52 protein-coding genes and 2 pseudogenes (1 of these 54 running past the window's edge) are annotated in these 57671 nt (G+C 67.0%); 42 read left to right on the forward strand and 12 right to left on the reverse strand.

Annotation, left to right across the window (positions count from 1 at the left end; genetic code table 11):
• Positions 1-91: 91 nt before the first annotated feature.
• From AAHS21_RS23475 to AAHS21_RS23535, 13 genes are all read left to right on the forward strand, one after another.
• Positions 92-691, forward strand: a complete 600-nt coding sequence (locus AAHS21_RS23475; protein WP_342929951.1) for a DUF177 domain-containing protein — start codon at positions 92-94, stop codon at positions 689-691.
• Positions 688-1401 (forward strand): ribonuclease III, encoded by a 714-nt coding sequence (gene rnc / locus AAHS21_RS23480; RefSeq protein ID WP_342929952.1) that lies wholly within the window; start codon positions 688-690, stop codon positions 1399-1401. Before AAHS21_RS23475 ends, rnc begins: the two co-directional genes overlap by 4 nt.
• Before the next feature lie 15 nt (positions 1402-1416).
• Positions 1417-2265: a DNA-formamidopyrimidine glycosylase gene (mutM, locus tag AAHS21_RS23485; protein ID WP_342929953.1), complete on the forward strand. Its 849-nt coding sequence runs from the start codon at positions 1417-1419 to the stop codon at positions 2263-2265.
• An 86-nt stretch (positions 2266-2351) separates the two neighbouring features.
• Positions 2352-2636, forward strand: coding sequence for a FeoA family protein (locus AAHS21_RS23490; RefSeq protein WP_342929954.1), 285 nt, complete (start codon positions 2352-2354; stop codon positions 2634-2636).
• Complete coding sequence (locus tag AAHS21_RS23495; protein WP_342929955.1) at positions 2633-4546, forward strand: ferrous iron transporter B; 1914 nt, start codon at positions 2633-2635, stop codon at positions 4544-4546. Before AAHS21_RS23490 ends, AAHS21_RS23495 begins: the two co-directional genes overlap by 4 nt.
• Entirely contained in the window at positions 4543-5106 is a 564-nt protein-coding gene (locus tag AAHS21_RS23500; RefSeq protein ID WP_342929956.1) for a NifU family protein, read from the forward strand. The genes AAHS21_RS23495 and AAHS21_RS23500 overlap by 4 nt, the downstream gene beginning before the upstream one ends.
• 34 nt (positions 5107-5140) lie before the next feature.
• Entirely contained in the window at positions 5141-5566 is a 426-nt protein-coding gene (locus AAHS21_RS23505; protein WP_342929957.1) for an OsmC family protein, read from the forward strand.
• Entirely contained in the window at positions 5553-5846 is a 294-nt protein-coding gene (locus AAHS21_RS23510; protein WP_342929958.1) for an acylphosphatase, read from the forward strand. Before AAHS21_RS23505 ends, AAHS21_RS23510 begins: the two co-directional genes overlap by 14 nt.
• A gap of 211 nt (positions 5847-6057) precedes the next feature.
• Positions 6058-9657 carry a chromosome segregation protein SMC gene (gene smc, locus AAHS21_RS23515; RefSeq protein ID WP_342929959.1) on the forward strand — a complete coding sequence of 1200 codons (3600 nt, stop codon included), beginning with the start codon at positions 6058-6060 and terminating at the stop codon, positions 9655-9657.
• Positions 9658-9727: 70 nt separating this feature from the next.
• Positions 9728-11086, forward strand: coding sequence for a signal recognition particle-docking protein FtsY (ftsY, locus tag AAHS21_RS23520; protein ID WP_342929960.1), 1359 nt, complete (start codon positions 9728-9730; stop codon positions 11084-11086).
• A gap of 158 nt (positions 11087-11244) precedes the next feature.
• Positions 11245-12651, forward strand: a complete 1407-nt coding sequence (locus tag AAHS21_RS23525; protein WP_096286056.1) for an ammonium transporter — start codon at positions 11245-11247, stop codon at positions 12649-12651.
• A gap of 2 nt (positions 12652-12653) precedes the next feature.
• Positions 12654-12992, forward strand: coding sequence for a nitrogen regulatory protein P-II (gene glnB, locus AAHS21_RS23530; protein WP_096286058.1), 339 nt, complete (start codon positions 12654-12656; stop codon positions 12990-12992).
• 45 nt (positions 12993-13037) lie between these two features.
• The gene (locus AAHS21_RS23535) at positions 13038-15506 is read left to right on the forward strand and encodes a [protein-PII] uridylyltransferase (RefSeq protein ID WP_342929961.1); all 2469 of its coding nucleotides are present in this window, start codon (positions 13038-13040) and stop codon (positions 15504-15506) included.
• Between the two features lies 1 nt (position 15507).
• On the opposite strand, the gene AAHS21_RS23540 is transcribed toward AAHS21_RS23535, so the two are convergent.
• Entirely contained in the window at positions 15508-17232 is a 1725-nt protein-coding gene (locus tag AAHS21_RS23540) for a DEAD/DEAH box helicase (RefSeq protein WP_342929962.1), read from the reverse strand.
• A 153-nt stretch (positions 17233-17385) separates the two neighbouring features.
• A complete protein-coding gene (locus AAHS21_RS23545; RefSeq protein WP_342929963.1) occupies positions 17386-18192 on the reverse strand; it encodes an alpha/beta fold hydrolase in 807 nt (268 codons plus the stop codon).
• A 150-nt stretch (positions 18193-18342) separates the two neighbouring features.
• Between AAHS21_RS23545 and ffh the strand changes: the two genes are divergently transcribed.
• The 5 genes from ffh to AAHS21_RS23570 all read left to right on the forward strand — a co-directional run bounded on the left by ffh (position 18343) and on the right by AAHS21_RS23570 (position 25212).
• Entirely contained in the window at positions 18343-19899 is a 1557-nt protein-coding gene (gene ffh / locus AAHS21_RS23550; RefSeq protein ID WP_342929964.1) for a signal recognition particle protein, read from the forward strand.
• 13 nt (positions 19900-19912) lie between these two features.
• On the forward strand, positions 19913-20983 hold the full coding sequence (locus tag AAHS21_RS23555) for an amidohydrolase family protein (RefSeq protein ID WP_342930103.1): 1071 nt from the start codon (positions 19913-19915) through the stop codon (positions 20981-20983).
• Positions 20984-21048: 65 nt separating this feature from the next.
• Positions 21049-22749, forward strand: coding sequence for a serine/threonine-protein kinase (locus AAHS21_RS23560; RefSeq protein ID WP_342929965.1), 1701 nt, complete (start codon positions 21049-21051; stop codon positions 22747-22749).
• Positions 22750-22781: 32 nt separating this feature from the next.
• The gene (locus AAHS21_RS23565; RefSeq protein WP_342929966.1) at positions 22782-24611 is read left to right on the forward strand and encodes an amidohydrolase family protein; all 1830 of its coding nucleotides are present in this window, start codon (positions 22782-22784) and stop codon (positions 24609-24611) included.
• Position 24612: 1 nt separating this feature from the next.
• Positions 24613-25212, forward strand: a complete 600-nt coding sequence (locus AAHS21_RS23570) for a TetR/AcrR family transcriptional regulator (RefSeq protein ID WP_342929967.1) — start codon at positions 24613-24615, stop codon at positions 25210-25212.
• Here AAHS21_RS23570 and AAHS21_RS23575 read toward each other — a convergent pair.
• Both AAHS21_RS23575 and AAHS21_RS23580 read right to left on the reverse strand, forming a co-directional pair.
• Positions 25209-26078, reverse strand: a complete 870-nt coding sequence (locus AAHS21_RS23575) for a D-alanyl-D-alanine carboxypeptidase family protein (protein WP_342929968.1) — start codon at positions 26076-26078, stop codon at positions 25209-25211. The two genes, AAHS21_RS23570 and AAHS21_RS23575, sit on opposite strands and share 4 nt — an antisense overlap.
• A 43-nt stretch (positions 26079-26121) precedes the next feature.
• A complete protein-coding gene (locus tag AAHS21_RS23580; protein WP_342929969.1) occupies positions 26122-26463 on the reverse strand; it encodes a hypothetical protein in 342 nt (113 codons plus the stop codon).
• 58 nt (positions 26464-26521) lie between these two features.
• On the opposite strand from AAHS21_RS23580, the gene AAHS21_RS23585 reads away from it, so the two are divergent.
• The gene (locus AAHS21_RS23585; RefSeq protein ID WP_342929970.1) at positions 26522-27010 is read left to right on the forward strand and encodes a carboxymuconolactone decarboxylase family protein; all 489 of its coding nucleotides are present in this window, start codon (positions 26522-26524) and stop codon (positions 27008-27010) included.
• A gap of 53 nt (positions 27011-27063) precedes the next feature.
• Entirely contained in the window at positions 27064-27495 is a 432-nt protein-coding gene (locus AAHS21_RS23590) for a nuclear transport factor 2 family protein (protein WP_342929971.1), read from the forward strand.
• Positions 27496-27513: 18 nt separating this feature from the next.
• Here AAHS21_RS23590 and AAHS21_RS23595 read toward each other — a convergent pair whose 3' ends face one another.
• Positions 27514-27852, reverse strand: coding sequence for a hypothetical protein (locus AAHS21_RS23595; RefSeq protein WP_342929972.1), 339 nt, complete (start codon positions 27850-27852; stop codon positions 27514-27516).
• 253 nt (positions 27853-28105) lie between these two features.
• Here AAHS21_RS23595 and rpsP point away from each other — a divergent pair, with 253 nt between their 5' ends.
• The 4 genes from rpsP to trmD are packed head-to-tail and all read left to right on the forward strand — an operon-like array spanning position 28106 to position 30123.
• Positions 28106-28624 (forward strand): 30S ribosomal protein S16, encoded by a 519-nt coding sequence (gene rpsP, locus AAHS21_RS23600; protein ID WP_342929973.1) that lies wholly within the window; start codon positions 28106-28108, stop codon positions 28622-28624.
• Positions 28625-28632: 8 nt separating this feature from the next.
• Positions 28633-28875 (forward strand): RNA-binding protein, encoded by a 243-nt coding sequence (locus AAHS21_RS23605; RefSeq protein WP_025736282.1) that lies wholly within the window; start codon positions 28633-28635, stop codon positions 28873-28875.
• A gap of 12 nt (positions 28876-28887) precedes the next feature.
• A complete protein-coding gene (gene rimM / locus AAHS21_RS23610) occupies positions 28888-29421 on the forward strand; it encodes a ribosome maturation factor RimM (protein ID WP_342929974.1) in 534 nt (177 codons plus the stop codon).
• A 3-nt stretch (positions 29422-29424) separates the two neighbouring features.
• Entirely contained in the window at positions 29425-30123 is a 699-nt protein-coding gene (gene trmD / locus AAHS21_RS23615) for a tRNA (guanosine(37)-N1)-methyltransferase TrmD (protein ID WP_342929975.1), read from the forward strand.
• Here trmD and AAHS21_RS23620 read toward each other — a convergent pair.
• The gene (locus AAHS21_RS23620) at positions 30120-31097 is read right to left on the reverse strand and encodes a hypothetical protein (RefSeq protein WP_342929976.1); all 978 of its coding nucleotides are present in this window, start codon (positions 31095-31097) and stop codon (positions 30120-30122) included. The two genes, trmD and AAHS21_RS23620, sit on opposite strands and share 4 nt — an antisense overlap.
• Positions 31098-31437: 340 nt before the next feature.
• On the opposite strand from AAHS21_RS23620, the gene rplS reads away from it, so the two are divergent.
• The 4 genes and pseudogenes from rplS to AAHS21_RS23640 all read left to right on the forward strand — a co-directional run bounded on the left by rplS (position 31438) and on the right by AAHS21_RS23640 (position 33884).
• Entirely contained in the window at positions 31438-31779 is a 342-nt protein-coding gene (rplS, locus tag AAHS21_RS23625) for a 50S ribosomal protein L19 (protein ID WP_342929977.1), read from the forward strand.
• Positions 31780-31848: 69 nt separating this feature from the next.
• Positions 31849-32754: a signal peptidase I gene (lepB, locus tag AAHS21_RS23630; RefSeq protein ID WP_342929978.1), complete on the forward strand. Its 906-nt coding sequence runs from the start codon at positions 31849-31851 to the stop codon at positions 32752-32754.
• 2 nt (positions 32755-32756) lie between these two features.
• Positions 32757-33498 (forward strand): annotated as a pseudogene (locus tag AAHS21_RS23635) (ribonuclease HII).
• Between the two features lie 80 nt (positions 33499-33578).
• Positions 33579-33884 (forward strand): DUF2469 domain-containing protein, encoded by a 306-nt coding sequence (locus AAHS21_RS23640; protein ID WP_007171389.1) that lies wholly within the window; start codon positions 33579-33581, stop codon positions 33882-33884.
• Here AAHS21_RS23640 and AAHS21_RS23645 read toward each other — a convergent pair whose 3' ends face one another.
• Positions 33885-34649, reverse strand: coding sequence for a GAF and ANTAR domain-containing protein (locus AAHS21_RS23645; protein WP_342929979.1), 765 nt, complete (start codon positions 34647-34649; stop codon positions 33885-33887).
• 278 nt (positions 34650-34927) lie between these two features.
• Between AAHS21_RS23645 and fdhD the strand changes: the two genes are divergently transcribed.
• The 12 genes and pseudogenes from fdhD (at position 34928) to AAHS21_RS23705 (ending at position 53045) form a co-directional block, all read left to right on the forward strand.
• Positions 34928-35749: a formate dehydrogenase accessory sulfurtransferase FdhD gene (gene fdhD / locus AAHS21_RS23650; protein WP_342929980.1), complete on the forward strand. Its 822-nt coding sequence runs from the start codon at positions 34928-34930 to the stop codon at positions 35747-35749.
• A 137-nt stretch (positions 35750-35886) separates the two neighbouring features.
• Positions 35887-36258: a YraN family protein gene (locus AAHS21_RS23655; RefSeq protein ID WP_342929981.1), complete on the forward strand. Its 372-nt coding sequence runs from the start codon at positions 35887-35889 to the stop codon at positions 36256-36258.
• Positions 36258-37682 (forward strand): annotated as a pseudogene (locus tag AAHS21_RS23660) (YifB family Mg chelatase-like AAA ATPase); the annotation flags it as partial. The gene AAHS21_RS23655 and the pseudogene AAHS21_RS23660, both read left to right, overlap by 1 nt.
• A 33-nt stretch (positions 37683-37715) precedes the next feature.
• Positions 37716-39113, forward strand: coding sequence for a recombinase family protein (locus AAHS21_RS23665; protein ID WP_342929982.1), 1398 nt, complete (start codon positions 37716-37718; stop codon positions 39111-39113).
• Between the two features lie 737 nt (positions 39114-39850).
• A complete protein-coding gene (locus AAHS21_RS23670; protein WP_342929983.1) occupies positions 39851-40102 on the forward strand; it encodes a DUF2742 domain-containing protein in 252 nt (83 codons plus the stop codon).
• Positions 40103-40113: 11 nt separating this feature from the next.
• Positions 40114-40965, forward strand: coding sequence for a hypothetical protein (locus AAHS21_RS23675; protein ID WP_342929984.1), 852 nt, complete (start codon positions 40114-40116; stop codon positions 40963-40965).
• 83 nt (positions 40966-41048) lie between these two features.
• A complete protein-coding gene (locus tag AAHS21_RS23680; RefSeq protein WP_342929985.1) occupies positions 41049-41303 on the forward strand; it encodes a helix-turn-helix domain-containing protein in 255 nt (84 codons plus the stop codon).
• Complete coding sequence (locus AAHS21_RS23685) at positions 41300-41548, forward strand: hypothetical protein (RefSeq protein ID WP_342929986.1); 249 nt, start codon at positions 41300-41302, stop codon at positions 41546-41548. Before AAHS21_RS23680 ends, AAHS21_RS23685 begins: the two co-directional genes overlap by 4 nt.
• On the forward strand, positions 41545-42186 hold the full coding sequence (locus tag AAHS21_RS23690; RefSeq protein WP_342929987.1) for a hypothetical protein: 642 nt from the start codon (positions 41545-41547) through the stop codon (positions 42184-42186). The genes AAHS21_RS23685 and AAHS21_RS23690 overlap by 4 nt, the downstream gene beginning before the upstream one ends.
• Before the next feature lie 784 nt (positions 42187-42970).
• Positions 42971-43240, forward strand: coding sequence for a hypothetical protein (locus AAHS21_RS23695; RefSeq protein ID WP_342929988.1), 270 nt, complete (start codon positions 42971-42973; stop codon positions 43238-43240).
• The gene (locus AAHS21_RS23700; RefSeq protein WP_342929989.1) at positions 43240-48267 is read left to right on the forward strand and encodes a transglycosylase family protein; all 5028 of its coding nucleotides are present in this window, start codon (positions 43240-43242) and stop codon (positions 48265-48267) included. The genes AAHS21_RS23695 and AAHS21_RS23700 overlap by 1 nt, the downstream gene beginning before the upstream one ends.
• A complete protein-coding gene (locus tag AAHS21_RS23705) occupies positions 48264-53045 on the forward strand; it encodes a hypothetical protein (RefSeq protein ID WP_342929990.1) in 4782 nt (1593 codons plus the stop codon). Before AAHS21_RS23700 ends, AAHS21_RS23705 begins: the two co-directional genes overlap by 4 nt.
• Positions 53046-53065: 20 nt before the next feature.
• On the opposite strand, the gene AAHS21_RS23710 is transcribed toward AAHS21_RS23705, so the two are convergent.
• The 5 genes from AAHS21_RS23710 to AAHS21_RS23730 form a co-directional block, all read right to left on the reverse strand.
• Entirely contained in the window at positions 53066-53359 is a 294-nt protein-coding gene (locus AAHS21_RS23710) for a hypothetical protein (protein WP_342929991.1), read from the reverse strand.
• On the reverse strand, positions 53352-53606 hold the full coding sequence (locus tag AAHS21_RS23715; protein WP_342929992.1) for a hypothetical protein: 255 nt from the start codon (positions 53604-53606) through the stop codon (positions 53352-53354). The genes AAHS21_RS23710 and AAHS21_RS23715 overlap by 8 nt, the downstream gene beginning before the upstream one ends.
• A gap of 3 nt (positions 53607-53609) precedes the next feature.
• Positions 53610-53762 carry a hypothetical protein gene (locus AAHS21_RS23720; protein ID WP_342929993.1) on the reverse strand — a complete coding sequence of 51 codons (153 nt, stop codon included), beginning with the start codon at positions 53760-53762 and terminating at the stop codon, positions 53610-53612.
• 91 nt (positions 53763-53853) lie between these two features.
• Entirely contained in the window at positions 53854-54981 is a 1128-nt protein-coding gene (locus tag AAHS21_RS23725; protein ID WP_342929994.1) for a tyrosine-type recombinase/integrase, read from the reverse strand.
• Positions 54978-55436: a hypothetical protein gene (locus AAHS21_RS23730; RefSeq protein ID WP_342929995.1), complete on the reverse strand. Its 459-nt coding sequence runs from the start codon at positions 55434-55436 to the stop codon at positions 54978-54980. Before AAHS21_RS23730 ends, AAHS21_RS23725 begins: the two co-directional genes overlap by 4 nt.
• A gap of 135 nt (positions 55437-55571) precedes the next feature.
• On the opposite strand from AAHS21_RS23730, the gene dprA reads away from it, so the two are divergent.
• On the forward strand, positions 55572-56738 hold the full coding sequence (gene dprA / locus AAHS21_RS23735; protein ID WP_342929996.1) for a DNA-processing protein DprA: 1167 nt from the start codon (positions 55572-55574) through the stop codon (positions 56736-56738).
• Positions 56739-56825: 87 nt separating this feature from the next.
• Positions 56826-57671 carry the 5' portion of a siderophore-interacting protein gene (locus AAHS21_RS23740; protein ID WP_342929997.1) on the forward strand. Its footprint extends 12 nt past the window's final position, so the window shows 846 of its 858 coding nt (coding positions 1-846); it begins with the start codon at positions 56826-56828; its stop codon lies beyond the right edge, outside the window.

The following is a 57671-nucleotide window of genomic DNA, read 5'->3' on the forward strand; positions in this document are numbered from 1 at the left end:
GGTAAGCCGTGTGCGGGAAAACCGCACGCACGGATTGAAAGGGGGATGGGGAAACGGGTCTGCTCTGCAGCCACCGCGCCCCTGACTACCAATGGCGCGCGAACACAGCACTACTGCGCAGCAGCATCCGGCTTCGCCGATGACGGTGGACGTCACCCGACTCGGGCGACGACCGGGATCGATGGTGACGCTACGTCACACCGTGCCCAGCCCGTTGCGCATCGGATTGGACATGATCGCGATCCCGCAGGGCGCTCCGCTGGACATGGATCTACGGGTCCAATCGGTGTCCGAAGGCGTGCTCGTCACCGGGACCGTGTCCGGGCCGACGGTCGGCGAGTGCTCGCGGTGCCTGACCGAGGTGCACGGGAACGTGCAGGTCGGCTTGACCGAACTGTTCGCCTACCCGGACAGCACCACCGAGGCGACCACCGAGGAAGACGAGGTCGGCCGGGTCGTCGACGACCGCATCGACCTCGAGCAGTCGATCATCGACGCCGTCGGACTCGACCTTCCGTTTGCGCCGGTATGCCGACCCGATTGCCCCGGGCTATGCCCGGAGTGCGGCGTGGCGCTGGCCAACGACCCCAGCCACCATCACGACACCATCGATCCGCGATGGGCCAAGCTGGTGGACATGCTCTCCGACGACGATGCCGCGGACTCGGACGCCTCGCGGGGTGACCGGTGACTTCGCGGCAACCTCTGCTCGACGCGCTCGGGGTCGACCTGCCCGAGGAGCTGCTCTCGTTGGCGTTGACCCACCGCAGCTACGCCTACGAACACGGCGGACTGCCGACCAACGAGCGGCTGGAGTTTCTCGGCGACGCCGTGCTGGGCCTGACGGTCACCGACGAGCTCTACCACCGTCATCCCGACCGTTCCGAAGGTGACCTGGCCAAACTGCGCGCCAGTGTCGTCAACACCCAGGCGCTGGCCGACGTCGGGCGGCACCTGTGCGACGGCGGACTGGGCGTCCACCTGCTGCTGGGGCGCGGCGAAGCGAACACCGGCGGGGCCGACAAGTCCAGCATCCTGGCCGACGGCATGGAGTCGCTGCTCGGCGCGATCTACTTGGCGCACGGCATCGAAACCGCACGCGAGGTGATCCTGCGGTTGTTCGGTGCGCTGCTCGACGCCGCGCCGACGCTGGGCGCCGGGCTGGACTGGAAGACCAGCCTGCAAGAGCTCACCGCGGCGCGCGGCATGGGCGCGCCGTCCTACCTGGTCACCTCCACCGGCCCGGACCACGACAAGGAATTCACGGCCGTGGTCGTCGTGATGGAGACCGAGTACGGGTCGGGTGTGGGCCGCTCGAAGAAGGAAGCCGAGCAGAAGGCGGCCGCCGCGACCTGGAAAACGCTGGAAGCGTTGGACACCGCGGGGACGACATCTATCTAAATGGTGCCCGTCTAGATGCCCGAGCTGCCCGAAGTCGAGGTGGTGCGCCGCGGCCTGCAGGCCCATGTCGTGGGCAAGACGATCACCGCGGTTCGGGTGCACCACCCCCGCGCGGTGCGCCGCCACGAGGCCGGCCCCGCCGACCTCACGGCCCGGCTGCTCGACGCGCGGATCGAGGGAACCGACCGGCGCGGCAAGTACCTGTGGCTGCTGCTCGACGGTGATGTCGCGCTGATCGTCCACCTCGGTATGAGCGGGCAGATGCTGCTCGGCAAGGTGCCGCGGGCCGAACACGTCCGGATCTCGGCGCTGCTTGACGACGGGACCGTGCTGAGCTTCGCCGACCAGCGGACCTTCGGCGGCTGGATGCTGGCCGAACTCGTAGAAATCGACGGCAGCGTGGTGCCGCAGCCGGTCGCGCACCTGGCGCGCGACCCGCTGGACCCCCGGTTTGACATCGACGCCGTCGTAAACGTGTTGCGGGGCAAGCATTCTGAAATCAAACGCCAGCTGCTGGATCAACAGGTGGTGTCGGGCATCGGCAATATCTACGCCGACGAAGCGCTGTGGCGGGCCAAAGTTCATGGTGCCCGGGTGGCGGACACGCTGACGCGGCGCCAGCTGACCGCCGTGCTGGACGCCGCCGCGGCGGTGATGGGCGAGGCACTCGCCAAGGGCGGGACCTCGTTCGATTCGTTGTATGTCAACGTCAACGGCCAATCGGGCTACTTCGACCGATCGCTGGATGCCTATGGGCGCGAAGGCGAAAACTGCCGGCGCTGCGGCGCGGTGATCCGCCGCGAGAAGTTCATGAACCGCTCGTCGTTCTACTGTCCGCGGTGTCAGCCCCGCCCACGCCGCTAGGACTTTCTCGCGCAAAGCTGAGGCTATCCTCAGCATCGTGAGGTTATCCTTACCGAGATGATGAACCTCCGGCGTGGGAGCGGGTAATGCGCGATTCGGTGCGAGATGCAGACCGTGTTGCGGATTCGCCCACCGTGCTGGCGCAGCTGTCGCCGGGCGAGCGGGCGACGATCCTGGGCGTGACGCCGGCGGCCTCCACCGTGGTGGCGGGCCGCCTGCGGCAGTTGGGATTTCGGCCGGCCTCCGACGTCCAGGTGATCCGCCGCGCCCCGATGGGTGACCCGACCATCTACCGGGTCCAGGACACCGAACTATGCCTGCGTCGGCGCGAGGCGCGGCTGATCGAGGTCGCCCCCGGGACCGACGCATGACGTCGTGCCACGAAGAAGGCGGCTCCGGGGTCGCCGTTGCGGGCAAGGCACGGATCGCCCTGGTGGGAAGTCCCAACGCGGGCAAGACGTCGGTGTTCAATCACCTGACCGGATTGCGTGCCAAGACCGGTAACTATCCGGGCGTCACCGTCGGGCGCAGCGTCGGCATCACCAAGGTCGACGGCGTCGAGGTCGCCATCGAGGACCTGCCCGGTACCTACAGCCTCGACCCGATCAGCCCGGACGAGCAGGTGGTCTCCGACCTGTTGGGCGGGCAGGTGTACGGCGACGGCCCACCCGACGCGATCGTCATCGTCGCCGACGCCACCACGCTGCACCGCTCGGTGATTCTGCTGGCTCAGGTGCTGCGGCTCGACCTGCCGTGTCTGGTGGTGCTCACCATGACCGACGAGCTGACCGCGCGCGGTGGCGGCATCTCCGTCGACGCGCTGGCGACGGCGCTGGGTGTCCCGGTGGTCGCGGTGGTGGCCAACCGCGGGGTGGGCATCGATACCCTGCGCGCCCAACTGGTGTCGTTCCACCGGTGGCAACGGCCCCCGGTCCTGCCGCCGGGCGATGACGACGCCATCGACAGCTGGGGCAAGTCGGTGCTGGATGCGGCCTATTACCATGCGCCACAACCGGATCGGCGGACGCGACGAATCGACGCCGTAGTACTGCACCCGCTGTGGGGGACCGTGATCTTCTTCGCGGTGATGTTCTGCTTCTTCCAGGTCGTCTTCACCGTCGCCGCGCCCCTGCAGGATCAAGTGGGCGACTGGCTCAACTCGTTGGGCACTCTGGTCAGCAACCATGTCGGCAACTACGTCGTGCGCGGGCTGCTGGGCCAGGGGCTGATCGGCGGCGTCGGAACGGTGCTGCAGTTCATCCCGCAGATCGTGTTGTTGTTCCTGCTGATCGCGCTGCTGGAGAACGTCGGCTACATGGCGCGCGCCGCGTTCCTGATGGACCGGGTGATGGCCTCGACGGGGCTGGAAGGCCGCGCCTTCGTCGCGATGCTCTCGTCGTTCGCCTGCGCCATCCCGGGGATCATGGCCACCCGTACGCTGCCGTCGGCGCGGGACCGAATCGCCACCATCATCACGGCGCCGCTGATGACCTGCTCGGCCAGGCTTCCGGTGTTCACCCTGTTGGTCGGCATACTCGTGTCCCCGAAGACGCACTGGGGCGGGTTGAGCGCCCAGGGCGTCGCGATGTTCGCGCTCTACGTGTGTGGCGGCACCTCCGCACTGATCGCGGCCGCGGTCTTCAAATCGACGATCCTGCGCAGCGATCTGCTGCCGTTCACGATGGAGCTGCCGCCGTACCGGTTCCCGTCACCCAAGAACGTGCTGATCACGATGTGGGATTCGGCGAAGATGTTCTTGCGCAAGGCCGGAACCATCATCCTGGGCACGTCGGTCGTGCTGTGGGTGCTGCTCAATCTGCCGGCGCGCCAAGCCGAGACCGCGAAGATGTCGCCGGCCGACGCGACCGCCTACGTGATGGACCACAGCTTGGCCGCCGATCTCGGCAAGGCGGTCGGGCCGGTGTTCAAGCCGCTCGGATTCGATTGGCACGTCAACATCGCCCTGCTCGGTTCGATGTCGGCCCGCGAAGTGTTCGTGTCCACCCTGGGCCAGGTCGCGGCGGCCGAGAGCCCCGACGATCCGCACGAAGCGCTGGTCTCCTTGACCGACGACGAAGGCCACCAGGTGTTCACCGCGCCGACGGTCATCGCGCTGATGGCGTACTTCATCTATGCGCTGCAATGTATGTCGACCGTTGCGGTGATGCGCCGCGAGACCAACTCGTGGAAATGGCCCGCGGTCGCGTGGTCCTACATGTTCGTTCTGGCCTGGCTGATGGCCTTTGCCGCCCGGTCGGTCGCGATAGCGCTGGGCGCATGATTCCGCTGCACGCCACGGCCACCGAGGACCCGCGCCGGCTGCGCTGGGTGGTCGCGGCCGATCAACTGCCGCCGCGTGGCACGGTCCGGGTCGCTCCGGGCCGGCTGGGCGCCCTGCTGCGGGCCCGTGTGATCGAACAAATCGTGGTGGGTCCCGGCGGCATCCTGATCACGGTGGCCGGCACCTGGCGTGAACTGGGCGACGAGATTCGCGAGGCACTCAGCGAAGCGCTGCGGCACCCGGGGCGTTGGACGGTCGACGAAACCTCGCTTGCCGCAGGCACTTTGGAAGCCGCGGTAACGGAGCTGCTGGCCGGCCCGGTGGGTGCGCTGGCCGCCTCGCACGGCGGATCGATCGAGCTGGTCTCGGTGGTCGGCCATCACGTGACGGTGCGGCTGGCCGGCGCCTGCCACGGATGCCCGGGCGCGTCGGCCACGCTGCGCGACGCGCTGGAGCGCGAGCTGCGCCGGCGCGTCGACGATCAGGTAGTTGTCTCGTCGGAAAACGATTCGCCCTCACCATCTTTCGGCAAAAAGCTGCTGTCGTTGATAGTCCGCTGATCCCGTCTTCGCCCGTCCCCGGTAGAAATGAGCCATGACGGAACTGTGGGTCGAACGCACCGGGACACGCCGCTACACCGGCCATAGCTCGCGGGGCGCGCAGGTTCTCGTCGGCTCCGAGGACGTCGAGGGCGTGTTCACCCCCGGCGAGCTGCTCAAGATCGCGCTCGCCGCATGCAGCGGGATGTCCAGCGATCAGCCGCTGGCCCGCCGGCTCGGCGACGACTACCACGCGGTGGTCCGGGTCTCCGGCGACGCCGACCGTGACGAAGAGGTCTATCCACTGCTGTCCGAAACTCTCGAGCTGGACTTGTCGGGACTGTCCGACGACGACAGAGAACGCCTGGCGGTGGTCGTGAACCGCGCGATCGACCTGGTCTGCACAGTGGGGCGCACCCTGAAGGCGGGTACCACGGTCACGTTCGAGATCGCCTCCGAAACCAAAAATGCCGGGTCCTGACGTCCGGCTCACCGCCTGGGTGCACGGCACGGTCCAGGGTGTGGGTTTTCGCTGGTGGACTCGCTGCCGGGCGCTGGAGCGGGGCCTGACCGGCTACGCCGCCAACCAGGCCGACGGCCGTGTCCTGGTCGTCGCCCACGGGCCGCGGGAGGCCTGCGAGGAATTGCTGGAGCTGCTCGAAGGCGGTCATTCCTGGCCGTCCCGCCCTGGTCGGGTCGACAAGGTCGTCGCCGAGTGGTCGCAGCCGCGGGAGCGATTCGAGGGGTTCGTCGAGCGGTAGGGCCACCACACCTCCGGGCTCACACCGGCGTGGCACCAGAACGCGACGGTCCCGCGGGCGTGACGCGCGCGGCAACGGCGGCCTCGCTCTCAGTGACTGAAGTGGCCACTGTGGCCAGTGCGTCAGAGTGTGAACACCGGGTGTATTTCCAGGGAGCCGACACCCCGCGGTGACGGCGAGTCGGGCGATTTGAGCGGTAGTCTGGCTCGCCGTGTACCTCAAGAGTCTGACGCTGAAGGGCTTCAAGTCCTTCGCTTCGCCGACGACTCTGCGCTTCGAGCCGGGCATCACCGCCGTCGTCGGACCCAACGGCTCCGGCAAATCCAACGTGGTGGACGCGCTGGCGTGGGTGATGGGGGAGCAGGGCGCCAAGACGCTGCGCGGCGGGAAGATGGAAGACGTCATCTTCGCCGGCACCTCGTCGCGTGCCCCGCTGGGCCGCGCCGAAGTCACCGTCACGATCGACAACGCCGACAACGCGTTGCCGATCGAGTACTCCGAAGTGTCGATCACCCGGCGGATGTTCCGCGACGGCGCCAGTGAGTACGAAATCAACGGCACCGGTTGCCGTTTGATGGACGTCCAGGAGCTGCTGAGCGACTCCGGCATCGGCCGCGAGATGCACGTGATCGTGGGACAGGGCAAGCTCGACGAGATCCTGCAGTCGCGGCCCGAGGACCGCCGCGCGTTCATCGAAGAAGCCGCGGGTGTGCTCAAGCACCGCAAGCGCAAGGAAAAGGCGCTGCGCAAGCTTGACGCGATGCAGGCCAACCTGGCGCGCCTGTCCGACCTGACCACCGAGCTGCGGCGCCAGCTCAAACCGCTGGGCCGCCAGGCCGAGGTGGCCCGGCGTGCGGCGACCATCCAGGCCGACCTGCGCGACGCGCGGCTGCGGCTGGCCGCGGACGACCTGGTCAACCGGCAGGTGCAGCGCGACGCGATCTTGGAGGCCGAGGCCACCATGCGCCGCGAGCACGACGAGGCCGCCGGCCGGCTGGCCGTGGCTTCCGAGGAGCTGACCGCGCACGAGACCGCGCTGGCCGAGCTGTCGGTGCGTGCCGAGTCGGTCCAGCACACCTGGTTCGGGCTGTCGGCACTGGCCGAACGGGTGGGCGCCACGGTGCGCATCGCCAGCGAGCGCGCCCAGCACCTGGATCTCGAGCCGGTGGCGACCAGCGACACCGACCCGGATGCACTGGACGCCGAGGCCGAGCAGGTCGCGGCCGCCGAGCGCGAGCTGCTGGCTGAGCTGGATGCCGCCCGGACCCGGCTGGAGACCGCCCGCGCCGAGTTGTCCGAGCGGGAACGTGAGGCCGCCGAGGCCGACCGGGCGCATTTGGCCGCTGTGCGGGCCGAGGCCGACCGTCGCGAAGGCCTCGCCCGGCTGGCCGGTCAGGTCGAGACCATGCGGGCCCGGGTCGAATCGATCGACGACAGCGTCGCGCGGCTGTCCGAGCGCATCGAACACGGCGCCGCCCGTGCGCAGCAGGCCCGCGCGGAGTTCGAAACCGTGCAGGGCCGCGTCGGCGAACTCGATCAGGGCGAGGTCGGCCTGGACGAACACCACGAACGGACGGTCGCCGCGCTGCGGCTGGCCGACGAGCGCGTCGCCGAGCTGCAGGCCAGCGAGCGTGAGGCCGAGCGCCGGGTGGCGTCGCTGCGGGCCCGCATCGATGCGCTCTCGGTCGGGCTCGAGCGTAAGGACGGCGCGGCGTGGCTCACCCAAAACCACGGTGGAGCAGGGCTTTTCGGGCCCGTCGCAAAGCTGGTCAAGGTCCGTTCGGGGTACGAAACGGCACTGGCCGCGGTGTTGGGATCCGCGGCCGACGCGCTGGCCGCCGAAAACATCGGCGCCGCCCGGTCCGCGGTTGCCGCGCTGAAGCAGGCCGACGGCGGCCGCGCTGCGCTGGTCCTGGGAGACTGGCCGGCCGAGCAGCCCCCGCCCGCCGCACCGCTACCCGACGGTGCGCTGTGGGCGCTCGACCTGGTCGAGGCGCCGCAGCGGCTGCGGGGCGCGATGGTCGCCATGCTGTCCGGCGTCGCGGTGGTCGGCGACCTGGGCGCGGCGCTGGATCTGGTCGCGGGCCGGCCGCAGCTGCGCGCGGTCACCCTCGACGGCGACCTGGTCGGCCGCGGCTGGGTGAGCGGCGGTTCGGACCGCAAGCCGTCCACTCTGGAGCTCACCTCGGAGATCGACAAGGCCGGCAGCGAGTTGGCCGCCGCGGAGTCGCAGGTGGCGCAGTTTTCCGCCGCCCTGTCCGGCGCCTTGACCGAGCAGCGCGGGCGCCAAGACTCGGCCGAGCAGGCGCTGGCCGCGCTCAACGAGTCCGACACCGAGATTTCGGCGATGTACGAGCAGCTGGGCCGGCTCGGGCAGGACGCCCGCACCGCCGAGGAGGAGTGGAACCGGCTGCTGCGCCAGCGCGAAGAGCTGGAAGCCGGGCGCGCCCAGACCGTCGAAGAGGTCACCGAACTCGAAACCCGGCTGCGCAATGCCCAGGCCAGCCAGCTCGCCCCCGCGGAAGACCCCGTCGATCGTCAGCGGATCGCCGCCGCGGCCGACACCGCCCGCGGCGTCGAGGTGGAGGCCCGGCTCGCGGTGCGCACCGCCGAGGAACGGGCCAACGCCGTGCGCGGCCGGGCCGATTCGTTGCGCCGCGCGGCCGCCGCGGAACGTGAGGCGCGGGTGCGTGCCCAGCAGGCACACGCCGCGCGATTGCGGGCGGCCGCGGTGGCCGCGGCGGTGGCCGACGCCGGCCGGCTGCTCGCCCAGCGGTTGAACCGGGTGGTGGCCGCCGCCTCGCAGATCCGCGACGCGATGGTCGCCGAACGCGAGGCGCGGTCGACCGCGATGGCGGCGGTGCGCAACGAGGTGCACACGCTGAGCACCCGGGTGGCCACGCTGACCGACTCGCTGCACCGCGACGAGGTGGCCAACGCACAGGCGGCGCTGCGCATCGAGCAGCTCGAACAAATGGTGCTCGAGCAATTCGGCATGAGCCCGGCGGATTTGATCGCCGAGTACGGGCCGGCGATCGCGCTGCCGCCCTCCGAGCTGGAGATGGCCGAGTTCGAGCTGGCCCGCGAGCGCGGCGAGCAGGTCACCGCGCCCGCGCCGATACCGTACGACCGGCCCACCCAGGAGCGGCGGGCCAAGCGCGCCGAGCGGGAACTGGCCGAGCTGGGCCGGGTCAACCCGCTGGCCCTCGAAGAGTTTGCCGCGCTCGAGGAGCGCTACAACTTCCTGTCCACCCAGCTCGAGGACGTCAAGGCGGCCCGCAAGGATCTGCTCGACGTGGTTGCCGACGTCGACGCCCGCATCCTGCAGGTGTTCAGCGAGGCGTTCGTCGACGTAGAGCGCGAATTCCAGGAAGTCTTCACCGTGCTGTTCCCCGGCGGCGAAGGCCGGCTGCGGCTGACCAACCCGGACGACATGCTCACCACCGGCATCGAGGTGGAGGCGCGTCCGCCCGGCAAGAAGATCACCCGGTTGTCTTTGCTGTCCGGCGGCGAGAAGGCACTGACCGCCGTCGCGATGCTGGTCGCGATCTTCCGCGCCCGCCCGTCGCCGTTCTACATCATGGACGAGGTCGAGGCCGCGCTCGACGACACCAACCTGCGCCGCCTGATCTCGCTGTTCGAGCTGCTGCGGGCCCGCTCGCAGCTGCTGATCATCACCCACCAGAAGCCGACCATGGAGGTCGCCGACGCGCTCTACGGTGTCACCATGCAGGGCGACGGCATCACCGCGGTGATCTCGCAGCGCATGCGTGGACAAGAGGTCCAACAGCTCGCCACTACTTCTTCCTAGCGACGCCGGCCGAGCAGGGGCGGCGGCTGCCGCTGTCGGCCGCGCGGTGTGGCCCTGAAACAATGTCTGCGTGTCGCAAGGTCTTTGGATCGCCATCGCCGTCGTTGCCGCCCTGGTTGTCATCGCTGCGCTGGTCCTGGGGCTGACCCGGTACCGCCGCAGGCGGATCAGCCTGACCCGGCCCGAGCCGAGCGCCCTGGACCGATCCGGCGGCTACGTCGCATCGTCGGGCATCACCTTCAGTCAGGGCGCGCCGACGGTCGACACCACCGGCCTGCCCGCGGTGGGCGACGACGCGACCGTCCCGCGCGATGCGCCGCGGCGCACGATTTCCGACGTCCAGCTGCCGGCGCCGGAGGCCGAACCCGAGGCCGTGACGCCGCCGCCGGTCGCTCCGCCGGTTCCGGAGCCGCCCATCGCCCCACCGGTTCCTGAGGCGCCCGTCGCACCACCAGCGCCCCCGGCGCCTGAACCGCAAGCCCCCGCGGCGGCCGAGATCGAGGAGATCGCGCCGACCGAGGGCCGGCTGGAACGCCTGCGCGGGCGGCTGGCGCGGTCCCAGAACGCGCTCGGACGCAGCATGCTGGGCCTGATCGGCGGCGGCGACCTGGACGAAGACTCGTGGCAGGACGTCGAGGACACCCTCCTGGTCGCCGACCTGGGCCCGGTCGTCACCGAATCGGTGGTCTCGCAGCTGCGCAGCCGACTGGCCAGCAGCAACGTCCGCACCGAGGCCGACGCCCGGGCGGTGCTGCGCGACGTGCTGATCAAAGAGCTGAGACCCGAGATGGACCGCTCGATCCGGGCACTGCCGCATGACGACCACCCGTCGGTGTTGCTGGTCGTCGGCGTCAACGGCACCGGCAAAACCACCACGGTCGGCAAACTGGCGCGGGTGCTGGTGGCCGACGGCCGGCGTGTCGTGCTGGGCGCCGCCGACACCTTCCGGGCCGCGGCCGCCGATCAACTGCAGACCTGGGCGTCTCGGGTGGGTGCCGAAGTGGTGCGCGGCGCCGAGGGCTCCGACCCGGCGGCGGTGGCCTTCGATGCCGTCGACAAGGGCATCGACACCGGCGCCGACGTCGTGCTGATCGACACCGCGGGCCGGCTGCACACCAAAGTGGGCCTGATGGACGAGCTCGACAAGGTCAAACGCGTGGTCACCCGGCGTGCCGCCGTGGACGAGGTGTTGCTGGTTCTCGATGCCACGATCGGGCAGAACGGCCTGGCCCAGGCGAAGGTGTTCGCCGAGGTCGTCGACATCACCGGCGCGGTGCTGACCAAGCTCGACGGAACGGCCAAGGGCGGCATCGTTTTCCGGGTGCAGCAGGAACTCGGCGTGCCCGTGAAACTGGTCGGCCTCGGTGAAGGCCCCGACGATTTGGCGCCGTTCGAGCCGGCCGCATTCGTGGACGCCCTGCTCGGCTGAAACCCCTTACACGCGGGCCGTTTCGTTAATGACGCCGAAACATGGTGGCCCCAACTCGGAAACAACCATTGCGCAAGGTTCTGGATCAGGTCATCAGGCACATGTCTGATGCCCCGTTCAGGGCCGACCGGAGGTGATAGCGAGTGAGTTTCCCAGTAATGGGCCAGCCCAATACCGGCGATACCGCATGGATGCTGGCGAGTTCAGCGCTGGTGCTGTTGATGACGCCAGGTTTGGCATTCTTCTATGGCGGCATGGTGCGCGCCAGAAGTGTGCTCAACATGCTGATGATGAGCATCAGCGCCATGGGCGTGGTGACGGTGCTGTGGGTGTTATATGGCTATTCAGTTTCGTTCGGCACTGACGTTGGCAACGTCATGGGAAACCCGACGGAATATTTCGGTCTGAAGGGCCTGATCGGCGGTAACGCCGTGGCCGCCGACCCCACCAAGGGCGTTGCGGCGACCGACATTCCGCTGGCCGGCACGCTGCCCGCGACCGTGTTCGTGGCATTCCAGCTGATGTTCGCGATCATCACCGTCGCCCTGATCTCGGGCGCGGTGTCCGATCGCCTGAAGTTCAGTGCCTGGCTGGTCTTCTCCGGCCTGTGGGCGACGCTGGTCTACTTCCCGGTGGCGCACTGGGTCTTCGCGTTCGACGGCTTCGCCGCCGAGAAGGGTGGCTGGATCGCCAACAAGCTGCACGCGATCGACTTCGCCGGTGGGACCGCGGTCCATATCAACTCCGGTGCCGCGGGTCTGGCGCTGGCGCTGATTCTGGGCAAGCGCAAGGGCTGGCCCACGACGCTGTTCCGCCCGCACAACCTGCCGTTCGTGATGCTCGGCGCGGGCCTGCTGTGGTTCGGCTGGTACGGCTTCAACGCCGGGTCGGCCACCAGCTCCAACGGCGCCGCCGGGTCGACCTTCATGACCACCACGATCGCGACGGCAGCCGCGATGCTGGCCTGGTTGCTCACCGAGCGTATTCGTGACGGACACGCCACGACGCTGGGAGCGGCGTCGGGCATCGTGGCCGGGCTGGTCGCGATCACGCCGTCCTGTTCGTCGGTGAACGCGCTGGGCGCGCTGATCATCGGTCTGGTGGCCGGCGTGCTGTGTGCGCTGGCGGTCGGGCTGAAGTTCAAGTTGGGCTTCGACGACTCGCTCGACGTGGTCGGTGTGCACCTGGTCGGCGGATTGGCGGGCACGCTGCTGGTGGGCCTGCTGGCCGCACCGGAGAGTGTGGCGATCAACGGCGTCACCGGCGTATCCAAGGGATTGTTCTACGGTGGCGGCTGGGATCAGCTGGAACGGCAGGCGGTCGGCGCGTTCAGCGTGCTGTTCTACTCGTTCACCGTGACGATTATCCTGGCGTTGATCCTGAAGTACACCATTGGGCTGCGGCTGAATCCTGAAGCGGAAGCTTCCGGCATCGATGAGGCCGAGCATGCGGAGAGCGGATACGATTTCGCCGTGGCCACGTCGTCAGTCCTTCCCCGTGCCACCCTGCCGGACAGCTCTAACGGACTGGACGTCGCAGTGGCCGAGAAAGTGGAGGCGGAATAATCATGAAGCTGATCACCGCGATCGTGAAGCCGTTCACCCTCGATGACGTGAAGACCAGCCTCGAAGACGCGGGCGTCCTGGGTCTGACCGTCAGCGAAGTCCAGGGTTACGGCCGCCAGAAGGGGCACACCGAGGTTTACCGCGGTGCTGAATACTCGGTCGATTTCGTGCCGAAGGTTCGGATCGAGGTCGTTGTCGATGATTCCGTCGTCGACAAGGTCGTCGACAGCATCGTCCGGGCGGCCCGCACTGGCAAGATCGGTGATGGCAAGGTCTGGGTCAGTCCCGTGGAAACCATTGTGCGAGTGCGCACCGGTGAGCGCGGGACCGATGCGATATGACGCTAGCCGCAAGTTGAGGTTCCAGCCCGGGCGGGCCGGGAGGTTATGAAACCGACCGAGCCCGACCGGGAACCTGGAGCGGACGCCGCGCAGACTCAAATCGCTTCTGGTGCAAGCGATTTGGCCGCTGCGCGGCGTACGCTGCTGTCTGAGGGCAGCGCCCTGCACGCGGCTGAACTGCGGCACGCCTGGCTGGAGCTGCATGAGTCGTGGCTGGCGGCCAAGTCCGCCGAACTCGGGATCACCGATACCAGTGGCTTCGCGCTCGTCGGAGTCGGCGGCCTGGGCCGGCGCGAGCTGCTCCCTTATTCCGATCTCGACTTGATGTTGTTGCACGACAACGTGTCTGACGACGTGCTGCAGCGGGTTGCCGACGGGTTGTGGTATCCGTTGTGGGACGCCAACGTTCGGCTCGACCACAGCGTGCGCACGGTTTCGGGAACACTCGGTGTCGCCAACGGCGACATGATCGCCGCCCTTGGCCTGCTGGACGCCCGCCACATAGCCGGTGACCCCGCGTTGTCCGAAGAGTTGATTGCCGGCGCAAGAAAGCAGTGGCGCACCGCAATTCGCTCTCGTATGGACGAGCTGGTCGAGATGACCAACGCTCGCTGGCTGCGCTGTGGCCGGATCGCGCAACGTGCCGAGCCCGATCTGAAATCAGGCCGCGGCGGCCTGCGCGACGTCCAATTGCTCGACGCGCTGGGTGTGGCCCAACTGATCGACCGCCGCGGCATGAGTCGCCCGGAGATCCCGGGCGGTTCGCTCGATGACGCGTATCTGACGCTGCTCGACGTGCGCACCGAACTGCATCGGGTGTCGGGCCGCGGACGCGACCAGCTGCTGGCTCAGTTCGCCGATGAAATCAGCGCCGCCCTGTACATGGGTGATCGATTCAGCCTGGCGCGCACGCTTTCCGACGCCGGCCGTACGATCGCGTACCACGCCGAGACCGGACTGCGGACCGCGCAAAACGCGCTGCCGCGCCGCGGCATCACCGCCTTGGTCCGACGCCCCAAGCGGCGACCGCTGGATGAGGGCGTGGTCGAGTATGACGGCGAAATCGTGCTGGCCCGCGAGGCGCAACCGCAAACCGATGCCGGACTGGTGCTCCGGGTGGCGGCCGCGTCGGCCGACACGGGCCTGCCCATCGGTGCTGCGACGCTGAGCCGGCTGGCCGCCAGCGTCCCCGACTTGCCGACACCGTGGCCGCGGGAGGCGCTGGACGACCTGCTGGTGGTGCTGTTGGCCGGCCCCACGATGGTCAACACGATCGAGGCACTGGACCGTACCGGCTTGTGGAGCAAGCTCTTTCCCGAATGGGACGCGGTGCGCGACCTTCCGCCACGCGATGTGTCCCATGTGTGGACGGTGGACCGCCACATCGTCGAGACCGCCGTCAACGCGGCACCGCTGACAACGCGTGTCGCGCGATCGGACCTGCTCGCGATCGGCGCGCTGCTGCATGACATCGGAAAGGGCCGCGGCGTGGACCATTGTGTGTTCGGAGCCGATTTGGTGCCGCCCATCGGCGAGCGGCTGGGGCTGGAACCCCGCGACATCGAGACACTGGCGGGCATGGTCCGCCACCATCTGCTGCTGCCCATCACGGCCACCCGAAGCGATCTCAACGATCCGAAAACCATTGCGTCCGTTGCGCAGGCGTTGGGCGGGGATCTACAACTGCTGGAGCTGCTGCACGCGCTCGCCGAGGCCGACTCGAAGGCCACCGGACCGGGGGTGTGGAGTGACTGGAAAGCCTCGCTGATGCAGGACCTGGTGCGCCGCTGTCGGTTGGTGATGGTGGGTGAACCGCTGCCGCAAGCCGAACCGACTGCGCCACATTATCTTTCGCTGGCGGCCAGCCACGGTGTACACGTGGAGATCAACGGTGGGGAGTCCGAGCGTCTGCACACGGTGATGGTCGCACCGGACAAGCGGGGGCTGGTATCGAAGGCCGCCGCGGTGCTGGCACTGAATTCGCTGCGGATCCATTCCGCGACGGTCACCACGCACGAGGGCGTCGCGATCGCCGAGTTCGTGGTGTCACCGCTGTTCGGCTCGCCGCCCGAAGCGGGCCTGCTGCGCCAGCAGTTCGTCGGCGCCCTGGCCGGCGACGTCGATGTCCTTGGCGCGCTGGAAAAGCGCGACACCGATGCCGCCAACTCGGCAATGGCCCGGGCGGGGGAGATACAGGTGGGGGCGCCGCTGACCCGGTCTACCGCCCCGCCGCGCATCCTGTGGCTGGACGCCGCCGCGCCCGGGCACCTCGTCGTCGAGGTGCGCGCGATGGACCGGCTCGGGCTGCTGGCGTTGCTGGCCCAGGCACTCGAGCGGGCGGGAGCAGATATCGCCTGGGCGAAGGTCAATACGTTCGGATCGACGGCTGCCGACGTGTTCTGTGTGACCATGCCGGGCGACTCCGAAGATGCGCACGCCGAGGTGGAGAAGCAATTGCTGGCGGTGCTGGGCGCCTCCGCGGACGCGGTGGTCGACGAGCCCGTCACCGAGTGAACTACGCCAGCTCCGAATTCAGTTGGCGCAGCGCCACAATGCGGTCCTTGAGCTGATCGCGGGTCGCCGCGGCGATCGGCGGTCCGCCGCAACGGCGGCGCAGTTCGTTGTGGATCCAGCCGTGCGGCTTGCCGGTGCGGTGATGGGCGACCGACACCAGACTGTTGAGTTCGCGGCGCAGCTCACGCAGCTGGCCGTGCATGGCCCCCGGCCCCGAGGGCGCCGGTGCGGATTGGCCGGAGGCGGCGCGCTTCTGCAGTTGCTCGTCCTGGCGGCGATGCAGCAGCGCCCGCATCTGGGTGGCGTCGAGCAAACCCGGGATGCCGAGGTAGTCGGCCTCCTCGTCGCTTCCTGCCGCGGCGGCGGTGCCGAAGGAGGACCCGTCGAAGATGACCTGATCCAATTCGGCGTCGGCGCCCAGCGACGTGAAACCCTTTTCCAGGTCTGTCTTTTCGTTCTGCTCCCGGACGGCGGGATCGGCGAGCAGGGGATCGTCAAGCGACTCCCGGTGCGGTTCGCCGAGCACGTGATTGCGCTCGGCTTCCAACTCGCTGGCCAGCATCAGCAAGTTGGGCACCGACGGCACGAAGATGCTCGCGGTCTCGCCCGGGCGCCGCGACCGCACGAAGCGCCCGATGGCCTGGGCGAAGAACAGCGGCGTCGAGGCGCTGGTGGCGTAGATCCCGACCGACAGCCGGGGCACGTCGACACCTTCGGAGACCATCCGCACCGCGACCAGCCAGCGTGAGGTGCTCTCGGAGAATTCGGAGATCCGCTCCGACGATCCGGGATCGTCGGAGAGCACCAGCGTCGGCGCTTCGCCGGTCAGCCTCGTCAGCAGGGTCGCATACGCGCGGGCCGCGGTCTGATCCGACGCGATGATCATGCCGCCGGCGTCGGGCACATGGGTGCGCAGCTGACGCAGCCGCTGATCCGCGGCGGTGATCACCGCGGGCATCCATTCGCCGGCGGGGTCCAGCGCGGTGCGCCATGCCCGCGCGGTCTGCTCGGCCGACAGCGGCTCGCCGAGGCGCGCTTCATGCTCCTCGCCGGCGCTGTCGCGCCAGCGCGCTTGCCCGGAGTAGGCGAGAAACACCACCGGGCGCACCACCCCGTCGGCCAGCGCTTCGGCATAGCCGTAGGTGTGGTCGGCCTGCGAACGGCGAATCCCGTCCGCGCCCGATTCGTAGCTGACGAACGGGATGGGGCTGTCGTCGCTGCGAAACGGGGTGCCCGTCAAGGCAAGTCGGCGTGTCGCGTCGCTGAATGCTTCACGGATGGCGTCGCCCCAGGTCTTGGCGTCACCGCCGTGGTGGATCTCGTCGAAGACGACCAGCGTCTTGCGCTGCTCGGTGCGGACCCGGTGCAGCGTCGGATGCGAGGCGACCTGGGCGTAGGTGACCATCACGCCGTGATACTCCGGCGAGGTCGCCGCGCTGGTGTTGGAGAATCGCGGGTCCAGGTATATGCCGTGCCGCAGCGCCGCCTGCGCCCACTGCACCTTGAGGTGCTCGGTGGGCACCACGACGGTGATCTGCTCGACGACACGACTGCTCAGCAGTTCGGCGATCACCCGCAACGCGAACGTCGTCTTCCCGGATCCGGGGGTGGCCACGGCCAGGAAGTCGCGCGGCGAGTCGGCCACGTATTTCACCAGCGCGCGGCGCTGCCAGCCGCGCAGCGGTCGCGTGTCGATTCCAACGCTCGCGTCAGCGACCGGCTGCATCGACACGACTCCCCTCCGGCGCGCCGTTTCCAGGTCGCGCGCTCTTAGTCTTAGGCCCCGGCCCGCGATGCTAACCGGTGTGAAGGCGGGTGTGAAATGTAGCATGGCAACGCTTTTCGGCGTTGGAACGACTCGACAGAGACGAAAGCCAGGTTATCCGGAAAGCCGTGCAGGGCCCGCAAAATCGCGGGCCTGCAGCCAGGAATTTATCCGCGCGGCGACATCGGCCCAGCCCGGTTCGAGCATCATGTTGTGGCCCATCGCGAAGAACTCCGGCTCGGTGCCGTAGGCCCGCGCCGTGGCGCGCACCTCCTCGACGCTGACGAACCCGTCGTACAGCGCGCCCAGGACCAGGATCGGCGTGTTCACCCGCCGGGTCCTGACGCGGCGCAACACCGGATCGGTCATGGCGGCGCGAACGCTCTCGGCTCCGGCGCGAAGACGGCAGGATTCGACGATGGCCTCGGGCGTGTCGGCGCAGAACAAGTACTCGCGGGTCAGTTCCGGGGTGGCCAGGAATTTCAGCAGCGTCGGGTCGCTCCAGGCCTCCAGGGTCATCGACGGCCGGCGCCGCCACACCCGGATTGCCAGGCTGAGCACGCCCGTCGGCGGCACCGAGCCCAGCAGCACCGCGGCCGGGGCGCTGCGCTCTTCGAGGTAGCGCTGGATCACGAAACCGCCCAGGGAATGGCCGATCAGCACCGGCCGGCCACCCAGGTCGTCGGCCACCGACTGGAGATCATCCAGGTAGTCGGCGATGGAAACCTTGGACAGGGGCTTGGCTGTGGGGCTGGTGCCGTGCCCGCGCAAGCTGATCGACACCGCGCGATAGCCCGCGTCGGCGAAGTAGTCCAGGAAGTGGTCGTCCCAGCACCACGCGCCATGCCAGCCGCCGTGCACGAAGAGCAACGGCACCGGATGGTCCGGGCTGCAGGATCCCTTGTCGATTACCTCGAGCATCTGCTGACATTTGCTGGCCGCGGCCGCGGCGTCAAGGTCTTGACCCGCTCATCGGGCGTCACGCCAGCGTGGCTTTGACCGACGACAGTCACGCCGGCGTGACGCTCGCGCCCGTGGAGGGTGCCCATCGGACTCCAGTAGCCTGTTGGGGTGTTTGAATCGCTCTCCGACCGGTTGACCGGTGCCTTAGCAGGGCTGCGCGGCAAAGGTCGACTGACCGACGCCGACATCGATGCCACCACCCGCGAAATCCGTCTCGCGCTGCTGGAAGCCGACGTCTCACTTCCCGTCGTGCGGGCCTTCGTCGCCCGGATCAAGGAGCGCGCCCGGGGTGCCGAGGTGTCCGGTGCCCTCAACCCGGCGCAGCAGGTCGTCAAGATCGTCAACGAAGAACTGATCGGCATCCTCGGCGGCGAGACCCGGCAACTGGCGTTCGCGAAGACGCCGCCGACCGTCATCATGCTCGCCGGCCTGCAGGGTTCCGGTAAGACCACGCTGGCCGGGAAGCTGGCCGCCTGGTTGCGCGGCCAGGGCCACACGCCGCTGCTGGTGGCCTGTGACCTGCAACGCCCCGCCGCGGTGAACCAGCTGCAGGTTGTCGGTCAGCGCGCCGGGGTGCCGGTCTTCGCGCCGCATCCGGGAGAGTCCCCGGGCTCCGGCCCCGGTGACCCGGTCGCCGTCGCCTCGGCCGGGCTCGCCGAAGCCCGCGCCAAGCACCACGACGTGGTGATCGTCGACACCGCCGGCCGTCTGGGTATCGACGACGAGCTGATGAGCCAGGCCGCGGCCATCCGCGACGCCGTCGATCCCGACGAAGTGATCTTCGTGCTCGACGCGATGATCGGTCAGGACGCGGTCACCACCGCCGAAGCGTTCCGCGAGGGTGTCGGCTTCACCGGTGTGGTGCTGACCAAGCTCGACGGCGACGCGCGCGGTGGTGCCGCGTTGTCGGTCCGCGAGGTCACCGGCGTCCCAATCCTTTTCGCGTCCACCGGCGAGAAGCTGGAAGACTTCGACGTCTTCCACCCGGACCGGATGGCCAGCCGCATCCTCGGCATGGGCGACGTGCTCAGCCTGATCGAACAGGCCGAGCAGGTCTTCGACGCCGAGCAGGCCGAAGCCGCCGCGGCCAAGATCGGGTCCGGCGAGCTGACCCTCGAGGACTTCCTCGAACAGATGCTCGCGATCCGCAAGATGGGCCCGATCGGCAACCTGCTGGGCATGCTGCCCGGCGCCGGGCAGATGAAGGACGCGCTGGCCGAGGTCGACGACCGCCAGCTCGATCGGTTGCAGGCCATCATCCGCGGGATGACGCCCCAGGAGCGCGCCGATCCCAAGATCATCAACGCCTCGCGGCGACTGCGCATCGCCAACGGTTCGGGCGTGACGGTGTCCGAGGTCAATCAGCTGGTCGACCGCTTCTTCGAAGCCCGCAAGATGATGTCGTCGATGCTGGGCGGCATGGGCATCCCGGGGATGGGCCGCAAGTCCATCAACCGAAAAGGCAAGGGAGCCAAAGGCAAGAAGGGTAAGAAGGGAGGCCGCGGTCCGACGCCACCCAAGGCCCGCAACCCGCTGATGCAGGGCATGCCGGGCATGCCCGCCGGATTCCCCGATCTGTCCCAGATGCCCGACGGCCTCAACGAACTGCCGCCCGGTCTGGCGGACTTCGACCTGTCCAAGCTGAAGTTCCCGGGCAAGAAGTAGCCGCGCGGTGCCCATGCGCGTGCGGGGTCGGGGCCTGCCCGACGAGGCCCCGGTCGAACTGTGGATCGTCGACGGTCAGATCAGCACCGAACAGGTCGCCGGGGCCGACACCGTTTTCGATGGCGGCTGGATCCTGCCCGGGTTGGTGGACGCCCACTGTCACGTCGGCCTCGGCCACGACGGCGAGATCCCCCTCGAGGACGCGATCGAACAGGCCGAGGCCGAGCGCGAGGTCGGTGCCCTGCTGCTGCGCGACTGCGGCTCGCCGACCGACACCCGCAGCCTTGACGACCACGACGACCTGCCGCGCATCATCCGCGCCGGAAAGCACATCGCGCGGCCCAAGCGCTACCAGGCGGGCTTCTCGGTCGAGCTCGAAGACGAATCGCAGCTGCCGGACGCGGTGGCGGTCGAAGCCCGGCGCGGCGACGGCTGGATCAAGCTGGTCGGCGACTGGATCGACCGCGGTGTCGGCGATCTCGCGCCGCTGTGGTCCGACGACGTGCTCAAGGCGGCGATCGACACCGCGCACGCGCATGGTGCCCGCGTCACCGCGCACGTCTTCAGCGATGAGGCGATGCCGGGGCTGATCAAGGCCGGGATCGACTGCATCGAGCACGGCACCGGGCTCACCGACGAGACCATCGAGCTGATGCTCGAGCACGGAACCGTACTGGTGCCCACCCTGATCAATATCTTCGACAATTTCCCGGGCATCGCCGACGCCGCGAAGCGCTACCCGACCTATGCCGCGCACATGCGCGATCTGTATGCGCGCTGCCCCGAGCGGATCGCCGCCGCCGTGGATGCCGGCGTGCCCATCTATGCCGGAAGCGACGCCGGCACGATGATCGCGCATGGCCGGATCGTCGACGAGGTCGAGGCTCTGACGAAGGTCGGAATGAGTCCGACCGATGCGCTGGGTGCCGCGTGCTGGGATGCCCGGCGCTGGCTGGGCCGTTCCGGCCTGCAGCACGGGGCGTCCGCGGATCTGGTCTGCTACGCGCAAGACCCGCGCAACGGCCCCGGTGTCTTGTCCCAACCCGACCTGGTGATCCTGCGCGGCAACGTCTTTCGGCCTTGACACGGGCCGCGTTCCGTCAGGACGCCTGACCAGCGAGGCGCCGCGGCGGCGGATAGAATGACCCGATGGCGTTGGCCAGCGGCGCGGTTTTTGCCGGTTATACCGTCGCTCGAAGGCTCGGATCCGGGGTGACTGGAGATGTCTACCTTGTTCAGGATCCTCGTTCGGCGCGCTGGCAGGCACTGAAAGTTCTTTCCCCGGCGCTGTCGTCGGACCGCCAGTTCCGCCGGGATTTTCTGTCCGAGACCCCGACGGTGTCGAGCCTGCATCACGAGCACATCGTGGAGGTGCACGACCGCGGCGATTACGACGGACAGCTGTGGATCGCGATGGACTACGTCGAGGGCGGCAACGCCGCGCAACTGCTCAAGGACCGATTCCCGGCGGTGTGGCCGGTCGGAGAAGTGCTGGCGATCATCACCGCGGTGGCCGACGCACTGGACTATGCGCACCAGCGCGGTTTGCTGCATCGCGACGTCAAGCCGGCCAACATTCTGCTGACCAACCCCTCCGACGGCGAGCAACGGATTTTGTTGTCGGACTTCGGAGTGGCCCGCCCACTGGGCGAGCACTCCGGCGTGATCGGCTCGCATGTCCCGGTCGGCACCGTGGGCTACGCCGCGCCCGAGCAGTTGATGGGAGCCGACGTCGATCGGCGCGCCGACCAGTATGCGTTGGCGGCGACGGCATTTCACCTGTTGACGGGCGCGCCGCCGACCGAGTACCTCAGCCCGTCCGCCGCGCTGCGCGAGCTGCTGGAAGGTGCACCGCGCAAACTCAGCGACCAGCGCCCGGAATTGGCGCAGCTGGATCATGTGTTCGCGCGGGCGCTGGCCAAATGGCCCGCCGACCGGTTTTCCAGTTGCCGAGAGTTCGCCGAGGCCGCCAATGCACTGTTCGCGACCCAGCGGGCAGATCGCAGTCCCGAGGCTGTTCTTGTCCTCGACTACCCGGCCTTCGGGTGGCCCGACGACGAGGACACCGCGAGCACCGAACCGGCCGTATCCGATGCCGAGGCACCGGCCGCGTTGCCGACGCGGCGCAGGCCCCGCAAAATCGTCGTCGGCGCCGCCGCGATCCTGCTGCTGATCGCGTTGTTCGCGTTCGGCCTCATCACCGGGCGAAAGATGGAGTCGACCGCGGCGCGCGGGGCAAGCGTCCCCTCCAGCGCGCCCGCCCCGGCCGCCGTGCCGCCGCCCACCACCCCGTCCGGCCCGCCCACTGCGCTGGACGGTACCTATCGCCTCGACGCGCAGCGGTCCAAGGAGACCTTCGACTACACGCCGAGCCCGCAACCGCCGGACGTCTCGACCTGGTGGGCATTGCGCTCGTCGTGCACGCCGTCGTACTGCTCGGCCGCGGCGGTACTGCTGGACAACAACGACCACACCCAGCTGGCCAACTCCGGCGGTCGCCCGGTCATTTTTCAGTTCACCGACGGCCAATGGCAGGCGCGGCCGGAAACGGTGCCGTTCCCGTGCGTGGGGCCGACCGGGTTGGCCAAGTCGCAGACCACGGTGCAGACGCTGGCGTTACGGCCCAACCCGCAGGGAGACCTCGTCGGTGAAATGGATCTCGTCGTGCAGACCGACGAGTGTGGTCAGCGCGGATCGGTGATCCGGGTTCCCGCGACGCTGACCCGCACCGCCGACACCCCGTCCGGCGTCTATGTGCCGGACCCCGTCTCGGTCCCCGAGCCCACCGGCCTGCTCACCCCCGCGCCCGCAGCGCCCGGCGCCCCGAAGCCGACCAAGCCGGGCAGATGATCCCGTAGAAAGATTGCGAGCGCTCACTATCTATGATAGGTTCGCTCCAACATAACCGGGAGGCGACAATGACGTACGACGTGATCATCCGTGATGGCTTGTGGTTCGACGGAACCGGCAGCACGCCGCACACCCGCACGCTGGGTATCCGCGACGGCGTGGTGGCCACGGTGTCGACCAGGCCGCTCGACGAGACGGGCTGCCCCGAGGTCATCGACGCAGCCGGTAAGTGGGTGGTGCCGGGCTTCATCGACGTGCACACCCATTACGACGCCGAAGTACTGCTGGACCCGGGCCTGCGCGAGTCGGTGCGCCACGGTGTCACCACGGTGCTGCTGGGCATGTGCTCGCTGTCGACGGTCTACGCCAACACCGAAGACGCCGCGGACCTGTTCAGCCGGGTCGAGGCGGTGCCACGCGAATATGTGCACGGCGCGCTGCAGACCAACCGGACTTGGACGAACGCCGCGGAATACATCGCGGCCCTTGACGCGTTGCCGCTCGGGCCGAATGTCAGTTCGCTGCTTGGACATTCGGACCTGCGCAGCAGGGTGCTCGGGCTCGACCGGGCCACCGACGCCAGCGTCAGGCCCACCGACGCCGAATTGGACAAGATGGCGACGTTGCTCGACGAGGCGCTCGACGCCGGCATGCTCGGCATGTCAGGCATGGACGCCGCGATCGACAAACTCGACGGCGACCGCTTCCGCTCCCGGGCACTGCCGTCGACCTTCGCGACCTGGCGGGAGCGGCGCAAACTGATCAAGGTCCTGCGCAAGCGCGGCCGGATCCTGCAGAGCGCGCCCGACGTCAACCGGGCGGCCACGGCAATCCTGTTCTTCCTGGAAAGCAGCCGAATCTTGAGACGCCGCAAGGGCGTTCGGATGAGTCTGCTGGTGTCCGCTGACGCCAAGTCCAACCCGCTGGCCGTCTACGTGTTCGGGCCTGGCGTCCGGCTGATGAACAAGCTGCTGGGCTCGAGCGTGCGGTTCCAGCACCTGCCGGTGCCGTTCGAGCTGTACTCCGACGGCATCGACCTGCCGGTCTTCGAGGAGTTCGGTGCGGGTACCGCCGCGCTGCATCTGCGAGATCAGTTGCAGCGCAACGAATTACTGGCCGACGAGGCCTACCGCCGAGAGTTCCGTAAGGAGTTCGACCGCATCAAGCTGGGCCCGTCGCTGTGGCACCGCGACTTCCACGACGCCGTCATCGTCGAGTGCCCCGATAAGTCGTTGATCGGCAAGAGCTTTGGCGCGATCGCCGACCAGCGCGGACTGCATCCGCTCGACGCGTTCCTCGACGTGCTCGTCGAAAATGGTGAACGCAATGTGCGATGGACGACCATCGTTGCCAACCACCGGCCCAAGCTGCTCGACGCGCTGGCCAACGAACAGAGCGTGCACATGGGCTTCTCGGATGCCGGTGCGCACCTGCGCAATATGGCGTTCTACAACTTTCCGATCAAGCTGCTCAAGCGAACTCGCGACGCCTACCGGGCGGGTGCGCCGTTCATGTCCACCGAACGGGCGGTGTATCGCCTGACCGGTGAGCTGGCGGAATGGTTCGGCATCGACGCCGGAACGCTGCGCCAAGGCGACCGTGCCGACTTCGTGGTGATCGACCCGGCCGGCCTGAACGACGAGGTCGAGGCCTACCACGAGCAAGAGGTCCCCTTCTACGGCGGCCTGCGGCGCATGGTCAACCGCAACGACGATGCCGTCGTCGCGACCGGTGTGGGCGGCGCCGTGGTCTTCCGCGCCGGCGAGTTCCGCGACGGCTACGGCCAGACCGTGCAATCCGGGCGCTACCTGCGGGCGGGTCAGCGGCATCGGGGCCGCAGTGCCCACAAAGTCAGTGCCTGAGATGGCCAGAACCCAGCAGCAACGTCGCGAGGAGACGGTCGGCAGGCTCCTCGAGGCGTCCATCGCCAGCATCGTCGAGGTCGGCTACGCGCGGGCATCGGCGGCCGTGATCACCAAGGCAGCCGGGGTGTCGGTCGGTGCGCTGTTCCGCCACTTCGAGACGATGAGCGACTTCATGGCGGCGACGGCGTCGGAGGTGCTGCGCCGGCAGGTGGAGTCGTTCACCAAGCAGGTCGCCCAGATCCCGGCCGACCGGCCGGCGCTGGAAGCGGCGCTGACGATTCTGCGGGACATCACCGGCGGTCCCACCAACGCCGTGCTCTACGAACTGATGATCGCCGCGCGCACCGACGAGAAGCTGCGCGCCCATCTGCGCGAGGTGCTGGCGCAATACACCGCGAAGATTCTCGACGCCGCGCGGGCGCTGCCGGGTGCCGACGCCATCGGCGAGGAGACGTTCCCGGTGTTGGTGGCGCTGATGACCAACGTGTTCGACGGCGCGGCGATCGTGCGCGGGATTTTTCCGGAGCCCGATATCGAAGAGCAACGCATTGCGTTGCTGTCCAGGCTGATAACCGGGCTTGCTCCGAACGAGATTTAGAGTGAGCCGATGCTTGAGGACGGATTGAGCGCGAAGCCCCAGTCGAACAGGCTGCCCGCCTGATCCCAGTACGTCGGTCCGCCGGGCTTCACCATCCCGTACATCATCGCGACCACCAGTCGCCGCCCACCGCGCGACGCGGCGCCGACGAAGGTCTTGCGCGCCGCATTGGTGAATCCGGTCTTGCCTCCGATGGCGCCCGGATAGCGGGTCAGCAGCTCGTCCTGGTTGGTGATCGGTTCGTCGCCGTGGTCGCCCGGGAACATCGCCGACGGCTCGGCCGTGATGTGGGCGAACATCGGGTTGGCCATCGCGGCCCGGAAGATGACGGCCAGGTCGTGCGCGCTCGAGGCACCGGAGCCGCCGGGGCCGTCCAGCCCGGACGGGGTCGCGGCGTGCGTGCTGGTCGCCCCCAGGGAGGCGGCTTTCGCGTTCATCTTGGCCACCGTGGCGTCGGCGCCGCCCAGCAGATGCGCCAGCGTGTTGGCGGCGTCGTTGCCGGACACCAGCAGCAGGCCGTCGAGCAGCTGGCGCGCGGTGTAGACACGCCCGGGTTTGATTCCGACGCAGTTGCACTCGACCTGGGTGTCGGCGACGTCGGCGACGACCGTCGAGTCCATGCTCACCTGATCGAGCGCCACCAGCGCCAACAGCACCTTGATCGTGCTCGCGGGCGGATGAACCGCGTACTGGTCGCGACCGGCCAGCACCTGGCCGCTGTCCAGGTCGGCCAGGATCCAGGTCTGCGCCGGGCCGTCGGGGATCGGAACCGAGCCGACCGGCTGCATATCGTCGGCCCAGGAGGCGGGGGCGGTGACACCGGCGACCGTGAGCAGCGCAGCAGCTGCGGCGATGAGTTTCCGCATGGGCGCACAGTGTAACTTCCTGGCCTGGCCGACGCCTGCTGCCTCACGGGCACCAGGGCGGCACCGGGCAGAACGGCAGCGGGGGCAGCGGCAGATACGAGGTCTGGGTGGGCACCGGCCCGGGCGGCGGCGGCTGCTTGAACGGAAGCGAGGACCACGAGTAGAAGATGCCGGTTCCGGTGTCGTGCACTCCGGCGTAATCCCAGTAGAAGTCGTGGCAGACGTTCGGGTCCCAGGGGATGGGCCGGCCCGCCGGATCGGGATCGCCGGGGCACCAGCGCTGGCAGGCACTGCCCGGCGCGCAGCTCCCGGGGGTGGCGGCGGCGCTCGGTGCGCCGACCCACATTAACAAGGCCGTTGCTAGGCAGGTGATTCCTGCTCTCATAGCTGGGATTATCTCCTCGGGGGCGCTGCGCGGCATCGGAAAAGGGGAGCAGACAGCTATGAGTCGACGAATCGATTACCAATCCGTAGCACCGCGGGGTGTGAAACTGCTGGGCGGCGTGCATCTGTATGTCAGCCAGTCAGGTCTGTCGCCGGTGTTGCTGACCCTGGTCTACCTGCGGGTGTCACTGATCAACGGCTGTGCGTACTGCATCGACATGCACACGCGCGAGTTGCGCGACCTGGGGGTGCCGAACGAGAAGATCGCCTTGGTCCCGGTGTGGCCGGAAGCCGGTGAGCTTTTCGACGCCCGCGAGCGGGCCGCGCTGGCGTGGGCGGAAACCGTCACCGAAATAGCGCGCACGGGCGCACCCGACAGCGCGTACGAGGCCGCCTCAGCGCAATTCGACGACAAGGAATTGGTCGATTTGACGATCGCGATCGCGACGATGAACACCTATAACCGGTTGGCGATCAGTTTCCGCAACCCGCCGGCCGCGGTGGTCGCCAAACAGGATGTCAAACACGCTGGAACACAAGGAAACTGACGTCTGCTCGGGGTGCCTGGGTGTGCCCGATGCCCCGGGTGTTGAATCGATGCATGTTGAGCCTGGCCGAAATTTCCGACCGTCTGGAGATCCAGCAGCTGATGGTGGACTATTCCACCGCTATTGATCAGCGGCGATTCGACGATTTGGACAAGGTATTCACCGAAGACGCTTACATCGACTACACGGCCTTGGGAGGTATCGAAGGCCGTTACCCCGAGGTCAAGAAATGGCTCTCCGAGGTGCTGCCGGGCTTTCCGGTATATGCGCACATGCTCGGGAACTTCTCGGTCCAGATCGACGGGGACAAGGCCACGTCGCGGGTGATCTGTTTCAACCCGATGGTCTTTCCGGACGGCTCCGGCAAACCCGGTGACCAGGTGATGTTCTGCGGGCTCTGGTACGACGACGAGTTCGCGCGCACCCCGCAGGGCTGGCGGATGACGCGCCGGGTCGAGACGAAGGTCTTTCAGAAGATCATGTGACGCCGCGGGCCAGGTGGGTCAGTGCCCTTGTCCGCGGGGTTGGTTGGCCTGGAAGCACTGCACGCGCTTGGCGGCATCCTGCGGCGAGACGCCCATGGTCACCAGAATCTGGGTCACTTGGGCGGCGGGAATGCCTGAGTCGAGATCGTTCTGGATGATGTGGACGCTCGGAAACCAGAATTCCGCATTGACCCCCGGCGGCGGGGGCTTCGTGTCGACGCACTGAGCGTAGCCGTCGATGCCGGTCGCAGCGGGCGCGGACGGCGCCCCCAGCAGTGCGAACGGGACGCTGAGCACGGCGGCGACGGCGATGGGACCAGTAACTCGCCGGCCCCAGCCGAAATTCACGATCCGCATCGATCGGCTCCCTACTTTCGCCCCCGGGCGCAATCCTAACCAGTGAGACGTCCCGCGTGGCCGAAAGTCGCCGGTGCGGGCGAATTTCTGCCGGAGGCCCTCGTTCTGGCACAATGGGCGGCTGTCCGCCGCGCGACCCGCCCCGTCGCCGGGGTGCTCGTTCGGCGGTCATACACGCGAGGCAAAACCGGATCCGGGCATCCCGCCCCGATCGCTGAATTGCAGCGTGACACCCAGGAGAATTCGCTTAATCATGGCTGTCAAGATCAAGCTCACCCGGCTTGGCAAGATCCGCAATCCCCAGTACCGCATCGCCGTCGCCGACGCGCGCAACCGCCGCGACGGCCGCTCCATCGAGGTGATCGGCCGGTACCACCCGAAGGAAGACCCCAGCCTGATCGAGATCAACTCGGAGCGGGCCCAGTACTGGCTTTCGGTGGGCGCGCAGCCGACCGAGCCCGTGCTCAAGCTGCTGAAAGTCACCGGCGACTGGCAGAAGTTCAAGGGCCTGCCCGGGGCCGAGGGGACCCTGCAGGTCGCCCCCGCCAAGCCCACCAAGCTGGAGCTGTTCAACGCCGCGCTGGCCGAGGCCGACGGCGGACCGACCACCGAGGCCACCAAGCCGAAGAAGAAGGCCCCGGCCAAGAAGGCCGCCAAAGCCGACGAGGCGCCGGCTGAAACCGCCGAAGCCCCGGCCGAAACCGCGCAGACCCCGGCCGAGCCGGCCGCCGAAGCGCCGGCCGAAACCGCCGAGCCGACCACCGAAGGCTGACGGCCGCAATGAGTACCGTCGTCGTCGACGCTGTTGAACATCTGGTTCGCGGAATCGTGGACAACCCGGACGATGTCCGGGTGGACCTGGTGACGAGCCGGCGTGGGCGCACTGTCGAGGTGCATGTCCACCCCGAGGATCTGGGCAAGGTGATCGGTCGCGGCGGACGCACCGCGACCGCGTTGCGCACGCTGGTCGCCGGGATCGGTGGCCGCGGTATCCGCGTCGACGTGGTGGACACCGACCAGTAGGTCACCACACTCATGGAGCTGCTCGTCGGGCGCGTCGTGAAAGCACACGGCATCACCGGCGAGGTGGTCGTGGAGGTTCACACCGACGACCCTGCCGATCGCTTCGCCTCAGGTATTACCTTGCGCGCCAAGCCATCTCGCGGCCGCGGAGCAGAACGCAGCTACGTGGTCGCCGGTGCGCGCGAACACGGCGGCCGGCTGTTGGTGCGGTTGGCCGGTGTGGACGACCGTGACGCCGCCGACGCGCTGCGCGGCAGCCTGTTCGTGGTGGACTCCGACGACCTGCCGCCGATCGACGAGCCGGACACCTACTACGACCATCAGCTCGAGGGACTGCGGGTGCGGACCACGGCGGGGCAGGATCTCGGCGTCGTCGCCGAGGTGCTGCACACCGCCGCCGGGGAACTGCTGGCGGTGCACCGCAGTGAGGGCGGCGAAACCCGGGAGTTACTGGTGCCGTTCGTGAACGCGATCGTCACGTCGGTGTCGCTGGACGACCGGATGGTCGAAATCGATCCGCCCGAGGGCCTGCTGGATCTGGGGTAGCCGGTGCGCATAGACGTCGTGACGATCTTTCCGGCCTATCTGGATCCGCTGCGGCAATCGTTGCCCGGCAAGGCAATTGCATCAGGCCTGGTCGACCTGCGGGTGCACGACCTGCGGGGATGGACTCACGACGTGCACCACTCGGTGGACGACTCGCCCTACGGCGGCGGGCCGGGAATGGTGATGAAGGCACCGGTGTGGGGCGAAGCGCTGGATGAAATCTGTTCTGCCGAAACACTATTGGTTGTTCCCACGCCGGCCGGCGCGCTGTTCAGGCAATCCACCGCCCAACGCTGGAGCGCCGAGCAGCATCTGGTGTTCGCCTGCGGCCGCTACGAGGGCATCGACCACCGCGTCGTCGAGGACGCCGCGCGACGGATGCGGGTCGAGGAGGTCTCGATCGGCGACTATGTGCTGCCCGGCGGTGAGTCGGCGGCCGTCGTAATGATCGAATCCGTGCTGCGGCTGCTGACCGGGGTGCTGGGCAATCCCGCGTCCCATCGCGAGGATTCACACTCCGACGTGCTGGGCGGCCTTTTGGAGGGGCCTAGCTACACCCGGCCGCCGAGCTGGCGGGGCCTCGACGTTCCCGAGGTGCTGCTGTCCGGCGATCACGCGCGCATCGCGGCCTGGCGCCGGGAGGTTTCGCTGCAACGCACGCGCGAGCGCCGGCCCGATCTCGAGCCGGGCGATTCGCCCTAGAACGGTGTCGGCCCGATCCGGCCGTTGGGGAACATCGTCTTGACGGCCTGGGTGATCGTGTCGCGCGCCGTCGCGTCGTCGGAGGACTGCAGGGACTCCACCACCACGATGTAGCGGCGGTCCGCGCCCACCACGCCGGTCGACAGATGCATCCACTCCGTGCCGATGCAGCACATCCAGCCTTGCTTGACCGCCACCGGCTCCGCGAACAGACCGTCGGGGATGCCGAAGCGCTGTGGGTACCCGTCGACGCCGTTCGGGGTGGACTGGGCCAGGTCGTTGACGATGATCTTGGCCCGGTCCGCGGAGAGCCCGCCGGAACCGTCGAGCAGCTTCTCGTAGTAGTGGATTAGGTCGGTCAGCGAGCTCGTGGTGTTCCACCAGCGCCCGTCCGAGGGCGGAGCGGTGGATGACAGCCCGTAGCGGCCCGCCACCTGCGTGATGATGTTGTCGCCGCCGCCCTGACCCCAGAACCTCTCGGCGGCGCCGTCGTCGGACGACCGCAGCATTAGGTCGAGTGCCTGACGGTCGTCGGGGGACAGGGTGGTCCGGCCCTGGGATTCGGCCAGCAGCAGGTCGTCGGCGATGAACAGCTTGGCCACCGAGGCCGTGCCGATGATCTGGCTGTTGCCGTTGGAGATCAGCTCGTGGGTCTTGCGGTCCAGGATGCCCACCGAGAGGGTGGCACCACTGGCGGCGGCCTGGTCGGTGGCCTGCTGGATGCGGGCCGGCAACCCGCCCCATCCGGCGCCGGGCAGCGCGTCCAGGGTCTTGGGCGGCGCCGCCGGCAACCCGGATGTGTCGATGGTGTCCAGCAGCAGCTGAATGAGTTGCGGTTGGTGATCGGACGCGCCGGAGGCGTTGCTGGACGCCTTAACCTGGGATTTTGCCGCGAGTCGTGCCTCGTCGCACCCGGCCAGCACCAGCGTCACCGCCGCGACGGCGGCGAGTGCGGTGCGCGGGCGTACACGCATCTGTTCTTCTCCCAAGTCCTCTGACGTAAACCTGTGTGGGCGGCCGTACCGCAATCTGCCCGGGCGTCTTCGAGTTCGGGTAGTGACTAGCGTGTGCTGACCCCAGTCATATGTACCATTCACCGGTGCCTCGGGCGCGGCATGAATCGCAGCGTTTACATGTGATTTTCAATGCACGCGGGGTGTCTGGCACAATTGACCAGTTGTCTCCAGCGGCACCCGGCCGGCCGGGCCGCATTCCGCCCGCTGCGAGATACCACCCAAAGCCCGAATCGGCTTAACGACCACCCCTGCGTGCGGGCAGTTTCCGCACGCCGCGACCTCAAGGAAGTGTCTCCACATGAACAGGCTGGACTTCGTCGATCAGGCGTCGCTGCGCGACGGCATCCCGGCCTTCAGCCCGGGCGACACCATCAATGTGCACGTCAAGGTCATCGAGGGCGCCAAGGAGCGTATCCAGGTGTTCAAGGGCGTGGTACTGCGCCGCCAGGGCGGTGGCATCCGCGAGACCTTCACCGTGCGCAAGGAGAGCTACGGCGTCGGCGTCGAGCGGACCTTCCCGGTGCACTCGCCGAACATCGACCACATCGAGGTGGTCACCCGTGGCGATGTCCGCCGCGCGAAGCTCTACTACCTGCGCGAACTCCGCGGCAAAAAGGCCAAGATCAAGGAAAAGCGCTGATCGCGTGCGTTCCGGCGGAACGCCTCGACGCTTTACCGACACCCACACCGCGCTGGCTACTCTGATCTCGTGACGGATTCCACGGACTCGCCCGAGCCCCAGTCCGAGCCTGGTCAGTCGGAGCCGAAGGTCTCCACTCGCGTCCCAGACGCGCCCGTGAACGAAGGGCCCGACGCGGTCGAGCCCACCGCCGAGCCCGAACCGGGTGCTGAGTCGCAGGACGCGGACGAGCCGGAACCCAAGAAGAAGTCCGCGCTGCGCGAGTTGACGATCCTGGCGGTTACCGCGATCGTCCTCTACTACGTCATGTTGACGTTCGTGGCGCGTCCGTACCTGATTCCGTCCGAGTCCATGGAGCCCACGCTGCACGGCTGCTCGGGTTGTGTCGGCGACCGGATCATGGTCGACAAGCTCAGTTACCGGTTCGGGGAGCCGCACCCCGGCGATGTGATCGTCTTCAAGGGACCGCCGAACTGGAACACCGGATACAAGTCGATCCGGTCTTCGAACACCGCGCTGCGCTGGCTGCAGAACGCGTTGTCGTTCATCGGTTTTGTGCCCCCCGACGAGAACGATCTGGTGAAGCGGGTGATCGCGGTCGGCGGGCAGACCGTGCAGTGCCGGGCCGATACCGGGCTGACGGTCGACGGCAAGCCGCTCAAGGAGCCGTACCTGAAGCCGGCCACGATGATGGCCGACCCGTCCGTATACCCCTGCCTGGGCAGCGAATTCGGTCCGGTCACCGTCCCGCCCGGACGGTTGTGGGTGATGGGTGACAACCGCACCCACTCGGCAGACTCGCGTGCCCACTGCACGAGCACTCCGACCGACGCCCTCAAAGGCATTCTGTGCACCGGTGATCCGATGTCGGGGACGGTGCCGGTGGCCAACGTCATCGGCAAGGCCAGGTTCATCGTCTGGCCGCCGACGCGATGGGGTCCAGTGGGTTCGGTGAACCCGCAGCAAGGCCAGTAGCCGTGGCCACCACGTGGCCGCCGCGGACGGTGATCCGCAAATCGACGGGACTGCGCACGCTGGAATCCGCGCTGCATCGCAGTGGCCTGGGACCGGTGGCCGGGGTGGACGAGGTCGGCCGCGGCGCATGCGCGGGCCCGCTGGTGGTGGCGGCGTGCGTGCTGGGACCAAATCGCCTGGAAAGCCTTGCTGCCCTTGATGATTCGAAGAAGCTCACCGAGAAGATGCGGGAGAAGTTGTTCCCGCTGATCTGCCGCTACGCGGTGGCCTATCACGTGGTGTTCATCCCGTCGGTCGAAGTCGACCGGCGCGGGGTACACGTCGCCAACATCGAAGGCATGCGGCGCGCGGTGGCGGGCCTGTCGGTGCGGCCCGGCTACGTGCTGAGCGACGGCTTTCGCGTGCCCGGGCTGCCAATGCCGTCGTTGCCGGTGGTCGGTGGGGACGCGGCCGCGGCCTGCATCGCCGCCGCCAGCGTGCTGGCCAAGGTCAGCCGCGACCGGCTGATGGTCGCCATGGACGTTGATCACCCCGGCTACGGCTTCGCCGACCACAAGGGCTACAGCACGCCCGCGCACAGCTCGGCGCTGACCCGGCTGGGGCCCTGCGCGGAGCACCGCTATTCCTTCATCAACGTCCGGCGGGTGGCCTCGCCGACCGGGGACGGCTCCCGCACGCGGTTGGTGGCCGAATGCAAACCGGACCCTCCGGGCGAGCGTGGCGAACGCCGGTGAGGAAAGATAGATGCGGACTGCTCACCCGGCGACCGAGCTGTTGGAAACGGGGAGTCAGGAAAACGGGCAGGGAAAAGGACGTCTGAGCAGATGAGTGCCGAAGATCTCGAAAAGTACGAAACCGAGATGGAGCTCTCGCTCTACCGCGAATACAAGGACATCGTCGGCCAGTTCAGCTACGTGGTGGAAACCGAACGGCGCTTCTACCTGGCCAACAGCGTCGAGATGGTGCCGCGCAACGCCGACGGCGAGGTCTACTTCGAGCTACGGCTGTCGGATGCCTGGGTCTGGGACATGTACCGCCCGGCCCGGTTCGTCAAGCAGGTGCGGGTGGTCACCTTCAAAGACGTCAACATCGAAGAGGTCGAGAAGCCCGAGCTGCGGCTCCCCGAATAGCTATTTGCCGGACGGCAGCTCCTGCTCGCCGCTCGACGGCAGGCCACCGCGCCGCTCGATGACCTCGCGCGCGACGTCGGCCAACTTGATGTTCAGCGCCTGTGAGTGCCGGCGGAGCAGTTCGAACGCCTCGTCTTCGGTCAGGTCGTGCAGCAGCATCAGCATGCCGACGGCCTTGCCGATTTCGCGGTTGCTGAGCAGTCCCCGTCGCAGGCTGGCGGCATCTTCCCCCTTCGCCACCGCGTTGATGGCCACGCTGGCGAACGAGGCCAGCACCGCCGCGCGCCCGGCCGACTCGGCGTCGAACATGTTCGGGGTGTCGCTGAACAGGTTCAGTGCGGCCCCCTTGCGCTTGTTGACCTGCAGCCGAAACCCCATGGCACCGCGCACCGGGGTCTCCTCGAGCAGCCGGGCCGCCAGCTTGGGCCAATGCGACGGCGTGGTCAGGTCCGCGTCGATCTGCGGCGTCTCCTCCTCGATCGCGTCCAGACAGGGGCCGTCGCCGGCTTCCAGTTCCATCTGGTCGATCCGCTGGGCGAGCGCGTCGCTCGCGCCGACGGTGACATAACGATCGTTTTCGAGCATCAACAGGCTGGCGTGGTCGCAGCCGCGGATGGCCAGGGTCGCCGCGACGCAGATGGCCGCGTACATCTCCTTGGCATCCGAGCCCTGATAGATGATTTCGGCCAGGGCGGCGAACACCGTCGCCGGATCGGCCTTCTCCCCGCCCGGCATCGACGCGTCGCCTGGTGTTTCAGCTGCCATGTTGTGCCTCGTTATTTCCGCGGTATCGACGACGTGATTCTTACGCCGGCCGTTACCACCTTCTCCCCATACCCGCCAATTACAGACCTGTCCAGGTGCGGTGCACTGCTCAGGCGCGACGAGCCATGTCGACACTAGAGCAATCGCGACGGCACGGTGCCCGAATGGCGGCACGTCAGACGTCTTCCGGGGCGCTCGATCGCCGCATCGGCGCCGCGCCGTGGGCCAATGTAGTTTGGCGTAATGAGGTTTCAGCGCTCGGCCGGAGTTCCGTTCCCGTGGGGAACGTAACCGCGCGTCGGCGCGCCACGCACGTCAACGCAGGTCAGGCCGTCATCCGGCCGGAGACCCTGGCCGTCGAGGAGCCGCTGGAGATCCGCGTCAACGGCACACCGGTCACCGTGACGATGCGGACGCCGGGTTCGGATATCGAACTTGCGCAAGGCTTTCTGCTCACCGAAGGCGTGATCGTGCGCCGCGATGACGTGCAGACCATCCGCTACTGCGGCGGCCGCGGGGACGACGGCGCCAACACCTACAACGTGCTCGACGTGACGCTGGCCCCCGGGGTGAACCCGCCCGATCTCGACGTGACCCGCAACTTCTACACCACCTCCTCGTGCGGGGTATGCGGCAAGGCGTCACTGGATGCGGTCCGGGTGATCAGCCGCTTTACCCCCGGCGCGGATCCGGTCACCGTCGCCCCGGCCACGCTCAAGGCCATGCCCGGCCAACTGCGCAGTGCGCAAAAGGTTTTCGACAGCACCGGCGGGCTGCACGCCGCGGCGCTGTTCGACACCGACGGCACGATGCTGGTGGTCCGCGAGGACATCGGCAGGCACAACGCCGTCGACAAGGTCGTCGGCTGGGCCCTGGAACACGAGCGGATACCGCTGGTCGGTTCGGTGCTGTTGGTCAGCGGGCGGGCGTCGTTCGAGATCACGCAGAAGGCCGTGCTGGCCGGGATTCCCGTGCTGGCAGCGGTGTCGGCGCCGTCGTCGCTGGCGGTTTCCCTGGCCGAGGAATCCGGGCTCACGCTGATCGCGTTCCTGCGGGCGGACTCGATGAACGTCTATACCCGAGCGGACCGCGTCACGTAGCCGATTGCGCTGCGCGGCAAACGAGTTCCGCCCTCGCGCTGTGGATGAACACTCCGCTGGGGATAACCGGCCGTGATAGCGGGCGCTCGGCGTCCGTTCCGACATGTCGTGTCGGGCACATCGGCCAGATTGGCCGCATGACGATCGCAAAGACACGCATCGAGCTGGGCGCGATGGGTGAGGCCCTCGCCGTGGAATACCTGACGCGGATGGGCTTACGCGTCGTGGACCGAAATTGGCGCTCCCGCTACGGCGAACTCGACGTGATCGCCGCCGACGACGCCACCCGCACGGTGGTGTTCGTCGAGGTCAAGACCCGTACCGGCGACGGGTATGGGGGCTTGGCACACGCGGTGACACCCCGCAAGGTCCGGCGGCTGCGGCGGCTGGCGGGACTGTGGCTGGCCGCGCAGGACGGGCGCTGGGCGGCGGTCCGCATCGATGTGATCGGGATCCGTGTCGGGCGCCGGCGCACACCGGAGATCTCGCATCTGCAGGGAATCGGCTGATGGCGCTGGGACGTGCGTTCTCCGTCGCGGTTCGCGGACTGGACGGTCACATCGTGGAGATCGAGGCCGACATCACCTCGGGTCTGCCCGGTGTCCACCTCGTCGGCCTGCCCGACGCCGCGCTGCAGGAGTCGCGGGACCGGGTGCGTGCGGCCGTCACCAACTGCGGGAACAGCTGGCCCCAGGCCAGACTCACGCTTGCGCTGTCCCCGGCGACGCTGCCGAAAATGGGTTCGGTCTACGACATCGCGCTCGCGGCGGCGGTGCTGTCGGCGCAGCGAAAGAACCCGTGGGAACGCCTGGAGAAGACGGTGCTGCTGGGCGAGTTGTCGCTGGACGGCCGCATCCGGCCGGTGCGCGGGGTGCTGCCGGCGGTGCTGGCCGCCAAACGCGACGGGTGGCCCGCCGTCGTTGTGCCGGTGGACAACCTGGCCGAGGCCAGCCTGGTCGACGGCATCGATGTCTGGGGCGTCCGCACGCTGGGGCAGCTGCGGAGCTGGCTCGGTGGGTCGGCCCGGTTGGCCGAGCGGATCAGCGCAACGGCTACCGGCCCGGAGCCGGTAGGGGATCTGGCCGACGTGGTGGGACAGGCCCAGGCACGGTTCGCGGTCGAGGTGGCCGCCGCGGGCGCGCATCACCTGATGTTGACCGGACCGCCTGGTGTGGGCAAAACGATGCTGGCGCAACGCCTTCCGGGATTGCTGCCCAGTCTGACCGACAGTGAGGCCTTGGAGGTCACCGCGATCCACTCGGTTGCCGGCTTGTTGGCCGGGGACACACCGCTGATCACGGCGCCGCCGTTTGTGGCGCCGCACCACAGTTCCAGCGTTGCCGCACTCGTCGGGGGAGGCTCGGGGATGGCCCGCCCGGGCGCCGTCAGCCGGGCGCACCGCGGTGTGCTGTTCCTCGACGAATGCGCCGAGATCAGCGTCAGCGCACTGGAGGCATTGCGAACACCGTTGGAGGACGGCCTCATTCGTCTGGCGCGCCGCGACGGGGTGGCGTGCTACCCGGCCCGGTTCCAGCTGGTGTTGGCCGCCAACCTGTGCCCCTGCGCGCCGGCCGATCCGCAGGATTGCATCTGCCCGGCCGCGACGAAACGCCGCTATCTGGGCAAGCTTTCGGGCCCGTTGCTGGATCGGGTGGACCTGCGGGTACAGATGCACCCGGTGCGGACCGGGGCCTTCGCCACCGTCGAGGGTGAGTCCTCCGCGCAGGTGCGCGATCGGGTGGCGCAGGCCCGCGAGACGGCCGCGGCCCGGTGGCGCCCGCACGGTTTCAGCACCAACGCCGAAGTGAGCGGAACGCTGTTGCGGCGCAAGTTTCGGCTCAGTAGTCAAGCCATGCATCCGCTGCGCCTCGCGGTGGAGCGTGGGCTGCTCAGCATCCGCGGGCTCGATCGCACGCTTCGCGTCGCGTGGAATTCAAAATAGCAGAACTGATGCTAAGGTCAAGCCGTGCGCGCCGCTGTTTACCTTCGACAATCACTCGACCGTTCAGGCGACGGCCTCGGCGTCGACCGCCAGCGCGAAGACGTCCGCAGCCTCATAGAGGCTCGCGGCTGGACCCTCGCCGCGGAATTCGTCGACAACGACGTCTCGGCGCTGAGTCGCAAACCGCGGCCACAGTTCTCGGCGATGATGGCCAGGGTTGACGCGGGGGAGTTCGACGTCATCGTTGCCCGCCACATGGACCGGCTGCTGCGTCGCCTGGCCGAGCTTGAGAACACGCTTGAGCGATGCCAGGCGGCCGGGGTTGCGATCGTCACCGCATCGGATGGCGTGGATACCTCTACCGATGGCGGCAGGTTGGTCGCCCGCATCCTTTCGTCCGTGGCCCAGGGGGAGGTGGAGCGGAAAGGGGCGCGGCAGCGCTCTGCGGCCATCCAGGCGGCGAAGGCGGGCCGCTGGGTCGGTGGACGGCGTCCGTTCGGGTACGAGAAGGACGGTGTCACCATTTGCGAGTCGGAAGCGGCCATGATCAAACAGGCGTACGTAGACGTGCTCGCTGGCGAAACGGTAAGCGAGATCGCGCGTCGGTGGAATGCTTCGGGGGTCACGCCAGCCCAAAGCGAAAAGCGTTGGTACCGAGGGACGGTCAAAGACGTGCTAACAAATCCACGGCATGCCGGCCTACGTCGGTACCGGACGCCGGAGGAGCGGGCAAAGATCCGCCAAAATCCCGAACTCGGCATCGTAGGTAAAGCAGAATGGCCGGCCATCGTCGACGAGACCACCTGGCGGGCCGCCGTTCGGATCCTCACTGACCCGGCCCGACTGACCGGCCGTGCCGGCGCGAAGGGCCTACTGACTGGCGTGGCCTTGTGCGGCGTATGCGGCCAGACGGTGCACCGCGGAGGAGCCGTTGGCCGTTACCCGATGTACCGGTGCATCAGTGGGCGCCACGTGTCGCGACAGGCTGGGCCAGTCGACGATTACGTTATGGCCGTCGCGGTCGAGCGGCTGCTGCAGCCGGACGCGGCGGGTCTCTGGGCGCCAGAGCTTCCGGATGCCGACGAGCTGATGGCCGAGGCCGACAAGCTGCGTCGCGAGCGCGACGGCATCGACGATGACCGCGCCGAGGGGATTATCGACCGCGTCAGGTGGCGCACCATGAACGAGCGGATCAACGGACGTCTTGGCGAGATTGAGGCGAAACTCGCGGCGGCCGGTTCGTCGTCGCCACTGTCGATCGTGGCAAGCGGGCACGTCGAGGAAACGTGGTCGACATTGTCAGTTGCGCAGCGGCGCAACATCATCGCCGCATTGATGACGCCTGTACTACACATGCCTGGTCGTGGGACACGGACCTTCCGACCCGAAACCGTCGAAATACGTTGGAAGGCAACGAAGTGACGTCGCCGTTGCAAGAACACTGGACGCCGTTCGGTGTTGACCTGTTGGCCGATGCCGTTGAGCTTATCGTGGAGATCGTTGGTCCTGGCGGTGCCAAGTGCATTCTGAAGCGGTATCGAACACTAGGGTGGCGTGTTCTCTTGAGGCCGACCTCTCGGCGGAGCCAGCGCCTTATGGTGGACGATGCGCTCGCTGGAAAGGTCCGGCGCGACGTGCGGCATTTTTTACCGAGAAGCCCGCTCAGTACAGCCGGTGGCAGACAGATCTTGTCGCTTGCAGGGCGACAGCTTCCATGGGATCGCCTACAACCGATACTTGATGAGATGACGGTGGGCGACACGCACAGAATCGACGTTGACGAGATAGCTGCAAGGCTGCGCTAGCATCTAGACAGTTTTACGAGCGGGCACCGATCCCGTAGCAGCGCAACCGCGCCAGCTTCTCAACCTGAGCCATTTGACCTGGCTCACGCCTTTTCTGGGGTGAGAAGCTTTGGACGCCGGCACAAAATCCGTCCGCCAATCATGGCAAAGCGAGCGAGCCAAAATCGCTGCCTTGACACGTGGTATCCGCGCTGGTGAACGAGCACCGGATGATCCCGAGCTACTTCAGGCCCGGCTCAACCTGCGTGCTCTTCGCCTGGAGGAGCACGTGCGCAAAGTGGTGGCCGAAGCGCCACCGCTTTCATCCGAGCAGCGGGACCGTATCGCAGCGATCTTGCGGAGCGGTAATGCGTCATGACTCTTCCGAAAGTCAATGCGACCGCCGAGAGTCGGACCTCGACGACGGCGAACGCTGACCCAAATTCTGCTGCTTCGCAGCCTGTTTCGTCGTGGTTGTCCGTCCAGGGATTCCTTGGCGCGGTGTTAAATCAGGTCAACGGTTGGCCGATGGCTGGTGCGCCGGCATGGTGCTCTTTGGTGCACGACAAGACATTCGGCGAGGCGCTGCCGGCGGCGGCGTTGGCGCTTCAAGAACGCGGCGGCTGATGAGTTGGCAAATGACCAATGAAGTACGCCAGGCGCGGCTGGCGGATCGGCTCCCCGGTATCAATTTCACTGAATTCGCCGTGCTGCTCATCATGGCCGATACGTGTCGAGGCGATTCACGCACCGCGTCGATCAGCATGGCTGAATTGGAGAAACTCAGCGGCCGGGAGCGCACTTCGCTGTGGCGCGCCGTCAACAAACTTGCAGGGCTGCGGTACATCGAAAAGCTGAGTCGCGGCAACCACTTCCAGGCATCCCGTTACGTCGTTCTTCCCGATTCGCGTTGCACTAGCGCAACAGGCACTGAGGGGGAGCACGTTGCACTAGCGCAACAAGCGCCGGGAGAGCACGTTGCACTAGCGCAACAAGCGCCGGGAGAGCACGTTGCACTAGCGCAACAAGCGCCGGGAGAGCACGTTGCACTAGCGCAGGAGCACGTTGCATTAGCGTCCAGTGCACGTTGCGCTGGTGCAACGTATCCCTCTATTCCCGATATATATCCCGAAGGGGGGTTACGTAAGTCGGGTACGTCACCAGACGAGGCACCCGCAGATGCGCCCCCTCCGCTGATTCAAGAAGCCGGCAGCGGCGAACGGCTGCGCTGCGCGCGCCACGCCAACATCATCAACGACGCAAACGTCCCACGATGCCTCGATTGCAAGCGGTTACGTCTGAGTGCGGAGGCTGCAGCCAAGGCTCAGCAAGAGCAGCGAGTCGCCGAGCGCGAACGACAGGCCGTCGAATTCGAGCGGATCCAACACTGCCCGGATTGCCGTGGCGGGCATTGGGTGCTCGATGAGTGCGACATGCCACTCGACCCAGCAGTTCGTTGCATGCACCCGAAACTCCAGGCGCCGTCGTGAAGCGCAACGACAACGAACGCTTAAAAATGGCTTATTACTGCGCTTTTGAGGTGTTTCGCGCACGCCGTCGAACCGGAGAACCTATGCCGGCGTGGCTGGGCCCGTACCTCCGCGAACTCGACACCGAAGTCCGGCTGTCCGCGTGCGGACACCAAAACTCGTGCAACGCAGGCGAATCAGACACACTGAGCAGCGTGGAGGTCGCCGAGAAGTTGAACAGGTCCGAGAGGTGGGTTCGTCGCCACCCTGATCTGCTCGGCGGCGAAAAGCACGGTGATCGGTGGCGCTACTCCCGCGCCACCGTCGAGGAGTACGCAGCCGGGAGGGCAAGCGCATGACAACACCCACGACAGATACCGGCGACGACGCGCGGCGCGTAGCGATCGAGCAATACCTCGCGGACATGTCCGCGGCCGACTTCCGCGCACTGGTCTACCGCGTGCGCCCGCCTGGCGAAACATCGCCTTTGTCAACTGATCCCGCTGCTCGGATGCGCGCGATGACGGCATCTATCGCCGCCAAGCAGCAGCTCCGGCCCCGTGTCGACAACCAGGGGCACCCACTGAAAGGACCGGCCGAATGACCACCAAAACCTCCACCGCGCAGCGGGCTTATGCCGAGGCCGTGAAAGTCCGCGACGGCGTTGGCGCGATGCTCAGTGCGGCCAACGATGGTATTGCTCGCGCAGAGCAAGCTCTCGACGCTGCGAAAGTCGCCGCCATCGAAGCGGTGAACGCGAGGTGTGCCGATCCCCTCGCCGCACGGCAACGCATCGAAACCGCCCGCGCCACAGTGAAGAAGGCTGAAGATGACCTCGACTTCGCCAAGCTACAACTGCAGGCGGCCGAAGTCGTTGAGCGCCAAGCATTCGATGACGTCGAACTCGCCCGGGTCCCGGTCATCGTTGAGGAATACCAAGACGCGGTGCGCGAACGCAACGACCCTCAGTCACGCGAAAAAGTACTACTAGCTCAACTGACCGACAACATCGCCGAGCTAATGTCCATCATCGGGCAGCGCAGGCAGCAGCACGCGCGCCTAGCGGCCGAATACGAGCATCTCCCGGTCGAGAAAAGGCCCATCTTCGAGGGCGCCCCGCTCCAACGCCCTTCCTACATCGTTCCGTACGCGGTGAATCACCGCATTCCTATCGGCGAGATCGCCGCCGCGATCGAGGCCGGAGTCGAACAAGGCAACCGCGGCAACGCCTGGGGTGCCTGACATGGCGACGAGCTTGACGGCGGGGTCAAACTCACCGGCCGGCACGGCTGGGAGTGCCAGGCGCGCCGGAATGCGGACTGCAAGGTCGGTTAGCGGGCGCCGCCATGGCTCCTCGCCCGCAGAGACCCGTCCTGCCCATGCCGTCAGCTCGATCGCAGGCGTGGAAGGACACACCGATGGCGTGGGGTGAGCGACCGCGCTCGCGTGTCTCAGAACGCGTGAAGGCGGCGGTACGCAGGCGCGACAAGGTCTGCCAACTCCAGTACCCCGGATGCACAAAGAGCATCGAGGAGATGGATCACATCGAGGGCCTAGCGGCGCTCGGGATCCCGCGCACACCGGTCCTCAGCGCCAAAGAGATCCAGGGCGTCTGCAAACACTGCCACGCGATCAAAACTCGCCAGCAAGCTGCCGAGGGTCGCCAGCGAGCACGTGAGAAGCGGGGCGGAATCAGCCGGCGCAACCGAGACCTTGAGTCGCATCCGGGGAGGCTGTAAATGCATTCTGCATGCGTTCGTTGCGGATCTGCGTGCTGCGTGCGACCCTCGGGGGGTGGGGGGTACCCCCCGAACCGCGTCCTCGGCTCGGTAGGCCATAGCAGCCACGCAACAGCGTGCGACTGGTCCGCCAAGTTCGTTTTTTGGTTGGGCACCAACATGATTCAGATAATGCGATCTCGACCCCCTGTACAAAAGCGGGCCGCACAGAGGCGCTCAGGGCCGAAAAAGCCCAGTGGGCATGCTATTTCGGCGAAATTGAGCCCAGCGAGTTGTCGGGAAACGTCATGAGTTCGGATGTTGAGCGGGTCAGCCGTGAGGAAATAGATCGGTATCGGGGGGTGTTTTTCACGCTCCGAGAGAGCGCCGTCGAGGCGTCGGACAGGGCGATTCGCGAGATCATGGCGACCAACAGCCGCGTGGTCGGTCAAATTGATGCTGCCGTGGGCGAGTTGGAGCCAAGACAGGACGAGGCACCGCAGGAGCATCGGGACAGGATCGCGGGGCTGCTCGCCGATCTGCTCGGGGGTCATAACTATTTCCCGGGTGGCACGTGATGTCAGTTTATGAGGCCGGTCAGGCTCGTCTGACGATCGTTCCCGATGCGCGTGAGTTCCGCGCGAAGCTCGAAGCGGATCTCCGAAAGGTGCGGGCCGAGCTCGCGGTGCCGGTCATAGCCGATATCGCCCGCGCACGCGGTGAGATAGACCGCTTCCGCGCCGAGCAAGAGGCGCACGCGATCCGTGTCCGCACCGAAGTTGACCGTGATCACCTACGCCGCTCGCTCGATACGGTGCGCGGCGACTTTGGAGACCTCGGCGACACGCTCGGCAAGGCGCTCAAGCTCGATGCCGCGACAGTCGGCATCGGCCTATTGCCCGCTCTCGCAACGGGTTTAGCCTCCGTTGCACAGGCGTTAGAACAGGTCGCCGACGCGGGACTCGCAGTGCCCGGGATCCTGGCAGGCGTCGGCGCCTCAGCAGCCACCGTCGCGCTCGGGCTGTCGGGTGTCAAAGACGCGTGGACGGCTGTCGGCGCCGCGGCCGACGAGTCCGGTAGCGCTCAGGCACGCCAAGCGCAGCAAGTCGTTTCGGCTACCAATTCGCTGCGCAACGCGGTCGTCGACGAAGCCCGGGCGGAGAAAGACGTCGCCGATGCCCGCCGCGACGCCCGCCAGCAACTCGAGGACCTCAATATCGCGACACACGCTGGCGCGCTGTCGGAGAAAGAGGCAATCCTCGAAGCGAACAAGGCCCGCCGGGATCTCGCCCAAGGCCGGTTCAAGGATGCACTCGACCGTGAATCCGCTGAGCTGCGCGTCCAGGAAGCCGACCAGCGTGTCGTCGAGGCCAAGCAGCGGAACATTGAGCTACAACAGAAAGTCGGCGAAGCCAACGCGAAGGGCGTTGAAGGGTCTGACCGCGTCGTCGCCGCGAACGAGCGCCTAGTCCGTTCACATCAGGCCGTGCAGGCGGCACAGGCATCCCTGGCGAACGTCGGTGCCGGCGGCCTGGCGGACAAGGCTGCCGAGGCGATGGCCAAGCTCGCGCCCAACGCTCGCGAGTTCGTCCAGGCCATCGTCGACCTCAAGCCGGCGTTTAAGAGCCTGGAAGACGAAGACGCTCAGAATCTGTTCGCCGGGATGGGCGGCGCTCTGAAACAGCTTGCTGCGTCTGATCTTCCGGCTGTGCGGACAGGCGTCGGAAGCATCGCGACTGCGATCAACGGCGATCTCAGGCAATTGTTTTCCAGCTTGGGATCCGATTCCAGCAAGGGCCTGATCACCCGCATCCTCGGGGACACCGCCAACGCGGACGGGCGCGTGAAGGATGCGATCGACCCGATCATTCACGCGATTCTCACGCTGACGGCAACCGGAACCTCGACGCTTCCCCGGCTCGCTACCGCAGCTGATCACGTTGCGGACCGCTTCAACCGATTCATCACCGCGGCGGCTGGCGACGGCCGCCTCTCGAAGTGGATCAACGACGGCGAGACTGCGTTTACCCACCTCGGCGAAATCGCCATACACCTGGGCGAGACCTTCCACGGCGTCACCGAAGCCGTGGGCGGCAATGGGCTACTAGCCGACCTCGATTCACTGACCGGCAAGCTCGAAAAGTTCACCAATTCGACTGAGGGACAACAGAAACTCACCAAATTCTTTCAAGAGGGCCGCGAGGAATTCCACAAGTGGGAGCCGGTCATCGAAAACCTCGGCCGCATGCTGCCTACGGTATTTGAGACGGCCAAAAAGAACGCGGACAGCTTCCTGCCGATCATCCGCAGCCTCACTGACCTGCTCGCGCAGAACCCCGCGTTGCTCGAAACGATCGTCGGCGGCTATCTGGCCTGGGAGACCACGGTCAAGCCAATTGGCTCTGTTTTCAATGCAGTTAAGGACCTGAGCGGCCTCGTCAAGACGTTCCGTGACCACATCAACGACGCCAACACTGCGATCGGAAAGACGGGCACCGTCGCCAAGACGGCCGCCGAGGAAGTCGGGCTTGCGGCCAGGGCCGAAGCTGGCGCGTACGCCACCGTCACCGATGCCGCTCTCGCCTCCGACGAAGCGATCGCCGGCAACGCCACCGCCGCTAAGGGCCGGCTCAGCCGCGTGATGGGCGCCCTCGGCGCGGCGGCGGGACCTGTCGGGATCCTCGCTGCCGGCGGCATGATGATGTATGACACGCTCGACGACCAGGATCAGCGAGCCAAAGCGTTCCAGCACGACATGGCGAACGCCAAGACGCAGCAAGAGCGCGACGAAATCGAGAAGCGCTACTTCGGGTACCACCTGCCGGCGCAGCCAGGAACACCAGGCGGTCCCCCTGCCGGCGCGCCTGTCCCGCCGGGCACGCCAAAGCAATTGCAGGACAGCCAAGGTCAGTCCACCCTGGGCAGGACCGGCAGCATGTCCGATCAGGCCGCCTGGGAGTCGTTGGCCAAGCAGGGTGACCCGATGGCCCAATGGGTCACTGCGGGTGGCAGTCCTGATGAAATCGCCAAACGGGCGCAATGGGCACTGGCACACCAGGATCAAGACAAGCCCGGCTGGCAGCCCCCGCAAAGCTATGGCGCTGGCGGCGCGACACCACGCACCGCGGGCCCGCTACCCGACGGCGGCTACCACGCCGTCATTCACCCCGACGAATGGGTGAACAACCCAGTCGGCCGCAAGGCCCTAGGCGACCCGTTCCTGGCCGCCGCGAACAAAGGTGTCGTCGACACCAGTCTGCTGCCGCACTTCGACGTCGGCGGCCCCGGCGACCAACCGCCCGGCCAACCAGGCGGCGATGTGGGGTACGGCTCGCTCGCAGCGCCCAACCCGGCCTCACTGGGCCCCGCCACCGTCGCTCCTAACCCGATGGGTCCGGGCGGAGGGGCGCCCGGAATGCTCAACAATGTTGTCAACAGCGTGGCATCCGGTGTGCAGGGCCCGATCGGTAACGCCATCGGATTCGCGAGCAACGCGATTCAGCAAGGGATGTCCCAGGGGCAAGCCAACGGCTCCCTGCCCAGCTTTGGCGGTGGCGGCTTCGGTGCCGGCGGCAGCAGCGGATCCAGCATGATCCCCGGCGTCTGGGGCCTGTTGCAGGCGGGCAACGACCCGAACGCGCTCATGCAGTGGGGTAGCCAAACGCTGAACTGGACAGCGAACTTTGGGGCCAAAACCCTGTCCAGCGCCGCCCAGATCGGAATGCAAGGTGCCCTCGATGCTGTCGGGCTCGGGGGCAGCATGCTGTCCCCGTCGAACCCCTACAACCAGGCGGCACAACGCACGGCCGGCTTCTACCTCGGCGATCAGAGCCCGCTCAAATCGCTCATGGGCGGCAGCGGCGGCAGCGTCGCACCCGCCGATTCTGGCACCCAATCCATCACGCTCGGGGACGGCTCCGTCATCCAAATCCCGACCTACGGCACCGCAGGCCCTGGCGCTGCGGGGCTTGGCAACGCGGTCCCCGGCGCGACCACGCCCACGGGCGAATTGATCGGCGCCAACCCCGATTCGCGGGCCGCGGCCTTGTACGCCGGCAGGGCGCCAGGTGACGTCACCCCCGAAGCCCTGGCCGCAGCCGGATTCAAGCCGCTCTACGGCTGGGGCAACGGCAGCTCGGCCGCCGGCAACGTGCCCGGGTGGGTCAAGAACATGGCCGAACAGTTCGGCCTGGTCGCCTCGACCTACGACGAAGGCGACACGCTGCATCACGGCGGCTACGCATGGGACTTCAACGACCCGTCCAGCCCGAACGGCTGGTCTCCCAAGCTCGACCAGTTCGCGACATGGCTGCAACAGAACATGGGCAACCAAACCCTGCAGCTCATCCATTCCAACCCGCAGACCGGACAGAAATGGGGCATCGCTGCCGGCCAAGCAGTCGGACCCGGCACCCAATCGCCGGGCTACTACTCGAAGGATTGGGGCGGGCACGCCGACCATGTGCATTGGGCCACCGATCAGCCCGTCATCATCAACCCGCGCGGGGGGCCGGCGGCCGGAATGCCCGGTGCGCCGGCCGCAGCACCGTCGGGCTGGCATGCCAACTGGGACGCCATCGCCAAGGGCGAGTCCAGCGGTAACTGGTCGATCAACACCGGCAACGGCTACTTCGGCGGCCTGCAGATCCTCCAGTCGACCTGGGACCAGTTCGGCGGCAGGCAATTCTCCGTTCGCCCAGACTTGGCGACCAAAGACCAGCAAATCTCCATCGCCGAACGAATCCTCGCCGGCCAAGGCCCTGGCGCGTGGCCCAACACTTTTGTCGGGGCGCCCAAACTGTTTGACTCAGGTGTCAACGCCGGGCCCTTGCCCACCGGTACGACGCTGGTACAGAACAACACCGGCCAGTCAGAGCAGGTCTACACGGCCGCCCAGCACGCCAATGCCCAGCAAGCGCTGCAAACCGTTGCTGCGCAACAAATCACCACGACAACGCAGCCGAACCCAGGCGGTGACCAAGCTCAGCACATGCAGCAGCCGGCGGGACCGCAGCAGCCACAGTCTGCACCCGCCTCGGTGATCCCGAACCCTGGCGGTAACGCGCCAAACGTGGTGACACCGACACCCACGGGTGGAACGGTCGCTCCGTCGCTGGCCGCTCACGCGGTTGCGCCGGCACCGTCGAACCTCGACCACAACCTCAAAGCGATCGACACCGGCATCGACTCCGCGGCCTCCGCCATTGGGCAAGCTGCCTCGACGGCCATCGGAATCGCTGCCAGCGTCGCGAGCGCGGCCGGCAGCTCTGGATTCTCGCCGGGCGGCAGCGCTGCGGGAGCTTTCGGCGCGATCGGCCCCTATGTCGATGGGCTGATCCGCGAGGGCGGCAAGGTCGTCAAAGACGTTGTCAACGTGCCATCTTCGTTCCTGGTCGGCAACATCACCGGCGGCACCCAGGACCTCGCCTATGGCGCGCCACTGCGGCCGGCGCAGAACAACCCCAACGTCGCCCAGAACGTCACCACCAACGTCACCAACATCTCGGGCAACTACGAGCTGCGCGCCGCGATGGACGCCCAGGAACTCAGGCAGCAACAGGACCACCAGGCCGCCCTCGCCGCCCACCCCCGGAACACACCATGACCGCCCCTGGCGGCCCGGGCAGTATCGCGACCGGCGTCCAGTACGGCGTCACCTCTGGCAACGGCTCCCTGCCCGGTTTGGCCGGCCGCACGCAAGACGGCGTCATTGCGCAGATGCAAGCTGAGATGCAAGGCTCGCCGAGCTGGAAGGGCGCCTCACAGAACGTATTTGGGGGCATCGCGGGCGGCCTGCCCGGCCTGTTCCTGGCGTTTGTGCGCGAGCTGATCGGGGACGCCGAAGCCGTCTTCGAGACGTTGGAGGAAGGGTTCGCCGCCGCCGCGGCCTTCGTGGCCAACATTGCCGACGACGCCGCCACGGTGGCCGTCGCAATCGAAGACGCGATCGCCAAAGCGGTCGCAGCCGCGATCACCGATGCCGCATCGGTCGCCAACACCGCTGTCAATGAGGGCTTCGGATTCCTGACGAACGTGCTGCGCAACATCATTCAGTTGCTGGGCTTGGTCGGCAATCCGACGGTCGGCAGCGCAGGCGGCATCACAGTGCCGGGCGTCAATAGCGGCCAGCTCACCCTCACGCAACTGCTGGGGGCGTTGACCACCGACCAGCAGATCTCGCCCAGTCAACTGCAATCACTGGCGTCGCAGGAAACGAAAAACGTCCTCGCTGATCCCAGTTTCGATACAGGATCGTTCATTCAAGGCCAAGGCCGGTGGTGCTGGGACGGCTGGGTGGGCACCGGCGCCTTCGCCGGCATCAATGCCTCTATCCGCACCGTCCGACCCGGTGTCATCACCATCTACAACGTCATCGGCACTAGCCAAGGCATCTTCAACTTCCCGGTCATGGGTCAGGGCCCGATCCCGATCAACGTGGGCGGTGACGGCATCGTCCTTGAATATCTGCGAAACGAGCAGTACGGCTGGCTTGTCGACTGGGTACTCAAAGGCACCGACCCGATCTATTTCGAGTGGATCAACGTCCCTTATCCGGCCGCCCAATATCCCATGGGGGCAAGCGTTTACGCGGGCGCACAGTGGCTGATGAACGCGATCAACGAAATCCCGGGCCCGTTCTTTTTCGTCTTAGACAGCCAAGGCAACCAGGTCGGTGCCGCCGTCTACGACGAACTGCGGTTCGGCAAGATGCAAGACCGCCGCAACGACTTCCTCGGCGCCATCGCGATCGGTAACCTGCGCCGCGAACAAGGCCACACCTTCCCCGGATACCCGGATCCGGCACCGGGCACGGCGGGCATGTGCGATGTCTCGCTCATGACCACCGGCCCATACGCGGGTAGTGGCAACCCGGCTGACCCGACAATCGGCAATCTTGTTGATACCGAAGACTTGTGGTGGGACTTCTGCCAAGCAGGCGACTACTTCGCCTGTACACCGGTCAACGGCGTCACCCAGGTCCCGCCAGACGGAACGCTGGGCGGCAACGTCGGCTGCATCGCCGGCATACCCGGCTACCAGTTGCGCGAGTTCTACACCTTCATCAACCAGGCGTACAACGGCAGCAACAACATCATCGGCGACGTCATTGCCTGGACGCTGGCGCACGGCATAGGTGGCAGCCTCAACATTTTGACGGAATTCATGGGCGCTGTCTACCAACAGATTTCGGCTCTAGCCCCTGTCGACAGCCCCCACAACACCTACCACATTTCGCAGCCGTTCCTCGACAGAGGCGACACCCGAACGTTTTTCGAGATCGGCATCGACTACATCAACAGCTTCATCGCGGGGTCACACCCCGACGGCACGCCGATCAGAACCCCGCCGGTCAACGGAGAGCGCCACCAGCTCTTAGGCCAACGTGTCGCGGTGAAACCGTTCCAGGTGGTTCGCGCTGGCGCACAGGTCATGTGGGTCAATGTTGCCGCCGACGGGCCCGCGATCATCGTGGCTGTCAATGCTTACGACAAGAACGAAAACCTGATCGCCACAGTCACTTCCGACGAGTGCGTGATTTCCGACCCCGAACCCAGCAGCAACTGGGCATTCATTGAGCTCGTCTCCGACTTCGTCATGCCCGAAGGCACCGCAACAGCGTGCATCGTCTTAGACGTGGAACCGGATGCGATGCGGACCGGCATCGTCTGGTTTGACGACTGCAAATTCGAGCCCGAGTCCCTGTTCGACGCTGGCTGGCTCGACGTCACGAACATTCCGCAGCTGGCCGGCGTGAAGCTCGCCGGCCCGCAAGGGCAGGCCGACATGTTGACGGCCTGGCAGAACCTGATCGACAACCTGGCGTCGGCGAACTCCCAAACCAACGTCACCGGCGCCCAGCTGACCCAGATGCTGCAAGCGGCCGGGCTTACCGCGCAGAACGCCCAACTCGCCTACGAACTTGGCGTCAGCAACCACCAGATTCTGAGTAACGTTGCCACGCAGCCATATTGGGCCAGCATGCAGCCGAGCGGCCAGGTGACGTTTTCACTTCCACGCGGCACGTTGCCCACGGTCACGATCCCCATGGGCACAACCCTGATGGGCTACATCAACACCGCCCCGGCGATCCCCGTGGGATTCGTCGAGTTCCTCGCGAAAAGCTCAGGAACCCCGACCGGCATCTATCTGAACCTCTACACGATGGATCCCACGACTGGCGACTTGACCAACGTGTATACCTCAGCGGACATCTCAGCGGAGATTTCAACCGGCGCGCTCGACTGGGCACCGATCAGCATTCCGTCCGACAAACCGCAACTCGCGCTGGCCCAAGGGGTGTTCTGGGAGATCGTCGCCCAGGGCCACGCCCTGACTGTGGTGGCAGACACGATCGGCGGCCCGAACAAGTCCTACATGATCCCGCCCAACATCGGCGCCACACGCACAACCCTCGCCACCGGGGGTGTTTCACCGGCGACGCTATCAGCGGCGACTGACCTCGCATTCGGAGGCACAGCGCCGTTTGTGTGCATGAGCGTGACTGACTTGCCGCCAACGTATTTCCCGCCGAACGAGAAAGAATTCACCTCAGCCGGCACCTCCAAATACCCGATCCCCACATGGGTATTGGACGGTGACGTCCTCGACCTCGTCGGAGTCGCCGGCGGCGGTGCCGGCGGCTGGGCCGACGGAAACATCTGCCAAGTCAACAACGGACAAGGCGGCCAACCCGGCTCCTGGGACAGCAAGAGCCTCAACTACGGCACCGACATACCCGGCGGCACAACCGAACTCGACGTCATTGTCGGCCACGGCGGCAGCGCCCCGAGCGGCGCCGGCTCCAACACCCTCATCGGCTACGGATTCGACAGCCCACCCACATTCGACGCGGACGCAGACGGAGATTCTGGCGCGGGCGTCACGTCCATCTCGTGGACCCACGATGCCGAGGGCGGGGCGTACGTCGTGGTGGGCCTCTACACGACGTGGGGGACCTTCGACGTCACCTACGACGGGATGGAAATGATCCCGCTCGGCCTGGTGTATGTGGGCGGGATCGGGACCGTCGGCGCGCTGTGCTTCTACGGGATTGCCGACGCCCCACCCGGCACGAGCTTCATCATGGTTAACACCGCACAAGCCGCGTGGATGAGCGGAAACTCGCTGTCGTTCAACAACGTTTCGTGCGCGGGCCTCGTCACCGACGCGTACGGCACCGCGACAGACACCCTCACCCACGACGTGATCTGTGGCGAAAATCAACTCATCGTCCATGCGTTCGGCAACCAGGGATACGCCCAACAGAAGTCATTCAGCGGCGGCACCAACCGCGCCTACAATTACGTCCCCAACGGCAACTACTACTCAGACGGCATCTCACTGAGCTACGCCACCGAATCCACCACATTCGGCGCGAAACTCAGCGTCCAAGACAACTGGGGTGCCCTTTCCCTCGTGTTGAACCCCGCGGGCACGGTGCTGCTCAGCACTACGGGTGGTCAGCCCGGGGGCCCCGGCGGGGCCGGGAACTTCAATCCCGCCAACCCCAACGCCACAAGCAACGGTCCCGGGCCAGGCAACAAAAAATGGGCCGGGAAACTGCGTGCCGGCGGCCCGGACGCCACAGCGCTGTCGTACCCCGGCAATCCGCCCGGTGGGGCCGCGTCGGGCGGCAACCAGAGCACCAACCCGACAGGCCCGGCCTTTGCCGGCGGGGACGGCCGCGCCTGGATCACCGCCAAGCGCGGCGCCTCGTCGATCAACATGGGCGGTGGCCTCGGCGGGGGCGGCAGCGAACTCGCGGTCGCCTATGAGGCCACCGGCGTCGGCGCGAACAACGTTGGGGGCAACACTCTTTCGTGGGCCCACGACTCAGATGGGGGCCCGAACTGCGCTGTCGTCCTCCTGGGCGCCGTTGACTATTCCAGTGGCGCAGCCAGTATCAGCGCCACCTACGGCAGCACCTCGTTCGTCTACAACCTCGACGGCCTGACGTACTACAACTCCGGCGGCATCGGGATCTTCATCTTCGCCCTCGGCATCATCGGGGTGCCCAGCGGAACACAGAACGTCACGCTCTCCGCCACCAACGCCACGATCAACGACCTCGCCGGCAACACCTTGAGCTACCAGAACGTCGGTGCGTTCGGCGACTTCCAGACCAGCAGCGGAAACGGCACCGGCCTGTCGCTACCCAACATCTCGTCGGCGGCCGGCCAAATGGTGGTCGGCGGCTTCGCGGCCGTCAACGCGGTCCTCGGCTCATTCAGCCCGTCGCAGCGATGGCAGCAGGCCAACACCGCAAGCATCCCCATGGTGATTGGAGATTCCAACGGAGCCTCGTCGGTGAGCTTCCTCGGATCCGGGTCCGCTTCCAACCCCTGGGGCGCCGTCGGCGGCGTCCTGATCCCCATCTCCTAGCCCGCACTGTAGGGGTCACGTCAGCGCTCGACGAGCATGACCCCGGTTCCAATCCGGAGAACATCGGCACCGAGTTCCTTGTCGGCCCAATAACGCAGGACGTCGACCGCGTCGTAACTATTTACGCGGGCCGCGGCTTCCCGCGTGCGTCGTGCTCCCTGTGGTCCCCAATCGCTGGCCGCCAGGCCGCCGCGCGATTCCCATTCGACGTACTTTTGATCGACCTCATCAACGGGCACGCCATAGATGAGTGACAGAGCCAACGCGGTGAGCTTTCCTCTGCCATCGACCCAGATGATCAGCAGCTCAGCCACTTTGACACTCGTTTGCAATCGGGTAGTCGCCGTACACGCCACGGGCGTCGCCGGCCATCGCCCACGCGTTCTGCTGGTCGGCCCGCGCGCACAACTCCGCATTCCGCCGACGCCGCGCCGCGGCACAGTCATCGCGGCGCGCCAATAACCCGCCGATCAACCGGCCGGCTATACCCGCCGCCGCCACCGCGCCGATCAGCCACGCGAACTTGAACACGAATACCACCAACACGATCAGCACCGTCATCTGCTACTCGCCTCTCATCACTTCGGCAGAGAACACGGCCCGCGCTGCGGCGACCAGGCCGCCGCCGACGAAGGGCTGGCGAAGATAGGCGGCCTGGGCGACAGTTTCGAGTGCGGCCACCGTTGCCGAGCTCAAACCCGTTGCACTTGAAGGCATCTCGCCCCGCATTGCACCGGCGAGACATTCGTCGAACGCCTCGCATTTCTCCTCCGACGTAGCCGGGCGCAGCCTCACCATGTTCAGCCCGTCAATCAATCGGCGGGCACGCGCGGACGGACTTGGGTCGCAAGCAGTACGCCCGGCCGCGATCAGATGTGGACGTGGCTACAACGCCTTCGGCCGTGAGTTCGTTGATCGCCGCGTCGATATGCGGTCGCACATCGTGCTGAAGCGCTTGGCTGAGCTTCGTGCGTGGCATCTCCTCACCAGGGTCAAGCTTGCCCAGCAGCCGCACGATCGATTTTTTACAGTGCTCGAGCCGCCGATTCAGCATGTCCCGCGCCCGCTCGGCTTCAGTGGGCTCCGGCGCCACCAGGCGGTCGATGGCATCGACGCGCTTGCTGTCGACGACCTTGACATAGATCGCGGTTGTATTGAGGTTTGCATGTCTCATCAACGTTTGCACAGTCCGCAGGTCAGTGCCGCCGGCGACGAGCTTCGTTGCATACCAGTGCCGCAACTTGTGCGCGGTCCCGCCAGGGATGCCCGCGCGCACCATTGCCATCTGGATCACCGCTGTTACCGTGCGGCGGGCGATCGGCTGACCTGGGCGTGTCGAGTTCCCCATGAACCAATAACCCGATCGGGGCATGGTGGTCGCGATGTCGACGAGTAGCGGATGCAATGGCAACGTTTCGGTGCGGTTGCCTTTTCCGGTCACTCGCAAGGTCCGCTCGCGTACGTCGACGTCCTCCGCACGCAGCTTGGCGATCTCGTGCACGCGTAGGCCGGCCAGCGCGGCGAGCAAGATCATGGCTCGGGTCTTTCTGCGCATATTCGTCGCCAGCAATGCAGCAAGCTGCTCATCAGTGAGTGGCTGCGGCGTTGACTTCGGCATCTTCGGCCGCGGCAGGCGCGCGGTCACGTCTACACCTCCGTGCTCGCCGTACCACCGGTAGAACGACGCAAGGGAGACGAAATAGGACGACCTGCTCCATGCATTTAGCGCAGGACGCCCGAGGAACCGCGAAACGTCCAGGGGTGTCATCGTTTCCACCATTTTTCCGGCGAACCGTTCGAGCTGTTCCAGCCGCAACCGGGCATCGTGAATCGTTCGCTCGGAGCGCCCGGCGCCGCGCATATAGATCTCCCAGGCATCCAGTGGTGGCAATCCACCGTCGCCGTCGTCGCCATGGACCAGCCGCAAAGCGCTCATCGCAGTCGCTCCATCGCGGCAGCTGCCTCGGCGAGTAGTGCGGCGAGGTGTTTAGCTTCGTCAGCTGACAAGGATTCGGTTCCGCACTTGACACAGATGCTTAGTTCGACTCGGCCGTCATCGAACTGGACGCCATCAACTACCACCGCCAAGTTCCCGGCTTCGCGAACCCATGCGTTGTACGTGCGGGCGTACCCGTCGCCCCACTCGCACCATTCGTCGACCTCGCCGACAACCTGGGCGGGCAGCGAGACATCAGCAAACATGGCCTGGCAGATGTTGAGTTCGGCCATTTTGCGCGCGCAGTTCAAAACGCCTTGGTTGCCCGAAATCGGGTCGTCTGGGCATTGCGCCGACGCGCTTTCCAAGCCTTCGAGGTCGACGATCTGCTTGGGTGTCAGCTGGTCGGTCAACTCGCGCCAGTTGGTCGCGGTGTCGTGGTCAGGGATCGCCATGAGGCATGACTCCTAGTTTCGCTATTTTGTTGGTTTTGTGGTCGCGTGGAGCCTGGCCGACTTGGCCGGCCGCGGCTCGCCCGGCCTGGACGAGGTGGCCGCCGCGCTGAGCTTCCGGCAGCTGGGAGAACAACGATGACCGCAGTGTTCCACGATCCCGCCTGGCCGGCCTGGGCGTACCTGTCGCGGGTGGCCGAGCCGCCATGCCCGGAGCTCGCGGCCCTGGTGGGATGCGTGGGGCCGGTCGAGGCGGCCGACCGCGTCCGGCGCGGGCTGGTCAGCGAGGAGCTGATACGGCACACCGCCGCCAGGCGGGAGATAGACCGGGCCGCAGCGGATCTCGAGGTGCTCGCTCGTCGCGGCGGCCGGTTGATCACGCCCGATTGCCCGGAGTGGCCGCTGGTCGCGTTCTCGGCATTCGCTGGCGCCGGGTGCAGGCCTCGCGGCGGGCCGCCGATGGTGTTGTGGGCGTTGGGTCCGGTGCGTCTGGACGAGATCGCCCGGCGCGCCGCGGCGGTGGTCGGCACCCGTGCGGCCACGGCCTACGGCGAACAGGTGACCGCCGATCTGGCCTCCGGGCTGGCCGAGCGCGACGTCGCGGTCGTTTCGGGCGGCGCCTACGGAATCGACGGTGCGGCCCATCGGGCGGCGCTGGCCAGCGACGGAATCACGGCGGCGGTGTTGGCCGGGGGCATCGACATCCCTTATCCGGCCGGGCATTCGGCGTTGCTGCATCGCATCGCCTCGCATGGCTTGTTGTTCAGCGAATATCCGCCTGGCCTGCGGCCCGCTCGGCATCGGTTCCTGACCCGCAATCGTCTGGTCGCCGCGGTGGCAGGGGCCGTCGTGGTGGTGGAGGCGGGTCTGCGCAGCGGCGCCGCGAACACCGCGGCCTGGGCGGGGGCGTTGGGCCGAGTGGTGGCCGCGGTGCCCGGACCGGTCACCTCGTCGGCCTCGGCGGGTTGTCACGCACTGCTGCGCAACGGGGCCGAGCTGGTCACCCGTGCCGACGACATCGTCGAATTCGTGGGACAGATCGGTGAACTCGCCGTCGAAGAGGCCCGGCCTGTGACCGCGTTGGACGGGCTGGGCGAGGCCGAGCGTCAGGTGTACGAGGCGTTGCCCGGGCGAGGTGCCGCAACGGTCGACGAAATCGCCGTCTCCTCCGGGCTGATGCCCGAGCAGGTGCTGGGACCGTTGGCGATCCTCGAGGTGACCGGGCTGACCGAGCGTGACGGCGGACGGTGGCGCCTCGTTCGCACCCGCGACCGAGGTGGGGAGGCCCAGATGAGGTCTAGGTGACCCACGGGAACCGTCGCGGGTGGCCGACCTGCGACGACGGCCCCGGCTCGTATAGTCGGCTGGGGCCGGGTCTGAACAGGAGGACATGTGGCAGGTCGACCACTCCAACGTTTTGAAGTCGTCGGTACCCAACAACTCGCACCGCACATGAAGCGTGTGACGTTGGGGAGCAATCAGTTCGACACCTTCGTGCCGAGCAACTTCACCGACTCCTACGTCAAGTTGGTATTCGTCGCCGCCGACATCGACGTGGCTGCGTTGCCCCAACCCTTGACCCAGGACAGCTTCGCGGTGCTGCCCCCGGAGAAACGGCCGGCCGTGAGGACCATCACCGTCCGCAAGGTCGATGCCGCGGCCCGCCAGATCTCGCTGGACATCGTGGTGCACGGCGAACACGGCGTGGCGGGTGTCTGGGCGGCCCACGCCCAACCCGGTCAGGTGATCTATCTGATGGGCCCCGGAGGGGCCTACACGCCCGACCCCGCGGCAGACTGGCATCTACTGGCCGGAGACGAGTCGGCGCTGCCGGCCATCGCTACCGCATTGGAAGCATTGCCTCCCAACGCAATTGGCAAGGCCTTCATCGAAGTGGCGGGACCCGACGACCAAATCGAGTTAATTGCGCCGGAAGGCATGCAGGTGAACTGGGTTTATCGCGGCGCTCGCGCGGATCTTGCCTCCGATGATCGCGCCGGCGATTTCGCGCCGCTGATCGAGGCCGTCACCACCACGCTGTGGCTGCCCGGGCAGGTGCACGTCTTCATCCACGGTGAGGCCCAAGCCGTCATGCACAATTTGCGGCCCTACATCCGCAAAGAGCGTGGAGTGGACGCGAAGTGGGCGTCGTCGATCTCCGGCTACTGGCGGCGCGGCCGCACCGAAGAGACGTTCCGGCAGTGGAAGAAGGAACTAGCCGAGGCGGAGTCGGCAAGC

The sequence above is a fragment of the Mycobacterium sp. 050272 genome (assembly GCF_039023525.1).
GTDB lineage: Bacteria > Actinomycetota > Actinomycetes > Mycobacteriales > Mycobacteriaceae > Mycobacterium.

Coding starts and splice junctions, on each gene's coding strand:
- AAHS21_RS23540 (WP_342929962.1), bottom strand. CDS start 17,232: ATGCAGCCGGTCGCTGACGCGAGCGTTGGAATCGACACGCGACCGCTG.
- AAHS21_RS23545 (WP_342929963.1), bottom strand. CDS start 18,192: ATGCTCGAGGTAATCGACAAGGGATCCTGCAGCCCGGACCATCCGGTG.
- AAHS21_RS23605 (WP_025736282.1), top strand. CDS start 28,633: ATGAGTACCGTCGTCGTCGACGCTGTTGAACATCTGGTTCGCGGAATC.
- AAHS21_RS23655 (WP_342929981.1), top strand. CDS start 35,887: ATGACGATCGCAAAGACACGCATCGAGCTGGGCGCGATGGGTGAGGCC.
- AAHS21_RS23565 (WP_342929966.1), top strand. CDS start 22,782: ATGATAGGTTCGCTCCAACATAACCGGGAGGCGACAATGACGTACGAC.
- AAHS21_RS23595 (WP_342929972.1), bottom strand. CDS start 27,852: ATGCGGATCGTGAATTTCGGCTGGGGCCGGCGAGTTACTGGTCCCATC.
- AAHS21_RS23725 (WP_342929994.1), bottom strand. CDS start 54,981: ATGAGCGCTTTGCGGCTGGTCCATGGCGACGACGGCGACGGTGGATTG.
- AAHS21_RS23580 (WP_342929969.1), bottom strand. CDS start 26,463: ATGAGAGCAGGAATCACCTGCCTAGCAACGGCCTTGTTAATGTGGGTC.
- AAHS21_RS23720 (WP_342929993.1), bottom strand. CDS start 53,762: ATGCCTTCAAGTGCAACGGGTTTGAGCTCGGCAACGGTGGCCGCACTC.
- AAHS21_RS23510 (WP_342929958.1), top strand. CDS start 5,553: ATGCCGGGTCCTGACGTCCGGCTCACCGCCTGGGTGCACGGCACGGTC.
- AAHS21_RS23680 (WP_342929985.1), top strand. CDS start 41,049: ATGCCGGCGTGGCTGGGCCCGTACCTCCGCGAACTCGACACCGAAGTC.
- AAHS21_RS23685 (WP_342929986.1), top strand. CDS start 41,300: ATGACAACACCCACGACAGATACCGGCGACGACGCGCGGCGCGTAGCG.
- AAHS21_RS23495 (WP_342929955.1), top strand. CDS start 2,633: ATGACGTCGTGCCACGAAGAAGGCGGCTCCGGGGTCGCCGTTGCGGGC.
- AAHS21_RS23555 (WP_342930103.1), top strand. CDS start 19,913: ATGCGCGTGCGGGGTCGGGGCCTGCCCGACGAGGCCCCGGTCGAACTG.
- AAHS21_RS23490 (WP_342929954.1), top strand. CDS start 2,352: ATGCGCGATTCGGTGCGAGATGCAGACCGTGTTGCGGATTCGCCCACC.
- AAHS21_RS23535 (WP_342929961.1), top strand. CDS start 13,038: ATGAAACCGACCGAGCCCGACCGGGAACCTGGAGCGGACGCCGCGCAG.
- AAHS21_RS23590 (WP_342929971.1), top strand. CDS start 27,064: ATGTTGAGCCTGGCCGAAATTTCCGACCGTCTGGAGATCCAGCAGCTG.
- AAHS21_RS23715 (WP_342929992.1), bottom strand. CDS start 53,606: ATGACGGTGCTGATCGTGTTGGTGGTATTCGTGTTCAAGTTCGCGTGG.
- AAHS21_RS23560 (WP_342929965.1), top strand. CDS start 21,049: ATGGCGTTGGCCAGCGGCGCGGTTTTTGCCGGTTATACCGTCGCTCGA.
- AAHS21_RS23575 (WP_342929968.1), bottom strand. CDS start 26,078: ATGCGGAAACTCATCGCCGCAGCTGCTGCGCTGCTCACGGTCGCCGGT.
- AAHS21_RS23505 (WP_342929957.1), top strand. CDS start 5,141: ATGACGGAACTGTGGGTCGAACGCACCGGGACACGCCGCTACACCGGC.
- AAHS21_RS23525 (WP_096286056.1), top strand. CDS start 11,245: ATGGGCCAGCCCAATACCGGCGATACCGCATGGATGCTGGCGAGTTCA.
- rimM (WP_342929974.1), top strand. CDS start 28,888: ATGGAGCTGCTCGTCGGGCGCGTCGTGAAAGCACACGGCATCACCGGC.
- AAHS21_RS23695 (WP_342929988.1), top strand. CDS start 42,971: ATGAGTTCGGATGTTGAGCGGGTCAGCCGTGAGGAAATAGATCGGTAT.
- AAHS21_RS23585 (WP_342929970.1), top strand. CDS start 26,522: ATGAGTCGACGAATCGATTACCAATCCGTAGCACCGCGGGGTGTGAAA.
- AAHS21_RS23730 (WP_342929995.1), bottom strand. CDS start 55,436: ATGGCGATCCCTGACCACGACACCGCGACCAACTGGCGCGAGTTGACC.
- AAHS21_RS23620 (WP_342929976.1), bottom strand. CDS start 31,097: ATGCGTGTACGCCCGCGCACCGCACTCGCCGCCGTCGCGGCGGTGACG.
- AAHS21_RS23705 (WP_342929990.1), top strand. CDS start 48,264: ATGACCGCCCCTGGCGGCCCGGGCAGTATCGCGACCGGCGTCCAGTAC.
- AAHS21_RS23670 (WP_342929983.1), top strand. CDS start 39,851: ATGACTCTTCCGAAAGTCAATGCGACCGCCGAGAGTCGGACCTCGACG.
- AAHS21_RS23570 (WP_342929967.1), top strand. CDS start 24,613: ATGGCCAGAACCCAGCAGCAACGTCGCGAGGAGACGGTCGGCAGGCTC.
- dprA (WP_342929996.1), top strand. CDS start 55,572: ATGACCGCAGTGTTCCACGATCCCGCCTGGCCGGCCTGGGCGTACCTG.
- rpsP (WP_342929973.1), top strand. CDS start 28,106: ATGGCTGTCAAGATCAAGCTCACCCGGCTTGGCAAGATCCGCAATCCC.
- AAHS21_RS23475 (WP_342929951.1), top strand. CDS start 92: ATGGCGCGCGAACACAGCACTACTGCGCAGCAGCATCCGGCTTCGCCG.
- glnB (WP_096286058.1), top strand. CDS start 12,654: ATGAAGCTGATCACCGCGATCGTGAAGCCGTTCACCCTCGATGACGTG.
- AAHS21_RS23700 (WP_342929989.1), top strand. CDS start 43,240: ATGTCAGTTTATGAGGCCGGTCAGGCTCGTCTGACGATCGTTCCCGAT.
- AAHS21_RS23500 (WP_342929956.1), top strand. CDS start 4,543: ATGATTCCGCTGCACGCCACGGCCACCGAGGACCCGCGCCGGCTGCGC.
- AAHS21_RS23675 (WP_342929984.1), top strand. CDS start 40,114: ATGACCAATGAAGTACGCCAGGCGCGGCTGGCGGATCGGCTCCCCGGT.
- AAHS21_RS23640 (WP_007171389.1), top strand. CDS start 33,579: ATGAGTGCCGAAGATCTCGAAAAGTACGAAACCGAGATGGAGCTCTCG.
- AAHS21_RS23690 (WP_342929987.1), top strand. CDS start 41,545: ATGACCACCAAAACCTCCACCGCGCAGCGGGCTTATGCCGAGGCCGTG.
- AAHS21_RS23645 (WP_342929979.1), bottom strand. CDS start 34,649: ATGGCAGCTGAAACACCAGGCGACGCGTCGATGCCGGGCGGGGAGAAG.
- rplS (WP_342929977.1), top strand. CDS start 31,438: ATGAACAGGCTGGACTTCGTCGATCAGGCGTCGCTGCGCGACGGCATC.
- mutM (WP_342929953.1), top strand. CDS start 1,417: ATGCCCGAGCTGCCCGAAGTCGAGGTGGTGCGCCGCGGCCTGCAGGCC.